Origin of the sequence: Kocuria sabuli, assembly GCF_040981185.1 — a bacterium.
Taxonomy (GTDB): domain Bacteria; phylum Actinomycetota; class Actinomycetes; order Actinomycetales; family Micrococcaceae; genus Kocuria; species Kocuria sabuli.
In genome coordinates, this window is the sequence record NZ_JAVHZE010000002.1 from 1 (window position 1) to 56,422 (window position 56,422).

Here is a 56,422-nt window from a genome sequence, read left to right on the forward strand (position 1 = left end):
ATCCCATCAACCAAACAAAACATTTGGTATCAACAAACATGGCACACTATTGAGTTCTCAAACAACAGACCAAGAACCAGAACCACCCAAGGCCCCGAAACTCGTGAAATTCTTTCCCACCCTCGTCCTCGGAACTTCGTTCCCGGCCTCAGGCAGCTCGACCATCCTACGCAGTCCGTTCCCGGCGTGTCAACTGGACATCGCCCCGGTCCGGACCGACCGGAACGGTCGATCCCGCATGAACTTGGCCCGGCACGGGGCCGAGCTGCTCTTTGCGGTGGTTTCGTCCGCCGGCCTCTCGGCCCCGCGCGACGACTCGATGAACATTACACCTCCGTCCGGGGGCCCGCAAACGCGGCCCGGGACGGGGCGCGGGCCCCCGGCGGGTCGGGGCTCAGGCCTCGACGGTGACTGCTGCCAGGTTCTTCTTGCCCCGGCGCAGCAGCGCCCACCGCCCGTGCAGGAGCTGGTCCGGAGCCAGCTCGGCGTCCTCGCCGAGGACCTTCTGGTTGTTGACGTAGGCCCCGCCCTCCTTGAGGGTGCGCCGCGCGGCGGACTTCGACTCGGACAGCCCGGTGGCCACGAGCAGGTCCGCCACCTGCAGCCGGCCGGCCCCGACACTGGCACCGGGCAGCTCCCGCGCCACGGACTCCAGCGTCCCGGCGTCCAGGTCCGCCAGCTCGCCGCGGCCGAAGACGGCGGCCGAGGCCGCGATCGCCTTCTCGGTGGCCTCGACGCCGTGGACCATGGAGTTGACCTCCCACGCGAGCACCTTCTGGGCCTCGCGCCTGTAGGGCTCCTCCTCGGTGCGCCGGGCGAGCTCCTCGATCTCCTCGCGGGACTTGAAGGTGAACACCTTCAGCCGGTCCACCACGTCGGCGTCGGCGGTGTTGAGCCAGAACTGGTAGAAGGCGTACGGGGAGGTGAGCTCCGGGTCCAGCCACACGGCGTTGCCCTCGGACTTGCCGAACTTCGTGCCGTCCGAGTTGGTGATCAGCGGAGTGCCGATGGCGTGCACGGCCGTGCCCTCGACCTTGCGGATCAGCTCCGTGCCCGAGGTGAGGTTGCCCCACTGGTCGGAGCCGCCGGTCTGCAGGGTGCAGCCGTGGTCACGGTAGAGGTTCAGGTAGTCCAGGCCCTGCAGGATCTGGTAGCTGAACTCCGTGTAGGAGATGCCCTCGTCCGAGTGCAGGCGCTTGGCGACGATCTCCTTCTTGATCATCGTGCCCACCCGGAAGTGCTTGCCGATGTCGCGCAGGAAGTCGATCGCCGACAGCTGGGAGGTCCAGTCCAGGTTGTTGACCATCACGGCCCGGTTCTCGCCCTCGAAGGACAGGAACCGCTCGACCTGCCCGCGCAGCAGCTCCACCCACTGCGCCACGGTCTCCTTGGAGTTCAGGATCCGCTCGGAGCTCTGCCGGGGGTCGCCGATCAGGCCGGTGGACCCTCCCACCAGGCCGATCGGGTGGTGCCCGGCCAGCTGGAGCCGGCGCATGAGCAGCAGCTGCACCAGGTGGCCCAGGTGCAGGGACGCGGCGGTGGGGTCGAACCCGCAGTAGTAGGTGAGCTCCCCCTCCGACAACGACGCCTCGAGCGCCGCCTCGTCGGTCGACACGTGCACCAGCCCTCGCCACCGCAGCTCCTGCCAGATGTTGGCGAAGGCCGGGTCGTTGTGCTGGGAGTTCAGATCAATAGCGTTCGACACGGATTCCAAGGTACCAGGGCGCGGACGGGCGTCCCGTCCGCGCCCCGGCCCGGGGCCGGGATCAGAAGCGGTCGAGGCCGGCCGGCAGCTCGCCGGAGGCCACGACGCGCAGACGCTGGGTGGGGCGGGTCATGGCCACGTAGAGGTTGCCCACCCCGCCGCCGACCTCCTTCAGCAGCGCCTGCGGCTCCAGCACCACGACCGAGTCGAACTCCAGGCCCTTGGCGTCCCAGGCGGAGAGCACCACGACCTGCCGGTCGAGGCGGCGCACCCCGGCGCCGACCAGTCCGGGCAGCTCCCGGGCCAGCGCGGTGCCGAGCTCCCGCACCCGGTCCTCGGGCACGATCACGGCCACCAGCCCGCCGTTGACGAGCTCGAGCTCGGTCCGGACCTGGTCGAGGACGGCACCGGCCGCGTCCGCCGCGCCGACCCGGGTGACGATCGGGGGCTCGCCGTCCCGGACGGCCCGCGGCGCGGAGATCTCCAGGCCGGCGGCGCGGGCGACGTCGACGGCGGCCTCCGCGATCGCCGCGGGGGTGCGGTAGTTGACGGTGAGCTCGTCCAGGACGAAGCGCTCCCCCACGAACGGCTCGAGGGCGTCGCGCCAGCTGTGCGCGGCCGTGGCCGAGCCCGCCTGGGCGATGTCCCCGACCACGGTGAAGGACTTCATGGGGCACCGGCGCATCAGCACCCGCCACTGCATGGGCGAGAGCTCCTGGGCCTCGTCCACCACCACGTGCCCGTAGGCCCACGTGCGGTCGGCGGTGGCCGCCTCGGCCGCGGTCATGCGGTGCTGGGTCACCGCGTTGAAGTCCGTGAGCTGGGCCGCGGTCACGATGCCGTCCGCCCCGACGTCCTCGAGGCTCTGGTGCATGTTCTGCAGCGCGTGCTCGGCGTTGTCCGTGGCCTTGCGCTGCTCGCGCTCCGACTCGGCCCGCCGGCGCACCCCGGCCGCGTGGAAGTCGCCCAGCAGCTCGGCGGCCTCGTCGAGCAGCGGCACGTCCGCGACCGTGAACGGGGCACCGGCCGGGCGCAGGAGCGCGTCGACCTGCGCGGGGTCCAGGTGCGGGGCGGCGGACTCGAGGTAGTGCCGCTTGCTGAAGAGCTGGTCGACCAGCGTCTGGGGGGACAGCGGCATCCACGCGAGGTTCAGGGCGATCCGCACGTCCCGGGCCTGCCGGATGTCCTCGGCGAGGTAGGAGCGGTCCATGACGTTGCCGCTCGTGGTGTTCAGGTGCTCGCCGAGCTGCTCGGTGAGCTCGCGCAGCACGATCTTCACGAAGGTGTTGCGCGCCTCGTTGTGCGGCTTGCCGGTGGCGCGGGCCTTGTCCCGGGCGCGTTTGACCATCCGCGGGGTCAGCGTCACGCGGTGGGTGTCCACGCGCAGGACCTGCGCCTGCACCGGGACCTTCTGCCGGTCGCGCACGGCACGGGCGACGACCTCGACCATGTCGAGACCCGACTTCAGCCGCGCGGTCAGCGGATCCCGCTCCGGCGCGGCGGAGACGCCGGGGAAGAGCTCCGAGAGGGAGGACATGACCACGCCGGTCTCCCCCAGCGCGGGCAGCACCCGCTCGATGTACCAGAGGAACGACGACGACGGGCCCACGATCAGCACACCGGCCTTGCGCAGCCGCTCCCGGTGCTCGTAGAGCAGGAACGCGGCCCGGTGCAGCGCCACGGCCGTCTTGCCGGTGCCGGGTCCGCCCTGCACCACCCGCACACCCGGCAGCGGGGCGCGGATGATCTTGTCCTGCTCGGCCTGGATCGTCGCGACGATGTCGGACATCCGCCCGGTGCGCTTCTGGTTCAGCGCCGCGAGCAGGGCGCCCTCCCCGTGGAGCACGCCCTCGTCGTCGAGCATCTCCGGATCGAGGACGTCGTCCTCGAGGGCGGCGACCTCACGGCCCTCCAGGATCAGGTGCCGGCGCCGGCGGACGCCCATGTGGTTCTGCGCGGTGGCCTGGTAGAACGCGGCGGCCTCCCGGGCGCGCCAGTCCACCATCAGCCGCTGGTGGTCCTCGGTGGCCAGGCCGATGCGGCCGACGTAGCGCCGGTCGCCCTCGTGCGTGTCCAGCCGGCCGAAGACCAGACGGTGGTCCACGGCCTCCAGCTGGGCGAGGCGGTCCTCGTAGTGGGACGCGAACGCGTCGCGCTCCGCGCGGTTCTGGTGGTTGCCGGCCGACTCGCTGCGGTGCACGGCTGCGAGCTCCGCGGTCTTCTCGGCCCGCAGCTCGTCGAGCCGGTCGTAGAGCTTCGCGACGTACGCGCGCTCGACAGCAAGTTGCTCGGCCGCCATCGTGGCGACGGTCTCTGCCATGGGTGGACACCTCGTTCCGGATCGAACAGACCAACGAGTCTACCGGTACGCACGACGATCCTCCGGTCGCGCGACCGAGCGCCGCGTAACAGGAGCAACGCGGGCGACGACGGGGCCGGTCAGACGCGGTACAGGGCGCGGACGCGGTGGCCGCCGAGCCGGGCCCGGCCCCGCAGGTCGGTGAGCTCCATGATCAGCCCGAAGCCGGCCACGTGCAGTCCGGCGCGGTGCAGCAGCTGGGCGGTGGCCCCGAGCGTGCCGCCGGTCGCCAGGATGTCGTCGAGCACGAGCACCCGTGCGCCGCGGGGGACGTCGTCGGTGTGGATCTCCAGCACCGCCGAGCCGTACTCCAGGACGTACTCCTCGCGGAAGGTCTCGCGCGGCAGCTTCCCCGCCTTGCGCACCGGGATCAGGCCCACGCCCGCGGCGTAGGCCACGGCGCCGGCCATGAGGAAGCCGCGCGCCTCGATGCCGGCCACGTAGTCGAACTGGCCGCGGAAGGCGTCGACCAGGGCGTCGGTGGTCCGCCGGAGGCCGGCTCCGTCCGCGAACAGGGGCGTCAGGTCCCGGAAGAGGACGCCGGGCTCCGGGTAGTCGGGGATCTTCACGCACAGGCGCTCGATCATCTGCTCGACGGATTCGCTCACGCACCTCATGCTATCCGTCCCGTGCCGCGGTGGGCGTCAGCGGCGGCGGCGGACCGCGGGGCGGTACGGGGAGACGGAGGAGTCGCCGGCGATCCACCACCGCCACGGGAACTCGGCCGTCCCTCCCGGTCCGGACACCCCGGTGCGCGGGCCGGAGGCGGCGGGCGCCGGTTCCGGTGCCGGGACGAGGAAGAAGCCCGGGGCGGCCGAGCTGTCCCCGGCCGCGAGCACGGCGCCGTCGTGGCGCAGGTCGATGCCCAGCGCCTTGGCGAGGTTGCCGGGGCCGCGGGCCAGTGCGGCGTCGGGCACGGGGCCGGTCCGGCCCCGTGCCCGGCGCGCCCGGGCCAGCTCGACGCCCTCGACGACCTCACCGGCACGGACGAGGCACCCGCCCGCCGTGCCCTCCGGCCGGCAGACGACGTTGACCGCGTGGTGCATCCCGTAGGTGAAGTACACGTAGACGTGACCGGGCGGGCCGAACATCGAGGCGTTGCGCGCGGTCCGCCCGCCCCAGGTGTGCGCGCCGGGGTCCGGGAGGTCGGAGCCCGCCGGCCCGCCGTAGGCCTCGACCTCCGTGATCCGCAGGACCACGCCGCCCTCCTCGCTGCGGTGCCCGAACAACCCACCGAGCAGGCGCGGCGCCACCTCGGGCGCCGGCCGCGACAGCAGCGCGAGCAGCTCCGCCTCGTCCACGGGCACGCCGGGGCTCACCCCTCGACGATCGGGGAGCGCCGCGAGAACCCGGCGACCTCGGCCACCTGCCGCTCGAGCTCCTCGATCTGGGCCGCCACGGCGGACGGGGCCGTGCCGCCCTGGGCGCTGCGGGAGGCCAGCGAGCCCTCGACCGTGAGCACCTCGCGGACGTCCGGGTCCAGGTGCGCGGAGATCTGTGCGAACTCGGCGTCGGTGAGGTCCCACAGCTCGATCCCGCGCTGCTCGCAGACCCGCACGGCGTCCCCCGCGATCTCGTGGGCGTCCCGGAAGGGCACCCCCTGGCGCACGAGCCACTCGGCGACGTCCGTGGCCAGGGCGAAGCCCTGCGGGGCCAGCTCGGCCATGCGCTGCGTGTTGAAGTCGAGCGTGCCGATCATCCCGGCGACGGCCGGGAGCAGCACCTCGAGCTGGTCGATCGCGTCGAAGACCGGCTCCTTGTCCTCCTGCAGGTCCCGGTTGTAGGCCAGCGGCAGGCCCTTGAGCGTGGCGAGCAGTCCGGTGAGGTCGCCGATGAGCCGCCCGGCCTTGCCGCGGGCGAGCTCGGCGATGTCCGGGTTCTTCTTCTGCGGCATGATCGACGACCCCGTGGAGAAGGCGTCGTCGAGCGTGACGAAGGAGAACTCCTTGGTGGCCCACGTGGTGATCTCCTCGGAGATCCGGGACATGTCCACCGCGATCATCGCGGTGACCCAGGAGAACTCGGCGTAGACGTCGCGCGAGGCCGTGCCGTCGATGGAGTTGTGCACGGCGGAGTCGAAGCCCAGCTCCGCGGCGACGGCGGAGGGGTCCAGGCCCAGGGACGACCCGGCGAGCGCCCCGGAGCCGTAGGGGGACACCGCGGCGCGGGCGTCCCAGTCGACGAGGCGCTGGACGTCGCGCAGCATCGCCCAGGCGTGGGCCAGCAGGTGGTGGGACAGCAGGACCGGCTGGGCGTGCTGGAGGTGGGTGCGCCCCGGCATGGGGGCCTCGGGGTGTGCCCGGGCCTGGTCGAGCAGGGCCTGCACGACGTCGAGCACGTTGCGGGCGATGATGGCTGCGTGGTCGCGCAGGTACATCCGCCCGAGGGTCGCGATCTGGTCGTTGCGGGAGCGCCCCGCGCGCAGCTTGCCGCCGAGTTCGGGCCCGGCCCGCTCGATCAGGCCCTTCTCCAGGGAGCCGTGCACGTCCTCGTCCGAGGGGGCGGGGGCGTAGGCCCCGGAGCGCACGTCGGCCTCGAGCCGGTCGAGGGCCGAGATCATGCCCTCGAGCTCGTCGCCGCTGAGCAGGCCCGCCGTGTGCAGCACCCGGGCGTGGGCGCGGGAGCCGGCGATGTCGTAGGGCGCCAGGCGCCAGTCGAAGTCGGTCGACCGGCTGAGGGCCGCGAGGGCGTCCGCCGGGCCGCCGGCGAAGCGCCCGCCCCAGAGCGCCCCCTCGTTGGTCCCGTGCTTGTCGTGCTGCGCCATGTCTCTCCTCGATCGGTTGCCGGCCGTGCGGTGGCCGGCCCTGCGGTTGCCGGCGTGCGCGGAGGGCCCCACCGCCGGGATGGGGCCCTCCGTCGTCGTGCCCGTTCCTGCTGGGACGAGCCTACGTGCTGCGGGTGTGCTCGCCCTCGGCCTACCGGCTCTCGGCCGCGAGGCGCTGGTCGCGGGACGCCGCGACCTTCGAGGACATGCCGAACAGCTCGATGAACCCGCGGGCCTGGGACTGGTCGAACGCGTCGCCCTCGTCGTAGGTGGCCAGGTTGAAGTCGTACAGCGCGGTGTTGGAGCGGCGTCCGGTGACCGTGGCCTGGCCGCCGTGCAGGGTCATCCGGATGTCGCCGTCGACGTGCTTCTGGGTGTCCTGGATGAAGGCGTCCAGGGAGTTCTTCAGCGGGGAGAACCACTGGCCGTCGTAGACCAGCTCGGTCCAGCGCTGGGTGGCCGTGCGCTTGAAGCGGGCCTGCTCGCGCTCGATCGTGACGTTCTCGAGCTCCCGGTGCGCCGCGATGAGGGCCATGGCGCCGGGGGCCTCGTAGACCTCGCGGGACTTGATGCCCACGAGCCGGTCCTCGACGATGTCGATCCGGCCCACGCCCTGGGCGCCGGCGCGGCGGTTCATCTCCTGGATGGCCTGCAGCGGGGTGACGGGCCGGCCGTCGATGGCCACGGGGATCCCACCCTTGAAGCTGATCACGACCTCGTCCGCGGGGGGCGGGAAGGTGGGGTCGTCCGTGTAGTCGTAGACGTCCTTGGTGGGGGCGTTCCAGATGTCCTCGAGGAACCCGGTCTCGACGGCGCGGCCCCACACGTTCTGGTCGATCGAGAAGGGGTTCTTCTTCGTGGTCGCGATCGGCAGGTTGTGCTTCTCGGCGTAGCCGATCGCCTTGTCCCGGGTCAGGGCGAGGTCGCGCACCGGGGCGATGCACTTGAGCTCCGGACCCAGCGTCTGGATGCCGACCTCGAAGCGGACCTGGTCGTTGCCCTTGCCGGTGCAGCCGTGGGCGACGGTCGAGGCGCCGAAGCGCTGGGCCGCGGCCACGAGGTGCTTGACGATCACGGGCCGGGACAGCGCCGAGACCACGGGGTAGGCGTCCATGTACAGGGCGTTGGCCTGCAGCGCGGGCATGCAGTACTCCGCGGCGAACTCGTCGCGGGCGTCGGCCACGTAGGCCTCGACGGCCCCGCAGTCCAGGGCGCGCCGGCGGATGGTCTCGAGGTCCTCGCCGCCCTGTCCGACGTCGACGGCCACGGCGATGACCTCGGCCCCCGTCGCCTCGCCGATCCAGCCGATGGCCACGGAGGTGTCGAGGCCTCCGGAGTAGGCCAGCACAACGCGCTCGGTCACGGTTCTCTCCTTCGTCGGTGGTCCGGGCGCCACGGCGTGGCCCCGCCTTCTGTGCATGACTATACACGTCAACTTGTATTTATGCATAACCGGCGGATCGACTCCACTGCCCCCGCCGCACTTCCCGAGCGCGGCCGACCGGGAGCCCTGAAGCGCCTGGACACGCCCCCACCTGCACCGACACGGCGCACCACTCCGCAATTATGAATCACTAGCAATAGCCCCGCGCATCCGACATACTGGTCGACAGGTGTCGTCCTCACCGATGAGCACACCCTGGCAGGCAGGGGCGCGCGCGCCCCGGTCCGCCCGAACATCCGGTCCCTACCCCGAGAGGAACCCCATGACGAACGTTCCCGACCAGACCCTGACCACGCGCCAGGGCCACCCGGTCTACGACAACCAGAACACCCGCACCATCGGCTCCCGCGGCCCCGCGACCCTCGAGAACTACGCGTTCCTCGAGAAGATGAGCCACTTCGACCGCGAGCGCATCCCCGAGCGCGTGGTCCACGCCCGCGGCACCACCGCGTTCGGCTACTTCGAGGCCTACGGCCAGTACGGCGACGAGCCCATCGCCAAGTACACCCGCGCCAAGCTCTTCCAGGAGCCCGGCAAGCGCACCGACGTCGCCCTGCGCTTCTCCACCGTGGCCGGCGGCCGCGACTCCTCCGAGGTCGCCCGCGACCCGCGCGGCTTCGCCGTGAAGTTCTACACCGAGGACGGCAACTGGGACCTCGTCGGCAACAACCTCGGCATCTTCTTCATCCGTGACGCGATCAAGTTCCCGGACTTCATCCACTCCCAGAAGCCGGACCCCGTGAACTTCGAGGCCGGGGTCGCCAACCGCGCCTTCGACTTCTGGAGCCAGTCGCCCGAGGCGATGCACATGATCACGATCCTGTTCTCCCCGCGCGGGATCCCGGCGGACTACCGCCACCAGCAGGGCTTCGGCGTGAACACCTACAAGTGGGTCAACACGGCCGGTGAGTCCGTGCTCGTGAAGTACCACTGGATCCCGAAGCAGGGTGTGAAGTCGCTGACCTCCGAGGACGCGGCGAACATCCAGGCCCAGACGCTGGGCTCGCACACCAAGGACCTCTACGACGCGATCGAGGCCGGCGACTACCCCGAGTGGGAGCTGCAGGTGCAGGTCATGGAGGACCACGACCACCCCGAGCTGGACTTCGACCCGCTGGACGACACCAAGGTGTGGCCGGAGGAGCTGTTCCCGCCGAAGCCGGTCGGGCGCATGGTGCTCAACCGCAACCCGGAGAACTTCTTCGCGGAGAACGAGCAGATCGCCTTCGGCACCGGCGTGCTGGTGGACGGCCTCGACTTCTCCGACGACAAGATGCTCGTGGGCCGCACCTTCTCGTACTCGGACACCCAGCGCTACCGCGTGGGCCCGAACTACCTGCAGCTGCCGGTCAACGCGCCGAAGGCCAAGGTCGCCACCAACCAGCGCGACGGTCAGATGGCCTACCACGTGGACCACGCCCCGGGCCAGAACCCGCACGTGAACTACGAGCCGTCCATCACCGGCGGCGTGCAGGAGACCCCGAAGGACGAGGGCTTCCACTCGTCGGTCGGCCCCGAGATCAACGGCCGCCTCACCCAGGCGCGGATCGAGCGGACCAACGACTACAAGCAGGCCGGCGAGCGCTTCCAGCTCCAGGAGGACTGGGAGAAGGAGGAGCTGATCGCCAACCTGGTCGGCGCCCTCTCGCAGTGCGACCGCCCGATCCAGGAGCGGATGGTCTGGCACTTCTACATGGTCGAGGACGAGCTGGGCCAGCGTGTGGGTGACGGCGTCGGCGTCTCCCTCGAGGACGTCAAGGACCTGGCCCCGCTGCCCACGCAGCGCCTGTCCGAGGAGGAGCTGCAGCGCGTGGCCAACCTCGGCAACAACGGCCCGCGCGACGTCGAGGGCCTGACCATGACCCACTGCGTGCCCAACGAGCACGTGGTCGTGGAGCGGGAGCCCCAGCAGGCGAGCCCCGCGATGATGTCCAACTGATCCCCGCCCCCGGGGCCCCGCGCGGGGCCCCGGGGACCGGGCCGGCGGCGTGCCGGCAGGGACGACGGAAGGGGCCGGCCGCGGATCGCGGCCGGCCCCTTCCGCGTGCCCGGGTCAGGCGCGGCGCCCGGCGCCCTCGAGGTCCAGCGTCCGCTTGAGGATCTTGCCGGTGGGCCCCTTGGGCAGCTCGTCGACCACCTTGTAGTAGCGCGGGTGCTTGTACTTGGCCACGCGCTCGCGCACGAAGGCGTCGAGCTCGTCGAGCTTCGCGTCCGTCTCGGCCTCCGGGACGTCGTGGAAGGCGACGACCGCCGCGACCTCCTCGCCCATCGCCTCGTCGGGCACTCCCACCACGGCGGCCTCCGCGATGCCGGGGAACTGGTAGATGACCTCCTCGACCTCCCGGGGGTACACGTTGTAGCCGCCGCGCAGCACCATGTCCTTCTTCCGGTCCACGATGTAGTAGAAGCCGTCCTCGTCCACCCGGGCGAGGTCGCCGGTGTGGAACCAGCCGTCGCGGACCGCCGCCTCGGTGGCCTCGGGATTGCGCCAGTAGCCGGCCATCACGTACTCCCCCGCCACCACGAGCTCGCCGATCTCCCCCACGGGGACGTCCTCGTCCTGGTCGTCGACGACCCGCAGCTGCGCCCCGCGCACCACGGTGCCGATGGAGCCCGGCCTCCGGCCGTCCTCCTCCTGGTTGAAGCACACGACCGGGGACGTCTCCGAGAGGCCGTAGCCCTCGTAGATCGGGGCCCCGAAGACCTTCTCGAAGCGCTCGAGGATCTCCACCGGCAGGGGCGAGCCGCCGGACACGCCGGCCCGCAGGTGCGGCACCTCGACGGGTCCCTCGCCGGCGGCGTGCAGGAGCGCGATGTGCATGCTCGGCACCCCGGCGAAGATCGTCACCTCGTCGCGGACGAGGATCTCCAGGGCCTTCGCCGGGTCGAAGCGCGGCAGCAGCGTGACGGTGGCCCCGGCCCCGATGACGCTGTTGAGCGCCACGGTCTGGCCGAAGACGTGGAAGAAGGGCAGCCCGCCGAACATGACGTCCCCGGGCTTCGTGTCGAAGAGTCTCGCGGACAGCTCCGCGTTGGCCCGCAGGTTGTGGTGGGTCAGCACCGCGCCCTTCGGCCGCCCCGTGGTCCCGGAGGTGTAGAGCAGCACGGCGGCCTCGTCGTCGGCCCGGTCGACGAGCTCCGGCAGCGGCGGCACCTGGCCGAGGCTCTGCAGCGTCCCGGCGGCGGTGACCTCGACCACGGGGACCTCCCGGTCCAGGTCCGCGATCGCGGTCCGGGTGGCCTCGGCCATGGCCTCCCACACGAGCACGAGCGAGACCTCGGCGTCCTGGAAGTGGTAGGCCAGCTCCCGGGGGCTGAGCAGGGGGTTGAGCGGCACGACGACGCCGCCCGTGCGCAGGATCCCGTAGTAGGCGATCGGCATGTGCGGCACGTTGGGCAGGATCATCGCCACGCGGTCCCCGGGCCGGATGCCGCTGGAGGAGAGCATCGAGGCGACGCGGGCGGAGAGGTCGTCGAGGGCCCCGTAGGTCAGGACCTTGTCGTCGAGCAGGACGGCCCGTGCGCCGGGGGCCGCCGCGGCCGAGTCGGTGAGGAGGGTGGCGAGGTTGGTCATGGGGACTCCGGATCCCCGGTGCACGGGCACCGGCACGAGGAACGAGCACGGCGTGAGCCGTGTCACACGAGCGTGCCAGTCGGTTACTGCAACGTCAAGACTCGGGTATCGGGGATTCCTGCCCGCGCCGCGGACCTCGATAAACTGCCTGGCAGGACCCACCCGCCGAGCACGAAGGACAGACCGTGACCGAGAACCCGCAGCAGCCCCAGGACCAGCCCGCACCGCAGCTGACCGAGGAGGAGATGGCCTACGTGGTCTCCCTGTTCGACATGGCCCGGGAGGGCCGCACCGAGGAGCTGCTGCCGGCCGTGCAGGCCGGTGTCCCCGTCAACCTCACCAACGGGAAGGGCGACACCCTGCTGATCCTCGCCGCGTACCACCAGCAGGAGGACACCGTCGCCGCCCTGCTCGGGGCCGGTGCCGATCCGGACCGGGTCAACGACAACGGCCAGACGGCGCTGATGAGCGCCGTCTTCCGGGGCAACGAGGCCGTCGTACGCGCCCTGCTCGAGGCCGGCGCCTCGCAGACGGCCGGTGCCCACTCCGCGGCCGACTTCGCCCGCGTCTTCGAGCGCACCGACCTCCTCGCGGTGCTCGAGGAGTACCCGGCCCGGTAGCGCGGCAGCGGACCGCAGGCAGGGGCCGCGCACGCGCACCGAGGATCAGTCGGCGAGCTCCAGGAAGCGGTGGGCCACGGCCTCGCCGCCGTCCGGCTCCCGGCAGACGACCATGATCGTGTCGTCGCCGGCGATGGTGCCGAGCACCGCCGGGAGCACGGAGGTGTCGATGGCGGAGGCGAAGTACTGTGCGGCGCCGGGCGGGGTGCGCAGCACCACGAGGTTGGCGCTGGCCTCCGCCGTGACGAGCAGCTCCCGGCACAGGGCGGCCAGGCGCGCGTCGAGCACCTCCTGGGTGACCCCGGAGGCGGGCGAGCGGTCGGCCCCGGCCTGCGGGACCGCGTAGACGAGGGCGCCGGACCCGTCCCGGACGCGGACGGCCCCGAGCTCGACCAGGTCCCGGGAGAGCGTGGCCTGCGTGACCTGCACCCCGTCCCGGGCCAGCAGGGCCGCCAGCTCGGCCTGCGAGTGGACCGCCCCGCCCGTCACCAGCGCGACGATCCGGGCCTGCCGGGCGGTCTTGGTCGCGGGGATGCTCATGCCGGCACGCCGGAGGTGCCGGCGGCCAGGTCGTAGTGCCCGGACCGGGCCATCAGCCACACCAGCAGCGCCTTTTGCGCGTGCAGCCGGTTCTCGGCCTCGTCCCACACGACCGACTGCGGGCCGTCGATGACCTCGGCCGCGACCTCGGAGCCGCGGAACGCGGGCAGGCAGTGCAGGAAGATCGCCCCGGGATCGGCACGGGCCATGGCCGCGGCGTCCACGCAGTACGGCGTGAAGATCCGGGCCCGGGCCTCGGTCTCCGCCTCCTGGCCCATGGACACCCAGGTGTCGGTGCACACCACGTCCGCGCCGGCGAGCGCCTCGGCGGGGTCGGTGGTCACCCGCACGGACCCGCCGGTCTGCGCCGCCCGCTCCTCGGCGGCCCGCACGACCTCCGGGTCCGGCAGGTAGCCCTCCGGTCCGGCCACGCGCACGTGCATGCCCGCGGTGGCCCCGCCGAGCAGGTAGGAGTGGGCCATGTTGTTGGCAGCGTCCCCGAGGTAGGCGAAGGTCAGGCCGGCGGGGTCGCCCCGGTGCTCCCGGACCGTGAGCAGGTCCGCGAGGATCTGGCAGGGGTGGTAGTCGTCGGAGAGCCCGTTGACCACGGGCACGTCCGAGACCGCGGCCATCTCCTCGAGACCGGCCTGGGCGTAGGTGCGCCACACGATCGTGGAGACCATGCGGGAGAACACCCGCGCCGTGTCGGCCACGCTCTCCTTGCCGAGCTGCGACTCCCCCGGATTGATCACCAGGGGGTTGCCGCCGAGGTCGGCGATGCCCGCGGAGAAGGAGGCCCGGGTGCGGGTCGAGGTCTTGTCGAAGATGACGGCGACGGTCTGCGGACCGGCGTACGGGCGGTGGGCCCAGCGGTCGGCCTTGAGGGCGAGGGCGAGCTCGAGCACCTCGGCCTGCTCCTGCTGGGTGAGGTCCGTGTCGACGAGGAAGTGGCGGGGGGTCATGGAGGGCTTCATGCTTCTTTCGGTGGGACGGCGGCCGGAGCGGGGTCGGCCGGTGCCCCGGCGGGGGCCGTGACGGCGGCGCCGGCGGTGGACAGGATCTCGGGCAGGGCCTCGAGGAAGGTGCGGGCCTGCTCCTCGGTGAGGACCAGGGGCGGGGCCAGGCGCAGGGTCGCCGGGCCCGTGGCGTTGACGATGAACCCGGCCTCCCGGGCGGCGGCGACCACGGCGGGCCCGAACGGGGCGCCGGCCCCGTCCGGGACGACCAGGTCGGCGCCGATGAGCAGCCCGCACTGGCGCACCTCGGCGATCCCGGGCACCGCCCGCAGCCCGTCGCCGAGCACGGCGCCGACCGTGCGGGCGCGCTCCAGCAGCCCGTCCTCCTCGATGACCGTGACCGTGGCGAGGCCCGCCGCGGTGGCCGGCGGGTTGCCGCCGAACGTGGTGCCGTGCTGGCCGGCGCCCAGCAGGGCGGAGACCTCGGCCCCCACCGTGAGCATCGCACCGATCGGGAAGCCGCCGCCGAGGCCCTTGGCCAGGGTGATCGCGTCCGGCAGGTCGTTCCCGGAGAGCTCCGCGGCGGAGGCGAACCACCGGCCGGTGCGGCCCACGCCGGTCTGCACCTCGTCGACGACGAGCAGCGCGCCGTGCTCCCGGGTGAGCTCCCGGGCCCGCCGCAGAAACCCCTCGGGCAGCTCCCGCACCCCGGCCTCCCCCTGGACGGGCTCCACGACGAGCGCGGCGACCGTCCCGTCCAGGTGCTCCTCGAGCGCCTCGACCGTCGCGGGGATGTGCCGGACCCCCCCGGGCAGGGGCTCGAAGGGCGCCCGGTAGGCCTCCTTGGCGGTCAGGGCGAGCGCGCCCATGGTCCGCCCGTGGAAGGCCGACTCGAGGGCGAGGACCGTGGTGCGGGGCCTGCCGTCCGGGCCGGGGTGCTCGTGGCCGTGCCGGCGGGCGAGCTTGAACGCGGCCTCGTTGGCCTCGGCCCCGGAGTTCGCGAAGAAGACGTGGGACCCGGTGGGCGCCCCGGCCAGGGACAGCAGCTTCCCGGCGAGGGCGATCTGCTGGGGCGAGGTGAAGAAGTTGGAGACGTGCCCGAGCGTGGCCAGCTGGCGGGAGACGATCTCGACCCAGCGGGGGTGGGCGTGGCCGAGGGCGTTGACGGCGATGCCCGCCAGCAGGTCCAGGTAGTCCCGGCCGTCGGCGTCGGTGACCACGGCGCCCCGGCCGTGGGTGAGCACCAGCGACGGGCTGCCGAAGACGCCGAGCAGGGAGTCGGAGTACTCGCCGAGCAGGGCGGTCTGCGCGGAGTAGCGGGAGGTGGCGTGCTGGGTGGCGGTCATGACGATGCTCCGTGGTCGGGGACGAGCTGGGTTCCGATGCCGGTGTCGGTGAAGATCTCGAGCAGGCACGTGTGCGGGCTGCGCCCGTCCACGATGGACGCCCGGCGCGCCCCGCCCTCCACGGCCCGCAGGGCCGCCTCCATCTTGGGGATCATCCCGGCCTGCAGGCCGGGGAGCATGGCGCGCAGCTCCGAGACGGTGAGCGAGGCGATGAGCGAGTCCTTGTCGGGCCAGTTCGCGTAGAGGCCCTCGACGTCGGTGAGCGCCACGAACTGCTCAGCGCGCAGGGCCACGGCGACGGCGGCCGCGGCGGTGTCGGCGTTGACGTTGAGGATCTCCCCGGTGGGCCGGCCGCGCTCGTCGACCTCGGGGGCCACGGAGGAGATCACCGGGATGCGCCCGGCGTCGAGCAGCTGGGTGATGGGCTCGGCGTTGACGCCGACGACCTCGCCCACGTGGCCGAGGTCCACCTCGACGCCGTCCACGACCGTGCCCCGGCGCACCGCCCGGAACAGCTCGGCGTCCTCCCCGGACAGGCCCACCGCGTACGGGCCCGTGTCGTTGAGCAGCGAGACGAGCTCGCGCTGGACCTGCCCGGTCAGCACCATCCGGATCGCGTCCACGGCCTCCCGGGACGTCACGCGCAGACCGCCGCGGAACTCCGACTCGATGCCCAGCCGCTCCAGCATGCGGTTGATCTGGGGGCCGCCGCCGTGCACGACCACCGGCCGGATGCCGGCGTGGCGCAGGAAGACCATGTCCTGCGCGAAGGCCTCCCGCAGGGACTCGGACACCATGGCGTTGCCGCCGTACTTGAAGACCATCACGGACCCGGTGTAGCGCTGGATCCAGGGCAGGGCCTCCATCAGGGTGCCCGCCTTCTGCTGGGCGGTCTCGTAGCGGGTCGGGTCACTGGGGTGGGGCATGGTTCTCCTGCGCCGTCGGTCGGTGGGGCGGTGGTCGGTGGGCCGGTCAGCTGGAGTAAGCGCTGTTCTCCTCGACGTAGTCGTGGGTGAGGTCGTTGGTCCACACCGTGGCGTCCGCGTCACCGGCCTTGAGGTCGATCAGCACGTTCACCTGCCGGTCGGCCGCGAGGTCCACGCCCTCGCGCGGGTCGCCGATCGCCCCGTTGCGGCACACGGTCACCCCGTTGATGGTGACGTCGAGCTTGTCCGGGTCGAACGCGGCGTCGGTGGTGCCCACGGCGGACAGGACGCGGCCCCAGTTGGGGTCGTTGCCGAAGATCGCCGCCTTGAACAGGTTGGAGCGGGCCACGGCGCGGCTCACGTCCTCCGCCTGCTTCTCGGTCACCGCGTTGACCGTGGTGATCGCGATGTCGTGGGAGGCGCCCTCGGCGTCCGTGATCAGCTGCTGGGCCAGCGAGTGGCACACCGCCGTCACGGCCTGGCTGAACTCGAACTCGTCCGGGGTGACCCCGGAGGCGCCCGAGCCCAGGAGGACCACGGTGTCGTTGGTGGACATGCAGCCGTCGGAGTCGGTGCGGTTGAACGTGACCTTGACGGCGTCCTCGAGGGCCCACTGCAGGGCGTCCGAGGAGAGCTCGGCGTCGGTCGTGAGCACCACGAGCATCGTGGCCAGGCCGGGGGCGAGCATGCCCGCGCCCTTGGCCATGCCGCCGACCGTCCAGCCGTCGCGGACGTAGGCGGCCTGCTTGGAGACGGAGTCGGTGGTCATGATGGCCCGGGCGGCGGCGGCCCCGGCCTCGTCGTCGTGGCCCAGGGCCCCGACGACCGCGGGCAGGCCGCGCTCCATGACGTCCATGGGCAGCTGGAGGCCGATGAGCCCGGTGGAGCACACCACGACGTCGCCGGCTCCGACGCCCAGCGCCTCGCCCACGAGCTCCGCGGTCCGGTGGGAGGCCTGGAAGCCCTGCGGCCCGGTGCAGGCGTTGGCCCCGCCGGAGTTGAGGACCACGGCGGCGGCCCGGCCGTCGGCGGTGGCGGCCTTGGACCACTGCACCGGCGCGGCCGAGATCCGGTTGGTCGTGTAGACAGCCCCGACGTGGTGCTGCGGTCCGTCGTTGACGACGAGGGCGAGGTCCGGCCCGCCGGACTCCTTGAAGCCCGCCGTGGTGCCGGAGGCGCGGAAGCCCTGGGCGGCGGCCACCCCGCGGCCGGTGTCCACCTGGAGGGTGCCGGCGGGCTGCTGGGACGGATACGTTCTCACGGTGCGACTCCTTGGAGGTTCAGGCCGGTGTCCTCCGGCAGACCGAGGGCGAGGTTCATGGACTGGACGGCACCGCCGGCGGTGCCCTTGACGAGGTTGTCGATGACGCACGTGACGACCACCCGCCCCGCGCGGGGGTCGAGGGCGAGCTGGAGCTGGGCGTGGTTGGACCCCGCCACCGACTTCGTCGCCGGCCACTGCCCCTCGGGCAGGACCGTGACGAACTGCTCCGTCACGTAGGCGCTTTCCCAGGCCTCCCGCAGCTCGGCCGCGCTCACGCCCTGGGCGATCCGCGCGGTGGCGGTCGTGAGGATGCCCCGGGGCATGGGCGCCAGCGTGGGGGTGAAGGAGATCCGCACGCGCTCGCCCGCGGCCTTGGACAGGCCCTGCTCGATCTCCGGGGTGTGCCGGTGGGCCCCGCCGACCCCGTAGGGGGACATCGAGCCCATGACCTCCGCGCCGAGCAGGTGCGGCTTGACGGCCCGGCCCGCGCCCGACGTGCCCGAGGCCGCGACGACCACGACGTCCTCGGGCTCCAGGAGCCCGGCCGCGAAGCCGGGGCCCAGCGCGAGCAGGACACTGGTCGGGTAGCAGCCCGGCACCGCGATGCGCGTGGCGCCCCGGAGCTGCTCGCGCTGACGGCCGCCCTCGGTGTCGACGATCAGCTCGGGCAGCCCGTAGGGCCAGGTCCCGGCGTGCGCGGATCCGTAGAACTGGTCCCACTCCTCGGCGGAGTCCAGCCGGTGGTCGGCGCCGGCGTCGATCACCACGGTCTCCGGCGGCAGCTGCGCGGCGATCGCGGCCGAGGCGCCGTGCGGGAGGGCCAGGAAGACGACGTCGTGGTCGGCCAGGTTCTCGACCGTGGTGTCGACGAGCACCCGGTCGGCGAGGGAGTGCAGGTGCGGCTGCAGCTCCCCCAGCCGCTGGCCGGCGTTGGAGTGGGCCCCCACGGCCCCGATCTCGATCTGCGGGTGGCCGGCGAGGATCCTCAGGACCTCGCCCCCGGCGTACCCGGATGCCCCTGACACTGCTGCGCTGAACGTCATACGGCCCACTCTAGCTCAAAGTTATGCATAGTGTTCAATAATTATGCACCGCAACGGGGTGGAACCGCGGCCCGACGGGAGATGTCCTGGTGCCGGGGAGCGCGGCGCGGCACCCCGGGACTCGTTCCCGTTCGGCCGTCCGCTGCTTCCCCCCGGAACGGCCCTGTCCCCCGAATCTACGCTTCCCGGACGCAAACCTCGATGGTGACGGGAGCATTGCCTGCCCCCTCTTGTGCACACGCTACTCCCGCAGGGCCGCCGCGGGCAGAGCGGGACCGCGGTCCGTGCCTACGATGAGGGCAGTTCACGTCCGCGATGCCCAGGAGGTACCCGTCATGGTCCGTTCCGTCATGGTCGAGCAGGCCGGAGGCCCCGAGGTGCTGTCCCTCGGCGAGCGCCCGGACCTCGAGCCCGGCCCGCACCAGCTGCTCGTCGAGACCCGCGCCGCGGGGGTGAACTTCATCGAGGTCTACCAGCGCGAGGGCGTCTACCCGGTGGAGCACCCCTTCACGCCGGGCTCCGAGGGGATGGGCGTGGTCACGGCGGTCGGCTCCGAGGTGGAGCACTTCGCCCTGGGCGACCGGATCACCACGTCCCAGGCGATCCGTACCTACGCGGACGCCTTCCTCGTCGACGCCGACAAGGCGCTGCGCGTGCCCACCGGTGTCGCCGACGAGGTCGCGGCGGCCCTGCCCCTGCAGGGCCTCACGGCCCACTACCTGGTCCGCTCCGCCTACCCGGTGCAGGAGGGCGACGTCGCCGTGATCACCGCCGGCGCGGGCGGGGTCGGCGGTCTCGTGGTGCAGCTGCTGAAGTCGCTCGGGGCCACGGTCGTCGCCCTGGTGGGCTCGGAGGACAAGGCGGAGACGGCGCGCGCGCTGGGCGCCGACCTCGCGCTCGTGGGCTACGAGGGCTTCGCCGAGCGCGTCCGGGAGCTCACCGGCGGCCGCGGCGCGGACGTGGTCTACGACTCCGTGGGCAAGGACACCTTCGAGGAGTCGCTCCGGGCGCTGCGCCGGCGCGGGGTGCTCGTGCTCTTCGGCGGCTCCTCCGGCCAGGTGCCCCCGTTCGACCTGCAGCAGCTCAACCGGCACGGCTCCCTCTACGTCACCCGGCCCAAGCTCGACGACTACCTGCTCGACGAGAAGGAGCGCAACTGGCGCGCGGGCGAGCTCTTCGACGCGGTGCTCGACGGGTCGCTGACCGTGCGGGTCGCGCAGACCCTCCCGCTCGCGCAGGCGCGGCAGGCGCACGAGGTGCTCCAGTCCCGGGCCGCCCAGGGCAAGTTGCTGCTCGTCCCGTGAGCGCGGCACCGATGCACCGCTACCTCGGGGCCGACGGCGCCCCCGACCCCTACACCCCGTTCGTCGGGTGCTGCGCGGCCACCGTGGAGCACTACGACCTGGACCTCGACTACGACGTCGAGGACAACGGCCTCGAGGCGCGGGCCACCCTGACCTGCCGCGCCCTGCGGGACACGGACCGGATCGAGCTGGACCTCACGGAGCTCGCCGTGACCGACGCCCGGTTCGGCGGCGGCGGCCTCGGCGGCCTGCTCGGCCCCCGCAAGGTCGGGGTGCACCACCGCGGCAGCCGCCTCGTGCTCACCCTGCCGCGCACCGTGGCCGCCGGGGAGTCCTTCGTGCTGACCGTGGCCTACGAGGGCTACCCCGAGTCGCTGGACGGGCCCTGGGGCGAGATCGGCTGGGGCGAGCTCGACGACGGCGTGCTCGTCGCCGGGCAGCCCACCGGCTCCTCCACGTGGTTCCCCTGCGTGGACCACCCCTCCCACCGCGCGACCTACCGGGTGAGCGTGCACGCCGACGCCGACTACGAGGTGGTGGTCCACGGCGAGCTGGACTCGGTGGTGGAGCGCGACGGCGAGCGCCACTGGGTCTACACGTCCCGGGTGCCGCTGCCGCCGTACCTGGCGACCGTGCAGATCGGGCCGTACGGGCGCAGCGAGCTCACGGGCTCCCGCGTCCCGCAGCACCTGGTGTGCTCCAAGAAGCGGCGCAAGAAGGCGGAGAAGACCTTCGCCGACCAGGGCCGGATGCTCGAGGTGTTCTCGGAGTGGTTCGGCCCCTACCCCTTCCCGAGCTACACGGTGGTGGTCGTGGACGAGTCGCTCGACGACCCGTTCGAGTGCTTCGCCTGCTCGGTGTTCGGCAAGAACCAGCTCGGCACGGAGTGGGAGGAGCAGCGGCTCGTGGCGCACGAGCTGGCCCACCAGTGGTTCGGCAACAGCCTCGTGCTCGCCTCCTGGCAGGACATCTGGCTCAACGAGGGGTTCGCGTCCTACTCCGAGTGGATCTGGTCCGAGGCCTCCGGCGGCAGACCGGCCCGCTGGCACGCGGAGAAGGCCCACCGGACGCTGTCCAGGATGCGCCAGGACCTCGTCATCGGCGACCCCGGGCAGGTGCGCCTCTTCGACGACGTCGTCTACGTCCGCGGGGCCCTCACCGTGCAGGCCCTGCGGGAGGCCCTGGGCGACGACGCCTTCCGGGCCATGCTCCGCGGCTGGGTCTCGGCCCACCGGAACGGGTGGGTGAGCACCGCGGCCTTCCGCGAGCACCTGCGCTCGTGGGCGCCCCAGCACCGCTGGGCGGAGCTCGACGGGCTCCTGGACGCGTGGCTGCTCCGCCCGGAGCTGCCCGCCCTGCCCTGAGCGGCGTCCGCAACGACAGGGGCCCCCGCCGGACGATGCGTCCGGCGGGGGCCCCTGTCGCCCCGGGCGGCGGCTCAGCGCCCGTCGCGGTAGAGCCGGCGGGCGTACCAGACCCCGCCCGCGGCGACGCCGAGGCCCGCGAGCAGCAGCAGGGCGGCCCCGACCCGCTTGCCCGTGATCGTGCCGGCGGTGATGCCGTCGCCGAACTCGCCGGCCCGGTCGGTCTCGACCACCTGGAGGGTGCCGTCCTCGACGGCGAGCAGGGCGTCGGCCTCCTGGTGGAAGTCGCCCTCACGGGCCCCGGTCTGCGTCCCGCGGAAGACGATCTCCTCCCCCGCCTCCGGGACGCGCGGGTCCGCGAGGCCCGAGTCGAAGGGCTGCGCGGCGACGGCCTCGTCGGCGGGGAGCGCACCGCGGTAGATGGGGTTGTACGTCTTGGTCTGCAGGTCGTTGGTCATGTCCTGGTACTCGCCGCTGATCACCCAGGAACGGTCCGCGTAGCCGGCCAGCTTCCGGGAGTCGTCCCAGGTGAGGGCGGCGCTCACGGCCAGGACCAGGCCGAGGACGAGGCCGAGCAGGCCCACCGCGGTCGGCCTCCAGGCGATCGACCGGCGGGCGCGCCCGGTGTCCTGCTCGTCGTCGCCCTCGTCGTCGAAGGCGAAGAACGCCTCCTGGCGGTCGGTGGTCTCCTCGGTCATGCTGAACTCCTGGAACGGGGGTCGGGGAAGGGGGGCGACCGCGTCGCCGGGCGGCGGTCGGGAACCCGGGGCCACAGTACCGAAGTTCCGGACCCGCCCCCGATGCCGTTCGCTTTTGTTACCGCGCGCTCCCCGCACGGAGCACAGCCCGCCCCCGGTGCGGGAGCGGGCCGTGCGGGGCGGGGCCGGTCAGCCGCGGAGCACGGCGCCGTGGCGCTCGGCGGCCACCGCGACGGCCGCCTCGCGGGCGGCGGAGGCCTCGTCCGCGGTCAGCGTGCGGTCCGGGGCGCGGAAGCGCAGCGCGAAGGCGACCGACTTCCGGCCCTCCTCGATGCCGGTGCCCCGGTAGACGTCGAAGACGCGGACGTCCTCGAGCAGCTCCCCCGCGCCCTCCTCCAGGGCGGCTCGCAGCTCGGCGGCCGGGACGGACTCCTCGACGACGAGCGCCACGTCCTGCGTGGCGGCCGGGTAGCCGGAGATGGGACGCGCCTGCACGACGTCGACCTCGGCGCCGATGAGCGAGCTGAGGTTCAGCTCCATCGCCACGGTCCGCGCGGGCAGGTCCTGGGCGGCCACCAGCTTCGGGTGCAGCTCGCCCGCGTAGCCCAGCGGGGTCCCGTCCGGGGCGCTGAGCACGGCCGTGCGGCCCGGGTGGAAGGCCTGGTGCGTGCCCTGCCGCACGGTCAGCTCCACGCCCAGGACCTCGGCGGCCAGCCGGGCGGCGTCCAGGGCGTCCTGCCAGTCGACGGGCCGCGGGGAGACCCAGGGGCTCCCGGCCACGTCCTGGCCGGCGAACACCGCCGCGAGGTGGCGCGGCTGGACCGGGATACCGGCCTCCAGCTCGTCGAGCACCTCCTGGCCCGGGTGCGCGCCGAGCGGCGGCAGGGTCCGGGTGACCAGCTGCTGCACGGGCCGGAACACGCGCCCCACCTCGTACAGCGCCAGGTCGCGGAAGCCGCGGGAGGTGTTGCGCCGCAGCACGTCGAGCAGGCCCGGGAGCAGGGAGACCCGCAGCATCCCCTGCGCCTCGCTGATCGGGTTGGCCAGCTTGACGGAGAGCACCGGGGCACCGGGCTCCGGGGTGCCCCACAGCTCGTTGTCGGCCTGCGAGACGAAGGGGTAGGCGAGCACCTCGGTCAGCCCCGCGGCCGCGAGCGCGTCCGCGACGCGCCGGCGGGCCAGCTGCTCCGCGGTCAGTCCGCGCCCGGGCGGGGCCACGGGCAGCCGTGACGGGATGGTGTCGTAGCCGACGAGGCGGGCGATCTCCTCGACCAGGTCCTCCTTGGCGACGAGGTCGGGGCGCCACGTGGGCGGCACGACGCGCCAGCCGTCGTCGGTGGTGGTGATCTGCGCGCCGACCTCGGTGAGGACCGAGACGACCTGCTCGGCGGTGTAGTCCACGCCCACCCGCCGGCTCGCGTGGTCCCAGGGCAGCTCGATGGGCTCCGGGGCGGTGGTCGTGTCCACGTCCGTCCCCCCGGGCCCGGCGGTGCCGCCGGCCAGCTCCACGAGCAGCTCGACGGCGCGCTGGGCGGCCACCGGGGCGATCTGCGGGTCGACGCCGCGCTCGAAGCGCTTGGACGCCTCCGAGGGCAGCCGGTGCCGGCGGGTGGTGCGGGCGGTGGAGACCTCGTCGAAGCGGGCCGCCTCCACGAGGACGTCGACGGTGCCGTCCGAGACCTCGGTGGCGGCCCCGCCCATGACCCCGGCCATGCCGATCGGCCCGGAGCCGTCCGTGATGAGCAGGTCCTCGGCGTCCAGGGCGCGCTGCCTGCCGTCCAGGGTGGTGAGCGTCTCCCCCGGTGCGGCCCGGCGCACGACGATGCCCCCGGTGAGCTTGCCGAGGTCGTAGAAGTGCAGCGGCTGGCCGAGCTCGAGCATCACGTAGTTGGAGACGTCCACCGGCAGGGAGATCGAGCGGATCCCGGCCAGGCGCAGCCGGGCCGACATCCACGGGGGCGTCGGGGCGGTCGCGTCGATGCCGGTCACCGTGCGGGCCACGAAGCGGGTGCACCCGGGGTTGCCGTGGATGGGGGCGTCGTCGTCGACCGTGACGGGGAACCCGTCCGCGGTGGGGGCGGGCACCCGGGCGGCCACGGCGTCGGCCGGGTCCGTGTAGGGCTCGTGCATCGCGTGGCAGTACTCCCGGGCCACGCCGCGGACGGAGAACGCGTAGCCGCGGTCCGGGGTCACGTTGATCTCGGCGGCCTCGTCGTGGAGCCCGAGCAGCGCGAGGGCGTCCGCGCCGAGCTCCGGGTCCAGGCCGAGGGTCGAGAGCACGAGGATGCCGTCGTGGTCCTCGCCGATGCCGAGCTCGCGCACCGAGGCGATCATGCCCGCGGAGGTGTGGCCGTAGGTCTTGCGGGCCGAGATCCGGAAGTCCCCGGGCAGCACGGCGCCGGGCAGGGTCACCACGACCTTGTCCCCGACCTCGAAGTTGTGCGCCCCGCAGATCACGCCCTGCACCCCGGAGGGGTCGATGCCCTTGCCGGTCAGGGTCTGCTCCTGGCCCTCGGGGACCACGCGCACGGTGCACCAGTTGACGGTCTTGCCGTTGGAGTGGGTCTCCGGCTCCTTGCTGAGCACCTGGCCCACGACGACGGGGCCCTTGAGCTCGTCCGTGGGCCGGTGGACGCCCTCCTCCTCGAGGCCGACCGTGACCAGGGTGGCCAGGACGTCCTCGGCGGTCGCGTCCGCGGGGACGGGGGCGTGCTCGCGCAGCCATGACAAAGGAACTCGCATGTCTTAGATCTCCATCCCGAAGTGCTCGCTGAAGCGGATGTCGCCCTCAACCATGTCGCGCATGTCCGGGACGTTGTTGCGGAACATCAGGGTCCGCTCGATGCCCATGCCGAACGCGAAGCCCGAGTGGACCTCGGGGTCGATGCCGGCGGCGCGCAGCACGTTGGGGTGGACCATGCCGCACCCGCCCCACTCGATCCACTGCGGCCCGCCCTTGGCGTTCGGGTGCCACACGTCCAGCTCGGCCGAGGGCTCGGTGAACGGGAAGTAGTTGGGCCGCAGCCGGATCCTCGCCTCCGGGCCGAACATCTGCCGGGCGAAGTGCTCGAGCGTGCCCTTGAGGTCGGCCATCGACAGGCCCTTGTCCACGGCCAGACCCTCGACCTGGTGGAAGACGGGGGTGTGCGTGGCGTCGAGCTCGTCGGTGCGGTAGGTGCGCCCGGGGACGACGACGTAGACGGGCAGCTCGCGGCTCAGCAGCGTGCGCATCTGCACCGGGGAGGTGTGCGTGCGCAGCACCAGGTGCGCCTCGGGCGGGTCCACGAAGAACGTGTCCTGCAGCTCCCGGGCGGGGTGGTCCGGCTTGAAGTTCAGGGAGTCGAAGTTGTACCACTCGGACTCGACCTCGGGCCCGTCGGCGACCTCCCAGCCCATGGCCACGAACGTCTCGCCGATGCGCTCCATGAGGTGGGTCAGCGGGTGCCGGCCGCCCAGCCGGCGGCGGCGGCCCGCGGCGGTGACGTCCACGGACTCCTCCACCAGGATCCGGGCGTCGCGCTCCTCCTCGAGCACCGTGGTGCGGGCGGCGATCGCCCGGTTCACGCGGCCGCGGGCCTGGCCCATCAGCTTGCCGGCGGCGGCCTTCTGCGTCTTGTCGAGCGAGCCGATCTGCCGGTTGGCCAACGCCAGCGGGGACCGCTCCCCCGCGTGGGCGAGCCGGACCTCCTTGAGCTCGTCGAGGTCCTGGGCGTTCTCGACGGCGGCGAGGGCCGCCTCGACGGCGGCGGTGACCGCGGCCTCGTCGGTGGGGTCGACCGCGCCGCTCGGCGCGGTCTCGGGTGGCAGTTCAGACATCAGCACTGGCTTCTTCGGCTCGGGGACGGTGTCGTCCGGGCACACTGCCTCACGTCCTGTGAGTCATGTGGCACGGGAAAGCCCGGATCGGGGCGGATCGCGGGCGGATCCCAGTCTATGGCACACGGTCCGCGGACCAGGAGGCAGCGCTTCGGACGATCGGGCCGCCCGCCAGGAGCCGGTCCGCGCCCACCGGCTCGCCCGGCCGTCCCGTCCGGCACCGCGCGGAAGGGCCTAGTCTGGGCGCATGGGCGCTCGGAGCAGTCGTGCGGTCCGTCTGCGGGCGGCCTGGAACATGGCGAACCTGTCGACCCCGCTGGGCCTGCTCGTCGCCGCGCTCACCGGCACGCGCGTGGTCCGCGGGCCCGAGGGGCTCCTCCTGGGCTTCGGCTACCGGCCGCGGCTGCCGAGGGCCGGGGCGTTCACCGTGGGCAACGTGGTCCTCTTCCGCGCCGGGCCCGACGACGTCGCCGCCCGTCCCCGGCTGCTGGCCCACGAATCGCGCCACGCCAGCCAGTACGCCCTGTGCCTCGGACTGCCGTTCCTGCCGGCGTATCTCGCCGCCGCCGGTTGGTCGGTGCTGCGCTGCGGGCACCCGGCGCTGCACAACCCCTTCGAGGTCCGGGCCGGCCTGGCCGACGGGGGCTACCGCGCCCGTGTCCCGCGGCACGGGAACCCGCCGGCCCGTGACTGACCACGGGTTGCCCGGCTGACCCCAGGATCCCGAGGTCAGCCGGGGAAACCGGGGTCAGCCGGTCAGATCGGGAGCGACCCCGGCAACCGGGGTCAGTCGCGCAGCTGCTCGAGCAGCGCCCGCACGATCGGGAGGTCGGCGGGGATCCACGGCAGGGCGAGCACGGCGTCGTCGTCGTCGAGCCGGACCCACTGCACGGCGAGGTGGTCCTCCCCGGCGGCGGGCGCGGGGGATCCCGCGGCCAGCACGCCGGTCCAGACCCGCATCGCCGCCGTGTCCTTCAGCGGCCAGCCCTGCGCGTGCGGTCCGGGCACCTCAGCCAGCAGCTCCACGCCGGCGCCGAGCTCCTCGGCGCACTCGCGTACAAGGGCCTCCTCGCAGCTCTCGCCGGGCTCCTGCTTGCCGCCCGGGAACTCCCACAGCCCGCGCAGGGCCGGCGGATAGGCGCGCTGGGCGGCGAGGAAGGCGGTGGGGCGGCGCGCGTCGTCGAGCAGAGCCGCACCGACGACCTGGGTGCGGAAGGAGACCGGCAGCGGAGCGGTCACCGGGTCAGCGCCCGGTCCGCCGCTGTGCGCGCGCCGACGCGTAGAGGCACACGGTGGCCGCGGTGCCCACGTTGAGCGACTCGGCCCGCCCGTGGACCGGCACGGCGACGCGGTGGTCGGCCAGCGCCTTCTCGTCCTCCGACAGGCCCTGGGCTTCGTTGCCGAAGAGCCACACGGTGGGCCGGGCCAGGTCGTAGCCGTCTTCTGCGGCGCCGAGGCCGGCGGCGCGCGCCGCGGAGAGGTCCTGGAGCCGGTCGAGGTCGACGTCGCCGCGGCCGTCCGCCGCGAGCACGCCGCAGCCCGCGGCGCGGGCGGCGCGGACCAGCTCGGGCAGGTCGGCGCCCACGGCGACGGGCAGGTGGAAGAGGGAGCCGGCGGTCGACCGCACGGCCTTGGGGTTGTAGACGTCGACGCTGCCGGCGGTGAGCACGAGCGCGTCGGCGCCCGCCGCGTCGGCGGCACGCAGGAGGGTGCCCGCGTTGCCGGGGTCCTGCACCCGGGCCAGGACGGCCACGAGCCGGGGGGCGGCCTCGAGGATCCCCGCCACGGGCACGTCCAGGGTCCGGCCGACCACGACGACGCCCTGCGGGCTCACGGCGTCGCTCATGGCGGAGAGCACCTCCCGGGTCACGAGCCGGACGAACACGGCCCGGTCGGCGGCGACGCGCTCGAGCAGGGCGGTGATGTCCGGGTGCTGGGACAGGGCGTCCTCGGTCACGTAGACGGCGTCCACGCACGGGGACTCGAGGTGCCGGGCGAGAGCCTCCCGGGCGTTCTGCGGGCCCTCGGCGAGGAACAGGCCGCGCTTGGAACGCGCGGAGCGCCCGGCCAGTCCCGCGACGTCCCGCACCCGATCGGCTCGGGGGTTGGACATCGGCTGGGCGGCCAGGCGCTCCGTGAGGTTCACTGCTCCGACTGGGCTCAGGCGGCGGCTTCGCGCGGCGCGGAGGTGTCCTCCGGCAGGGCGTTCTTCGCGATCTCGACCAGGCCGGCGAACGCCTGCTGGTCGTTGACGGCCAGCTCGGCGAGCATGCGGCGGTCGACCTCCACCTCGGCGGCCTTGAGGCCCTGGATGAAGCGGTTGTAGGTCAGGCCGTTGGCGCGGGCCGCAGCGTTGATGCGCTGGATCCACAGCCGGCGGAAGTCGCCCTTGCGCTTGCGGCGGTCGTTGTAGCTGTAGACGAACGAGTGGGTGACCTGCTCCTTCGCCTTGCGGTAGAGGCGCGAGCGCTGACCGCGGTAGCCGGAGGCCTGCTCGAGGATGACCCGGCGCTTCTTGTGGGCGTTGACCGCCCGCTTCACACGTGCCACGTGTGTACTCCTTCACTTCGGTCCCGGCCGCGCGGCCGGGAGGTCAAATCTGTGCGGGGCGGGGAGACGGGCTCCCCGGGGGATGCGGTGGGGGGCTACTTGCCCAGCATCTTCTTGATGACCTTCGCGTCGCCGGGGGCCACGATCTGGTCGGAGGCCAGGCGACGGGTCAGCCGGGAGGACTTGTGCTCCAGGTAGTGGCGGCGATTGGCCTGCTGGCGCTTCACCTTGCCGGTACCGGTGAGCTTGAAGCGCTTCTTCGCCCCGCTGTGGGTCTTCATCTTCGGCATGTGGGCCGCTCTCCTTACGATTCTTCCGGTGGTGACCACCGGAGGGCACGACGACGTCCGTCGCACCTCAACGGTGCCCTGCAGGCACAGCCGGGACCGGCTGCGCCCGCAGGGCGTTGTCAGTTCTGCTCCGCTCGCGCGGAAGGTCTTCTGCCGTTCAGGCCCGGGGACCGGGCCGGGCGCCCGGCTTGGGCCCGGGCCGAGGGGCCTTGGGCGCCGGCCGCGGCGCGGCCGGGGCCTCGGGGACCGGTGCCTGCTCCGGGACCTCGGCCTCGGGGGCCGGTGCCGTTGCCGGGACCTCGGGCGCCTGCTCCGAGGCCTGGGGCTCCGTCTCCGGGGCCTGGGCCTCGGGCTCCGGGGCCTGCACCTCGGGCTCCGGGGCCTGGGCCTCGGGGACCGCCTCCGGAGCCTGGGGCTCCGGCGCCGTCTGCTGCGCCGGCTCCTCGGTCCGTGCGGCCTGCTCGCGCAGCTCGGCCGGGAACGCGTCCCCGATCGACTGGGTCACGGGCTCGGCGGAGGAGGTGTCGAGCTTGGCCTTGCGGTCGTTCTCGGCGCGGGCGTCCTCGCGCTGCTTCTGGCGGCGCGCCTCGGCCTTGGCCTCGGCCTTGTTCTTCAGCGGCCCGACGACCATGACCATGTTGCGCCCGTCGACCCGGGGGCTCGACTCGACGACGCCGACCTCGGCGACGTCGTTGGCGAAGCGCTCGAGCAGGCGCACGCCCATCTCGGGGCGCTGCTGCTCACGGCCGCGGAACTGGATCATGGCCTTGACCTTGTCGCCGGAGCCGAGGAAGCGCTTGGCGTGGCCGACCTTGGTCTCGTAGTCGTGGGTGTCGATCTTGAGCCGGAACCGGACCTCCTTGAGGACCGTGTTCGTCTGGTTCTTGCGCGACTCCCGGGCCTTGACCGCGGCCTCGTACTTGTACTTGCCGAAGTCCATGAGCTTGGCCACCGGCGGCTTGGCGTTGGGCGCCACCTCGACCAGATCGAGATCCGATTCGCGGGCCAGCCTCAGTGCGTCCTCGACGCGGACGATGCCGACCTGCTCGCCTGCGGGTCCGACGAGACGGACTTCGGGGACTCGGATTCTGTCATTGATACGTGGATCGCTAATGCCGTGCTCCTGATGTTCTGCGTGATCGCCCGGAGGTTTCCGGGGACCTCATGGTTCTGTCCGGTCCGCAACGACAAAGAGCCCCCGCTGCGGTCGGCAAGCGGAGGCTCATCGGTGCACCGCCTCCAGGGCGTTGCACTGCGTGACGGATCCGGCGCGGAGAACCCCGCCGGGCCGTCGTGCGGACGATGTCGTCGCGAACCCGGCGACCGTGGTCGGCGCGGGTGGGAGTCTCCTCCACTTGCACACTGCCCACCACTCTAGCCCATGGAGCGGGCGTTGGGGAACCGGGGCGCCCGTCACTCGTCCTCGGTCGTGTGCAGGCCGCGGCGGGCCGAGAGGAGCTCGATCTCCGGGCGGGCCGCGACGAAGCGCTCGAGCTGGTCGAGGACCTCGACGAGGTGGGCGGCGTCCCCGGCGACCGCGCCGGCCCCCACCAGGGCCCGGCGGTGCAGGTCGAGGTGCCCGACCTCCGCGGCGCTCACCGGGAACCGGCGGCGCAGCTCGGCCACGAGCGGCCGCACCACGGAGCGCTTGCCCTTGAGGGAGTGCACGTCCCCCAGCAGCACGTCGAACTCGATCCACCCGATCCACACAGCGGCCTCGCTCCCCTCTCCGTCCGGTGCCGTACCCCCTGCAGGATAGGCCGGACGGCGCACGGCGGTGTGGCAGAGTTGCACCATGACTTCCGAGAACACCTTCCGCTTCGACGACGACGACGACGCCGCCCGGCCCGGCCAGGAGATCCCGCAGGAGACGGTCCAGGCCGTCGACGAGCAGATGCGCGACATCGCCGAGGTCCCGGCCATCGAGGTCATCACCACCGCGGCCGTCCACCTCATGAGCGCGGCCGCCGTGAAGTGCGGTCTGGCCGCCGGCGAGGACGCGGACGAGCTCAAGGACCTGGACGAGGCCCGCAAGCTCATCACCGCGCTGGCCGGGTTCGTCACGGCCGCCGCCCCGGAGATCGGCTCCCAGCACGCCGCCCCGCTGCGCGACGGCCTGCGCACGCTCCAGTTGGCCTTCCGCGAGGCGTCGCTCTACCCGGACGCCCCCGGGCAGGGCCCCGGCGAGAAGTTCACCGGCCCGGTGAGCTGAGCCCGGCCTGAACCAGCACGACACTGCGGGCTGATCCGGGCAACCGGGTCAGCCCGCCGTCGTGAGGCGCAGCTGCATCGAGTCGACGTCCTCGGCCAGGGCGGGCTCGATGCTCAGCCGGGCCTGGAAGCGGGCGAGCACGTCGTCCAGGCCCGCCCGGTCGAGGCCCGCGCGCAGCGCCAGGACGACCGCGAGCTCGGGTCCGGCTCCCCCGCCGTCGACCACCGTGCCGTCCGCGGCGCGGGCCGCGACGCCGTCGCCCGGAGCCACCCCCGCCGACACCACCCCGGGCAGCCCCGCGGCGCAGCGGCGCACGGCCTCCTCGACCGCCGCGCTGCGGTAGGACGGGGTCCACACGCGGCCCTGGGCGAGCGCCCAGAGCCCCGGCCGGCGCACCACGAAGGGCAGCGCCGTGCCCGGGTCCAGCACGAGCAGCTGGGTGCCGTCCTTGACCGCGGCCACCGCCGCCCGCCGGACGTCCGTGGCCACGGGACGGGCCTGGGGGTGCCAGGCCGTGAGCGCGGCCGTGGACGTGAAGACCGGCAGCACCTGGCGGCCGTCGGCCGCGCGCAGCGACACGAGGGCCATGTCGGCCTCCTTGTCGGCCACGTGCCCGGACGCGGTGACGGTCGAGGCGGAGACCTCGGCCACGACCGGCACGAAGACCCGCGTGCCGGCCAGGGCCGCGACCACCTGCGCCTCGTCCCCGGTTCCGGCCCGCAGGGCCGCGAGCGCCTCGAGCACCACGGCGGCGGCGGCGCCGTCGTCGTCCGGGAACCGGTGGCTGTGGCTGGTGCCCTCCCCCAGGTTGCGCCCGGCCCAGGCCTGGCCGCCGGTGTCCTCCGTGCCGCCGGCGCTCGCGAGCTGGGCCGCGATGTGGCCGGGGAGCCGGCGCTCGGTCACCGCGCCGCCGGACGGCCCGCCACGTCGAGGGCCTCCTCGAGCGTGAACCGGCCCGCGTAGAGGGCCTTGCCCACGATGGCGCCCTCGACGCCCGAGGGCACCAGGGTCCGCAGGGCCGCGAGGTCGTCGAGGGAGGAGATGCCGCCGGAGGCGACCACGGGCTTGTCGGTGCGGGTGGCGACCTCCCGGAGCAGCTCGAGGTTCGGGCCCTTCAGCGTGCCGTCCTTGGTCACGTCGGTGACCACGTAGCGGGCGCAGCCGTGCTCCTCGAGCCGGTCCAGGACCTCCCAGAGGTCCCCGCCCTCCTCGGTCCACCCGCGGGCGGCGAGGGTGGTGCCGCGCACGTCGAGGCCCACCGCGATGACCTCGCCGTGCTCGGCGATGACCTTCCGGGTCCACTCCGGGTTCTCGAGGGCCGCGGTGCCCAGGTTGATCCGGGCCGGGTCCAGGGACAGCGCCCGCTCCAGGGAGGCGTCGTCCCGGATGCCGCCGGACATCTCGACCTTCAGCTCGAGCTCGGCGGCGACGCGGCGCAGCACGTCGATGTTGTCGCCGCGGCCGAAGGCGGCGTCGAGGTCCACCAGGTGGATCCACTCGGCCCCCGCCTCCTGCCACGCGAGCGCGGCCTCCAGCGGGTCGCCGTAACCGGTCTCGGAACCGGCCTCGCCCTGCACCAGGCGCACGGCCTGGCCGTCCGCGACGTCGACGGCGGGCAGCAGCTGCAGGCGGAGGGTCTCGCTCAGGGGCATGGGATCTCTCTCTTCTCGGGCTTCGGGGAGTGCTCGGGCTGGTGGGACTGCTCGGGGTCGGGCGGGCGGGAACGGGCGGGCTCAGCGGCCCTGGAACCAGGCGTACCAGCCGAAGCCGATGAGCCCGGCGGCGAGCAGCGCCATCAGCGCCACCGCCCAGGTCGGCTTCCTCTGCTGGTGGAAGGAGATGGCCCCGCCCGCGAGGAACGCGCCGAGGGCCATGACGAGGACCGCCGTGCTCACGCGGCGCCGTCCTCCTGCTGGAGGGTCGGCCGCCCGGCCAGGGTGTCCCCGCCGAGGGGGTCGCCGGCCTTGAGGTGGTCCAGCCGGCCGGTCCGCGGGAGGGTGCCCAACCAGTTGCGCAGCAGCTGGATGCCGGCCTCGGAGGACTTCTCGGGGTGGAACTGCGTGGCGCACAGGGCCCCGTTCTCCACGGCGGCGATGAACCGCCCGCCGTGGTCCGACCAGGTGACCTGCGGCGGCTTCATCCGCTGGATGCTCTGGGGGAAGTCCCACTCCTGCACCCCGTAGGAGTGCACGAAGTAGAACCGCTCGTCCTCGATGCCGCGGAACAGCACCGTGTCCTCGGGCGGCTCGACCGTGTTCCAGCCCATGTGCGGCACCACGTCGGCCCGGAGGCGCTCGACGACGCCGGGCCACTCGCCCATGCCCTCGGTCTCCTGTCCGTGCTCGACCCCGGACTCGAAGAGGACCTGCAGGCCCACGCAGATGCCCAGCACGGGACGCCCCCCGGCGAGGCGGCGACCGATCAGCCGCAGGCCGTCGACGGAGCGCAGCCCGTCCATGACCGCGGCGAACGCGCCGACGCCGGGGACCACGAGCCCGTCGGCGTCCAGGACGGCCCCGGGGTCGGCGCTGAGCACCACGTCGGCGCCGGCGGCCTCGAGGGCGCGCACCGCCGAGCGGACGTTGCCCGCCCCGTAGTCCAGGACCGCCACGGTGGGCCGGGCGGCCTCCTCCGGCCGGGGGCTGTCGTCTGCCATCAGGTGTCCTTCCGTGCTCACAGGGCGCCCTTCGTCGACGGGATGCCGCTGACCCGGGGGTCGGGCTCCACGGCCTGGCGCAGGGCGCGCGCCAGCGCCTTGAACTGCGCCTCGGCGATGTGGTGGGGGTCCCGGCCCGCCAGCAGCGTGACGTGCAGGCAGATCCCCGCGTGGTAGGCCAGGGACTCGAGGACGTGCTGGACCATCGAGCCGGTGAAGTGTCCGCCGATCAGGTGGTACTGCTGCCCCTCGGGCTCCCCCGTGTGCACCGCGTAGGGGCGGCCCGAGATGTCCACCACGGCGTTGGCCAGGGCCTCGTCCAGGGGGACGGTGGCCTCGCCGAAACGGCGGATGCCGGCCTTGTCGCCCAGGGCCTGGCGCAGGGCGTCGCCGAGGACGATCGCCGTGTCCTCCACCGTGTGGTGGACGTCGATGTGGGTGTCGCCCGTGGCCCGGATCCGCATGTCGATGAGGGAGTGCTTGGACAGGGCGGTCAGCATGTGGTCGTAGAACGGCACCGAGGTGTCGATGTCGTGGACGCCCGTGCCGTCGAGGTCGATCTCGACGGACACCGAGGACTCGCTGGTGCGCCGCTCGAGGAAGGCGCGGCGGGGGGCACGGGTGCCGGTGGGGTTCTGGTCGGACATGCGGGTGGAACTCCTCGCGGGCGCGGCGCGGCCGTCGGCGGGCCGCGGGTGGCCCGGGCCGCCCCGGGCGGGCGGCGCTTCGGGCCCGGTGGTTGTCTGCCTCCATGCTATCCGGGACGGGAGGTCCCGCCGTCCCGGGACGGGAGGCCCCCGTCCCCGGGGCTCAGCCGGCGGAGACGATCCGCTCCAGGCTGGCCAGGAAGGCGGTGGTCTCCTCCTCCGTGCCGGCGGTGACGCGCAGGTGGCCGGGGATCCCGACGTCGCGCACGAGCACGCCGTCCTCCAGGAGGGCCTGCCACATCGCCCGGGAGTCGGGCATGCCGCCGAAGAAGACGAAGTTGGAGTCCGACGCCGCCGGGTCGAGCCCGAGCCGGCGGAGCTCGTCGACGATCCGGTCCCGTTGCCGCTTGATGTCCTCGACGTTGGCCAGCAGCGCGTCCGAGTGCCGCAGGGCGGCCAGGGCGGTGGCCTGGGTCACGGCCGAGAGGTGGTAGGGCAGGCGCACGAGGCGGACCGCGTCGGCCACCTCCGGGGCCGCGGCGAAGTAGCCCAGCCGGGCACCGGCGAGCGCGAAGGCCTTGCTCATGGTGCGGGTGACGACCAGGCGGGGCCTGCTCTCCAGCAGGGCGAGCGCGGTGTCCGTCCCCCGGTGGGAGAACTCGGCGTAGGCCTCGTCCACCACCACGACCGTGCGGAAGGGCTCCCCGGCCTCGTACACGGCGGTCACGACGTCCTCGCCCAGCGCCGTGCCGGTCGGGTTGTTCGGCGAGCACAGGAAGACGACGTCGGGGCGGTGCCGGCGCACCTGCTCGGCCGCGGACGCGGCGGAGAGCCCGAAGTCCGCGGAGCGCTCCCCCGCGACGAAGCCGGTGTGCGTGCCGGCGGCCAGCAGCGGGTACATGGAGTAGGTCGGGACGAAGGTGAGCAGGGAGCGCCCGGGGCCGCCGAAGGCCTGCAGGATCTGCTGCAGGATCTCGTTGGAGCCGTTGGCCGCCCAGAGGTTCTCCGCCGTCAGGCCGTGGCCGAGATAGCCCGCGAGCTCCTCCCGCAGGGCCGTGAACTCCCGATCCGGGTACCGGTTGAGGGTCCAGGCCGCCTCGGTGACCTCCCGCACGATCGCCGCGTGCACGTCCTCCGGGACCGGGTGCGTGTTCTCGTTCGTGTTGAGCGCCACGGCGACGTCGAGCTGCGGGGCACCGTAGGGTGCCTTGCCGCGCAGGTCGTCGCGGAGCGGGAGGGCGTTGAGTCGGTCGAGGTTCTGCGTCACCCGAACAGTTTAGACCGGCCGCTCCGGCCCGACCGGATGCCGCAGGTCTCGCCCTGTCCCGTGGCTCCGGGCACGGCTCAGGCGGCGGGGACCTCGAGGAGCTGGCCGGCCACGAGGACGGAGCTGTCGAGGTCGTTGAGCTCCACGATCTCGGCCACGACGTCCCGCGGGTCGCGCTCCGGGTCGGCGGCCACGGCGAGGTCCCACAGGCTCTGCCCGGGGTGCACCGTGGTCTGCTCCGTGCCGGCGCCCGTCACGGGCTCGCTCGTGGCCGTGGCCGTGGAGGGCACGAGGAAGACCACGGCGAGCACCACCAGCGCCGCCGAGCCGGCCAGCACGGGCAGGCCCAGGAAGACCAGGCGTCCGCGCCGGGTGAGCGTCAGCGGAGAGCGGGAGGCCCGTGCGGACGGGCGTGCCCGCCGGGCGGCGCGGGCGAGGCCGCTGACGGCTCCGGCGGCGCCGGGACGGCGCGCGACGACGGCGCTGAGGGTGGCACTGGCACTCATGACATGAACTCCTTGACGTTCCCGCGCGGGGCGGGCGATCTCGAACACCGGTCCGACCAGCAGCCCGTCCGGGCCTGCATTCGATCGAACATACTTTCGAATACCGATGACCCATGTCTAGCACGCGTCTCCGAAGACTGTCGACACCCTGTCGTACATATGTTTGAAGACACTCGGCGTGTCGCCTAGGCTGAGGGCACGTTCGGGCCTCGGGCCGGCGCGCACTTCGATCCCCCGGCGACTGCCGACCGGGAACCATGGAACCACCCGGGTCCGACATCGGAACCGGGCCGGTGCGCACCGGAGGCACCACCAGCCGGACGCGAAAGGACGACGCTCCCATGGCTCAGCCCCCCACCCCCGAGGACTCCCGCACGCGGTCCGGCGGCCGCGCGCGCAGCCGCGGCCTCAGCGTGCGCCAGCGCACCATCCTCGAGGCCATCCAGCGCTCCATCGCCGAGCACGGCTATCCGCCGTCGATGCGCGAGATCGGCGACCTGGTGGGCCTCGCCTCGCTCTCCAGCGTCACCCACCAGCTCTCCCAGCTCGAGAAGCTGGGCTACCTGCGCCGCGACCCCAAGCGCCCGCGGGCGATGGAGGTCCTCACGCCCCTGCAGCTGCGCGACGCCGCCGGCCCGGCACCGGAGCACGGAGCCGCGGACGCGCCCCGCGGTCCGCGCCCCGCCCTCCCCGACTCCGTCGGGGAGCTGTCGGGCTCGGCGGACGTCACCATGGTCCCGCTCGTGGGCCACATCGCCGCCGGCGGGCCGATCACGGCCGAGCAGGTCGTGGAGGACGTGCTCGCCCTGCCCCGCCAGCTCGTCGGCCACGGCGAGCTGTTCATGCTGCTGGTCAAGGGCGACTCCATGGTCGACGCCGCCATCTGCGACGGCGACTGGGTCGTGGTCCGCCGGCAGAGCGCCGCCGACAACGGGGACATCGTGGCCGCCCTGCTCGACGACGAGGCCACCGTCAAGACCTTCCGCCAGCGCGACGGGCACACGTGGCTGCTCCCCCAGAACACCCGCTACGAGCCGATCCTCGGGGACCACGCCACGGTGATGGGCAAGGTCGTCTCGGTGCTGCGCAGCCTCTGACGATCCGGGACGCGAGGAGGGCCCGGCCGACCGGCCGGGCCCTCCTCGCGTCCCGGGCGGGTCAGGTCGTCGCCAGCCGCTCCAGCGCTCCCAGCACCACCGCCCGGTCCGTGGTCGTCCACAGCGGCGGCAGCGAGCCCCGCAGGAACCCGCCGTAGCGCGCCGTCGCGATCCGGGAGTCCAGGATCGCCACCACGCCGCGGTCCCCGCCGGCACGGATGAGCCGGCCGGCGCCCTGCGCGAGCCGGACCGCGGCGTGCGTCGCCGAGACCGACATGAACCCGTTGCCCCCGGCCCGCTCCGCGGCACGGCTGCGGGCGGTCGCCAGCGGGTCGTCCGGGCGCGGGAAGGGGATCCGGTCGATCATCACGAGACGGCACGAGGACCCCGGCACGTCGACGCCCTGCCACAGGCTCATCGTGCCGAACAGGCTCGTGGCGGGGTCGTCGGTGAACTCCTGGACGAGCCCGGCCAGTGAGGACTCCCCCTGGCACAGGATCGGCAGGTCGGTGCGCCGGCGCAGGGCCTCCGCGGCCTCCTCCGCCGCCCGGCGGGACGAGAACAGTCCCAGCGTCCCGCCGCGGGAGGCCTCGAGCAGGGCCAGCATCTCCTCGAGCTGGGCCTCCGTGAGACGCCGTCCCGGCTTCTCCAGGTGCTTGGCGAGGTAGAGGATGCCCTGCCTGGGGTAGTCGAAGGGGCTGCCCACGTCCACGCCCTCCCAGCGGGGCGCGCCGTCGCCCCGCAGTCCGAGGGCCCCCGCCGCGGAGTCGAACGAGGAGCCGACCGACAGGGTCGCCGAGGTCAGGACCACGGTGCGGCCGTCGAAGAGGCCCTCCCGCAGGGTCCCGGCCACGGACAGCGGCGCCACGTGCAGGGTGGCCGGGTCGGTGTCCCCGGCGGAGACGTAGCCGCGGCCGGGCTCCCAGCCGCCCGGCCGCGAGATCCACAGCACCTCGTGGGAGTCGGTGGCCGCGAGGATGCGCTCGGCCAGCTCGAGCACGTCGCTCACCCGTGAGCGGGCCATCTGCCGGCCGGCGTCGCCGTCCTTCTCGCCCCCGGAGCCGCCCTTGGACTCGCTCATCGCCGTGCGGGCGGCGTCCCGGATCTGGGCCACGGCGGCCGCCTGGGCGTCGTCGAGACCGCGGTGCAGCAGCTCGGCCGGCGCGCCCATCAGCGCGGCCTCGAGATTGGCGGCCCCGGCGGTCAGGGAGTCGGGGTTCGCGGAGGTGTGCTTGCGCAAGGACGCCGCCGCCGCCCGGACCAGGGCGGCCGAGAGCTGGCCGGTGACCGCGCCGGTGACCCGGTCCTGCAGCTCGTGGGCCTCGTCGATCACCACGACGTCGTGCTCGGGCAGCACCGTGATGCCCTCGAACGCGTTGATCGCGAGCAGGGCGTGGTTGGTGATCACGATGTCCGCCTCCCCCGCCCGCTGCTTGGCGAGCTCGGCGAAGCACTCCTCGAACATCGGACAGTTGCGACCCAGGCACTCCTTGGCCGTCACGGAGACCTGGCGCCAGGCCTTGTCGCTGACCCCCGGGAGGATCTCGTCGCGGTCACCGGTCTCGGTCCCGCAGGCCCACTCCCGCAGTCGCTGGACCTCCTGGCCCAGCCGGCCGGGCTGCTCTGTGGCCTCCGGCTGCGCCGCTCCGGGGTGCGGGGCGGCGTCGGGCAGGGCGAAGAGCGCGCCGGGGTCGTCGTCGGACGGGTAGCCGCCCTCAAGCTTGTGCAGGCACGCGTAGTTGCTGCGGCCCTTGAGCAGCGCGACGTCGACCTCCCGCTCGAGCTCGCCCTCCAGGGCGGCCAGCAGGCGGGGCACGTCCCGGCCCACGATCTGCGACTGCAGGGCGAGGGTCGCGGTGGCGACGACCACCGGCTTGTCCGCGTGCTGGGCGTGCTCCACGAGCGGGGCCAGGTAGGCCAGTGACTTCCCCGTCCCCGTCCCCGCCTGGACGAGCAGGTGCCGGCCCCGGTCGAGGGCCTCGGCGACCTTGGCGGTCATCAGCCGCTGGCCGTCCCGAACCTGCCCGCCCATCGCGGTGACCGCGGTGTCGAGCAGGTCCAGGGCGTCCTGGGCTCCGGGCAGCGTCTCCGGGCGCACGCCGGAGACGTCCTGCCCGGACTCGTCCACGAAGGCTGCGGTCACCGGCTCAGGCGCTCTCGGCGCCGAAGCCGGGTGCCTGCTCCGGGGCGAACTCCGCGAGCTCGGCCGCGAGGTCCTCGCGGACCTTCACGAGCAGGTGCGTGCCCTCGGGCAGGTGCTCGGTGCGCAGGATCTCCGCGTCCCAGTCGTGCAGCCGGCTGACGACGTCGCCGCGCTGGTACGGGACCAGCAGGTCCAGCACCGTCTCCGGGCGCGGGATCGACTCGCTGATCCGCTCCCGCAGCGCCTCGAGGCCCTCGCCCGTGCGGGCCGAGACCACCACGACGCTGCGCTCGCGCTGCCGGATCCGCTCGACGACGAAGGGGTCCGCGGCGTCGACCTTGTTGAGCACGATGATCTCGGGGATGTTCTGCGCGTCGATGTCCGTGAACACCTGGCGCACCGCCCGGATCTGGCCCTCGGGGTCCGGGTGGGAGGCGTCCACCACGTGCAGGATGAGGTCGGCGTCGGCGACCTCCTCCAGGGTGGAGCGGAAGGCCTCCACGAGCTGCGTGGGCAGCGAGCGGACGAAGCCGACCGTGTCCGAGAGGGTGTACCCGATGCCGTCCGGCGTCTGCGTCCGGCGGACCGTGGGGTCCAGGGTCGCGAACAGGGCGTTCTCCACGAGCACGCCGGCGTCCGTGAGCCGGTTGAGCAGCGAGGACTTGCCCGCGTTGGTGTAGCCGGCGATCGCCACGGAGGGCACGGAGTTGCGGCGGCGGTTGAGCCGCTTGGTCTCGCGGGCCGGCTTCATCGCGGCGATCTCGCGGCGCAGCTTGGCCATCCGCGTGCGGATCCGGCGGCGGTCCAGCTCGATCTTGGTCTCGCCGGGGCCGCGGGAGCCGATGCCCTCACCGGCGGCGGCGCGGCCACCGGCCTGGCGGGACAGGGACTCGCCCCAGCCGCGCAGGCGCGGGAGCAGGTACTCGAGCTGCGCGAACTCCACCTGTGCCTTGCCCTCCTTGGACTTGGCGTGCTGGGCGAAGATGTCGAGGATCAGAGCGGTGCGGTCGATGACCTTGACCTTGACGACGTCCTCCAGCCCGCGCCGCTGGGACGGGGCCAGCTCGGAGTCCACGACGACGGTGTCGGCGCCGGTCGAGGCGACGATGTCGCGCAGCTCCTTGGCCTTGCCGGAGCCGAGGAAGGTGGCGGGGTCCGGCTTGAGCCGGCGCTGCACGATGCCGTCCAGCACCTCGGAGCCGGCGGTCTCGGCGAGCGCCGCGAGCTCCCGCAGGGAGTTCTCGGCCTCCTGGAGGGTGCCCCCGGTCCAGAGGCCGGCCAGCACGACCCGCTCGAGGCGCAGCTGGCGGTACTCGAGCTCCGTGACGTCCTCGAGCTCGGTGGACAGCCCGCCGACGCGGCGCAGGGCGCGGCGCTCGTCGAGGTCCTGCTGCTCGCCGTCGTGGTCCGAGTGCTCCTGGCCGGTGTCGGCCAGCTCCCGGGCGCGGCCGGTCACCCGCCCGGCCGCGGAGGTCCCCGGATCGTCGTGCTCGCGGCCGGCGTGCTCGCCGCTCTCCGCCTCCCGCGCGCGGGCACGGGACAGGACGCGCTCGACGACGTCCTCGAGGTCCTGCCGGCTCAGGCCGTTCTCGGCCTCCACCGCGGGAGCCGCGGTGCTGTGGTCGGCAGGGATGTTGTGAGACTGGGTCATGGTTCCTTTCGGAAGGATGTGGTTCCTGGATTCTAGTCGCCGCCCCCGACGGCGGAGGCCGTGGGAGGACGCCCGCGCCGTGCGGGCGGCGCCGGTGCGGTCGGTAGCATGAGGATCCATGACACGTCGTCCCGACACCCCCGATCCCGCCGCCAGCCCGGCGACCCCGAACCCGGGGACCGAGCACTACTTCTCGGAGGACCCCTCGGTGCCGGAGGTGCGCCGCCCCGTGACCGTGGCCCTGCGCGGGCGGGAGGTCGTCCTGCAGACCTCCAACGGGGTCTTCAGCCCGCGGGGTCTCGACAAGGGAACGTCCGTGCTGCTCCGAAATGTTCCCGACCCGGCCGGCGAGGAGCTCCTGGACGTCGGGTGCGGCTGGGGCCCGATCGCCCTGAGCCTGGCGGAGGCCGCTCCCGGGGCCCGGGTCACGGCGGTGGACGTCAACGAGCGCTCCCTCGCGCTGACCCGCGACAACTCCGCGGCCCTGGGCCTGGGCAACGTCGAGGTGCTGCTGCCCGAGCAGGTGCCGGCGGAGCGGCGCTTCGACACCATCTGGTCCAATCCGCCGATCCGGATCGGCAAGCCGCAGCTGCACGAGCTGCTGCTGCGCTGGCTCCCCCGGCTGGGCCCGGGCGGGAGCGCGTGGCTGGTGGTGCAGAAGAACCTGGGCGCCGACTCCCTGCAGAAGTGGCTCGCGACCGAGCTGGGCGAGGCCTTCCGCGTGTCCCGGCACGCGACCGACAAGGGGTTCCGGGTGCTGCGGGTCGAGCGGCGGGCCTGAGACCCGGCGGCCCGGGGATCAGACGAAGGTGCCGTCGGCCACGAGCACGGCCGGGCCCGCGAGGACCACGTGCTCCGCACCGTCCGGCGCGGGGACGAACGTGACCGAGACGACCCCGCCGGGCACCTGCACGAGCCACTGGTCCGGAGCCGTCGCCCCGCCCCAGAATCGGGTGGCGGCCGCCGCTGCGCAGGCGCCGGTGCCGCAGGACTGCGTCTCGCCCACCCCGCGCTCGTGCACCCGCATGCGGACCCGGCCCACCCCGTCGTCGTCGCCGTCGGCGGGGACCACGAACTCGACGTTCGTGCCGTCCTCGGGCTCCGGGCGCACGACCGGCGCGGTGAACAGCTCGAGCTGGTCGAGCTTCTCCCCCTCCGCGAGCGCCACGACGGTGTGCGGATTGCCCATCCCGATCGACAGGGCCGGGCGGGGCACCTTCAGCCCCTTCGCGGTCACGACGGCGTCCGAGCCCCGGGAGCGGGCGGTCTGGCCGTCCTGGAAGCTCCACGGGCCCATGTCCACGGCGTAGCCGGAGTCGGTGCGCGCCACGGTCTTCACCCCGGCGCGGGTGCCGATCCGCAGCACGTCCCCCTCGGGGACCTGCACGAGGCCCCGCTCGACGAGGTAGTGGACGAACACGCGCACGCCGTTGCCGCACATCTCCGCGATCGAGCCGTCGTTGTTGCGGTAGTCCATGAACCACTCGGCGTCGGGGGCGTCCGCCAGGACGGTCCGGCCCTCGGGCAGCGCCTCGGAGCGCACGGCGCGGATCAGCCCGTCGCCGCCGATGCCGCGGTGGCGGTCGCACACCAGGGACACCAGGGCGGCGTCGAGCGCGAGCTCGGCGTGCGGGTCCGTCAGCAGTACGAAGTCGTTGCCCGTGCCGTGGCCCTTGGCGAAGGCACGGCCGCGCAGCTCCCCCCAGGGAGCGGCGGCGTCCGGGGCGGGAGCGGTCGGGAGGGTGTCGGGCTGCACGGAGGTCACCCGGTCATGATACGCGGCCCGGCACCGCCCCGGCGGCCGGAGGGAGCCGGAGCGCTCCGGCGCACGCTACCGGCCGGTGGAGCCGCCCGGGACCTGCTCGACGATCCGCACGGCGCGGTCCACGAGCCCGGGCCGGGACGGGTCCAGCCAGTGCACCCGTGGGTCCGCCCGGAACCAGGTGAGCTGGCGGCGGGCGAACTGCCGGGTGGCCACCACGGTGGCCTCGGCCGCGTCCGCGGCCGAGGCCCGGCCGTCCACGACGTCGAGGAACTGCCCGTAGCCCAGGGCGCGGGAGGAGGTGCGCCCGGCGCGCAGCCCGCGCCCGGCGAGCTCGCGCACCTCGGCCTCCAGGCCCGCCTCGACCATGGCGCCGACCCGCCGGGCGAGGCGGGAGTGCAGCTCGGCGCGGTCGAGCTCCAAAGCCAGCTGCACCGTGGGCTGCACGTACTCCCGCCGTGGCATGAAGGAGGTGAAGGGCCGGCCGGTCAGCTCCCACACCTCGAGGGCGCGCACGAGCCGGCGGTCGTCGCGCACCCGGGCCGCGGACTCGGGGTCGACGCGGAGCAGCCGCTCGCGCAGCGCGCCCGGGCCCTGGTCGGCGAGATCCCGTTCGAGCCGGGACCGCACGGCCGGGTCCGTGCCGGGCAGCTCCAGCACGTCCAGGGCGGCGCGGACGTAGAGCCCCGAGCCGCCGACCAGGACGGGAACGCGGCCGCGGGCGCGGATCTGCGCGAAGCACGCCCGGGCGGCACGCTGGAAGTCCGCCACGGAGGCCTCCTCCGTGACGTCCAGGACGTCGAGGAGGTGGTGGGGCACGCCGCGCCGCTCCGCGGCCGTGGCCTTGGCTGTGCCGATGTCCATGCCGCGGTAGAACTGCATCGAGTCGGCGTTGACCACCTCCCCGCCCAGCCGCAGCGCCAGCTCGACGCCGAGGGCGGTCTTGCCCGTCCCCGTGGCACCGACGACGGCGACGACCGGCAGGGCCCCGGCGCTCACCGGACGGGCAGGCTCGGCATGCCCAGGCTCACGGGCCGGGCGCCGGCGCCGTCCGGGGCGGTGGGCGCGCCGCAGGACTCCGCCTGCCGACGGTCCCACGCGTCGCCGGCGCGCGAGCGCCGCAGCTCGTAGTCCCGGGCCTCCCGGGGATCGGCGATGAGGTGGTAGGAGGCGGCGTCGGTGACGGTCACGGTCACGAAGTCACCGGGCCTCGGGAGCTCCGCCCCCTCCGGGACGGAGAAGTGCACGAGCCGCTGGTCCCGTGCGCGCCCGGAGAGACGGTGGGTCTGCCCGGACTTCTTGCCGGCCTCCGCGGTGACGAGCAGCTCGACCCGGCGCCCGACGACCCGGCGGTTCTCCTCCGCCGCGATCCGGTCCTGCAGGGCGACGAGTCGCTCGAAGCGCTCCTGCACCACGGCCTTGGGGATCTGGTCCGCCATCTCCCCCGCGGGGGTGCCGGGCCGGATCGAGTACTGGAACGTGTAGGCGGAGGAGAAGCGGGAGGCGGCCACGACGTCGAGGGTGTCCTGGAAGTCCTCCTCGGTCTCCCCGGGGAAGCCGACGATGATGTCGGTGGTGATCGCCGCCTCGGGGATGCGCTCACGGACGGTGTCCAGGATGCCCAGGAACCGCTTCGAGCGGTACGAGCGCCGCATGTCCTTCAGGATCCGGTCGGACCCGGACTGCAGGGGCATGTGCAGCTGGGGCATCACGTTCGGGGTCTCCGCCATGGCGTCGATGACGTCGTCGGTGAAGGCCGCCGGGTGCGGGCTCGTGAAGCGCACCCGCTCCAGGCCCTCGATCTGCCCGCACGCGCGCAGCAGCTTGGCGAACGCGCCGCGGTCCCCGAACTCGACGCCGTAGGAGTTCACGTTCTGCCCCAGGAGCGTGACCTCGACCGCGCCGTCGTCGACGAGGGCCTGCACCTCGGCGAGGACGTCCCCCGGCCGGCGGTCCCGCTCCTTGCCGCGCAGGGAGGGCACGATGCAGAACGTGCACGTGTTGTTGCAGCCCACGGAGATCGACACCCAGCCGGAGTAGGCGCTGTCCCGCTTGGTCGGCAGCGTGGAGGGGAAGACCTCGAGGGCGTCGAGGATCTCGAGCTGGGCCTCGGCGTTGTGCCGGGAGCGCTCCAGCAGCGCCGGCAGGGACCCGATGTTGTGGGTGCCGAAGACGACGTCGACCCACGGGGCCTTCTCGAGGATCGTGTCCTGGTCCTTCTGCGCCAGGCAGCCGCCCACTGCGATCTGCAGGTCCTTGTTGCGCTTCTTCGCCGGCACGAGCTGGCCGAGGTTGCCGTAGAGCTTGTTGTCGGCGTTCTCGCGCACGGCACAGGTGTTGAACACCACGAGGTCCGGCTCACCGTCCGCGGCGCGGACGTAGCCAGCGGCCTCGAGCAGACCGGTGATCCGCTCGGAGTCGTGGACGTTCATCTGGCACCCGAAGGTGCGCACCTCGTAGGAGCGCGGGACGGGGGCGGTGGCGGACGCGGTCGGGTCCGGGGACGGGGCGGCAGGGGTCGAGATCACCGGTCAATTGTACGGGCCGCGGGCAGCGCCCGTCCCGTCCCCGGCCGCACCGGGACATCCGGCCGGCTCCGCGCCGTTCCAGGGTGTCCCGGCGCGGGGTGCGGTCCGGTTCAGGGGGCGTCCGGGTACGCCTCGCCGGGCCCGTCGTCCTCCGCCGCGGCGCCGGAGCGGGCCGCGAGCTCCTCCTGGACGACGGCGAAGGCCAGGCCGGGGGCGTAGCCCTTCCGCCCGAGCATGCCGACCAGCCGGCGCACCGCGCGGTCCCGCTCGGCGCGGTCGCTCAGGTCGAGCCCGGCGGGCAGCTTGCGGCGCACGAGGTCGGCGGCGTCCGCCCGCTCGTCCTCGTCCGTGCGCTGCTCGAGCGCCGACTCCGCGAGCTCCCCGGAGATCCCGCGGGTGGCCAGTTCGCGGCGGATGGCGGCGCGGGCCAGTTTGCGCGAGCCGGCGCGGGAGCGGACGTAGAGCTCGGCGTACTGGGCGTCGTCGACGAGGTCGACCTCCTCGAAGCGGTCCAGCACCTCCCGGGCGACGTCCTCGGGGACGTTGCGGTCGGCGAGCTTGTCCTCGAGCTGCTTGCGGCTCTTGGCGGAGGCGGTCAGCTGGCGCAGGACGATCGCCCGGGCCACCTCCCGGGGGTCCGGCTCGGGGTCCTGCGCCGGGGGCGACGACGCCGCCGGGCCCTCCGGCCCGCGGTGGCGGGCAGAGGACCGGCGGCGCCGGCGGGCGTACGGGCTCTCGGTCACGGACCCGCTCAGAAGGCCGGGCCGGCGACCTCGGTGGGCAGCCCGACCACGGGCGGCTCCTCCGCGGACTCCTCGGCCGCCTCCGGCTCCTCGACGACCCCGAGCTTCACCAGGATCCGGCGCTCGATCTCCTCGGCCAGTTCCGGGTTGTCCTTGAGGAACCGGCGGGAGTTCTCCTTGCCCTGTCCGAGCTGGTCGCCCTCGTAGGTGAACCACGCCCCGGACTTCTTCACGATGCCGTGCTCCACGCCCATGTCGATGAGCCCGCCCTCGGTCGAGATGCCCTCCCCGTAGAGGATGTCGAACTCGGCCTGCTTGAAGGGCGGGGCCATCTTGTTCTTGACGATCTTGGCCCGGGTCCGGTTGCCCACCGGGTTGGCCCCGTCCTTGAGGGTCTCGATGCGGCGCACGTCCACGCGGACCGAGGCGTAGAACTTCAGCGCCTTGCCGCCGGTGGTGGTCTCGGGGCTGCCGAAGAACACCCCGATCTTCTCGCGCAGCTGGTTGATGAAGATCGCGGTGGTGTTCGAGTGGGAGAGCCGGCCGGTGATCTTGCGCAGCGCCTGGCTCATCAGGCGAGCCTGCAGGCCCACGTGGCTGTCGCCCATCTCGCCCTCGATCTCGGCCTTGGGCACCAGGGCCGCCACCGAGTCGATGACGATGATGTCGATGGACCCCGAGCCCACGAGCATGTCCATGATCTCCAGGGCCTGCTCGCCGGTGTCCGGCTGCGAGACCAGCAGGCTGTCGGTGTCCACGCCGAGCTTCTCGGCGTAGGAGGGGTCGAGAGCGTGCTCGGCGTCGATGAAGGCGGCGATGCCGCCGGCCTTCTGGACGTTGGCCACCGCGTGCAGGGCGACGGTCGTCTTGCCGGAGGACTCCGGACCGTAGATCTCCACGACGCGGCCGCGGGGGAACCCGCCGATGCCCAGCGCGACGTCCATCGCGATGGAGCCGGTGGGGATGGTCTCGATCTTGGTCGCCGGGCGGTCGCCCAGGCGCATCACCGATCCCTTGCCGTAGTTCTTGTCGATCTGGGCGAGGACGGTCTCGAGAGCCTTCTCGCGGTCGCTGCCGAACTGCTGGTCGGCGCTCTGTTTGTTGCTGCCCTTGGCTGCCATGGTCCACCTCGTGTTCGGGGGGTTCCGCCGGTGCGGCAGGAACCGTTGTTGCTGGTCTTCTCGTGTTCCACGGTATCGCCGGGGTCGGACACCGTAAGGCTCCGCGCGGGGTCTGGGGAGGAGCGGGGATCACCGCGCCGGGGCGGGCCGGGCTGTGCAGTCCGCCACGCGCCTTCGAATATACCTTCGAAGCGTTCCCGGGTCCACGGGCACGCCGGGAACCCCGCGCGCGTCAGTCCCGGGGCGGGCGGTCCGCACCCCACCAGCGGGACTCCGGGACGTCCTGCGCCCGGCACAGGGCGAACCAGACGGCCCGCGGGTCCACGCCGTCCTCGATGGCCTCGGAGGCCGTGCGGTGGCCGAGCTCCCCGAGCACCAGGTCCCGGGCGAGGACCTTGCTGTAGCCCGCCCCGAACTCGTCGGCCATCAGCTCCCAGAAGCTGCTCAGCCTCATGCGCGCTCTCCTTCGTCGTGGTGCGGTGCGTGCTCGTGCCGGTCGATTCTGCCATCCGCGCTCCCGGACGGGCACATGCCGGAGGGCCCGGCGGTCCTGGGACCGACGAGCCCTCCGGGACGTCGTGGCGGGCGGGGTGCCGCCCGGGGATCAGCGGGCGCCGGCCGCGGCGGCCTCGCCGCCGTTCACGCGGCCGAACTCGCGGGAGTACTGCTCGGTCAGGTCGCTGGGCACCGTGTCCGGGACCAGAAGGCCCTCGGCGTAGGCGAGCCGGTCGGCGACCTCGCGCAGCATCTGCGACATCGGGATGTCGAGAGCCGCGCAGATCGAGGCGAGCAGCTCGGAGGACGCCTCCTTCTGGCCGCGCTCCACCTCGCTCAGGTAGCCGAGGGAGACGCGGGCGCTGTGGGAGACCTCTCGGAGAGTCCGCCCCTGGCGCTGGCGGACGTTGCGCAGAACCTCACCGATCTCCTGGCGGAGTACACCCATCTTCATGTCCTTCGTCTCGGTAGCGCTGTCCTCGTCCAGGCCCACGTCCTTCCAACGGACGACGCCATTGACGGACACGGGTTGCTTCGTCATGTGAATCGCTTGTCTCCTCATGTGTGCGGCAGTGTCACCGCCTGATGCGGCCGGCGCCCCCGGCATCGGCCGGTCGACACCTTGACTCCGAGCGGCTCAACGAGAGCCTGCGATTATTGCTAACCACGCTGATGGTTCCATTCTTCCCCGGCGACCGCACTTTTTCACTGGGAGTTGCCTGGGAGCGAGATCGCCGCGGTGAGCCGTTCGAGGGCGGCGTCCACGGTGGCCGCGCGGATCGCCGGGCGGTCCCCGGCGGCGTGCAGCTCGACGGCCGTCGAGCCCTGCGGGCCCGCCAGGCCGAGCCAGACCGTGCCCACGGGCTTGCCGTCGTGCGGCTCCGGACCGGCGGCACCGGTGGTGGCGACGGCCCAGTCGGTGCCCAGCCGCCGGCGGGCGCCCTCGGCCATGGCGACCGCGACGTCGGGGTCGACGGAGCCGCGCTCCGCCAGCAGCGGGGCCGGGACGCCGAGCACGTCGGTCTTGACCCGGTTCGAGTAGGACACCACCGCGCCCTCGAAGCAGGCGGAGGCGCCGGGCACGTCGACGACGGCGGCGGCCAGGGCGCCGCCGGTCAGCGACTCGGCGGTCGCGATCGTCAGCCCCCGCCGGACGGCCGCCTCGACGAGCGCGCTCGCGGCGGGCCGGGGTCCGGTCACGCCGTGTCCTGCCCGGCGAGCGCCCGGCGCCGCAGCTGCACGGCCTTGACGACGTAGTCCACGCCCGTCACGACCGTGACCACGAGGGCGGCGCCCATGGCGATCCAGCCCAGCCACGGCCACCAGGCGCCCACGAGCGGGACCAGGGGCAGGAGCAGCAGCAGCAGCGCGACCGTCTGCAGGACCGTCTTGAGCTTGCCGCCCTTGGAGGCCGCCATGACCCCGTAGCGGATGACGACGAAGCGCAGGAGCGTGATGCCCCACTCGCGCACCAGGATCACCACGGTGACCCACCACCACAGCTCCCCGAGCATCGAGAGCACCACGAACGCGGCGCCGGTGAGCAGCTTGTCCGCGATGGGGTCGGCGATCTTGCCGAAGCTGGTGATCAGGCCGCGGGCCCGGGCGATGTCGCCGTCGAGCTTGTCCGTGTACATCGCGACGGCGAACACCGCGAGGGCCGTCCACCGCATGGCCAGCGAGTCCTCGCCCTGGGTGCCGCCGGCCCACAGGAACCACACGAAGAAGGGCACCAGCACGATGCGCAGGGCGGTGAGCGCGTTGGGCAGATTGAGGTTGGAGGCCGGGTCCGCGGGGCTCATCGGGTGCTCTCTTCCTGGTGGGTGGTGGGGTGGCCGGGCTCAGCGGCCGGTGAGCTGCCAGGCGTCCTCGGAGCCCTCGGGGTCCTCGGCGTCGTCGTGGTGGTCGACGGCGGTCGTGGCCAGCGAGGCCTCGACGGGGTCCTCGCCGTAGTCGACCGAGCCGCCGGTCCCGCCGGACGGGGCCGGGGGCTCCTCGCCGCGGAGCACGGCGAGGGTCGCGGCGAGGTCGTCGGGCTTGACGAGCACGTCGCGGGCCTTGGACCCCTCCGAGGGTCCGACGACGCCGCGGGACTCCAGCAGGTCCATGAGCCGGCCGGCCTTGGCGAAGCCCACGCGCAGCTTGCGCTGGAGCATGGACGTGGAGCCGAACTGCGTGGTGACCACGAGCTCGGTGGCCTGCAGGAGGACCTCGAGGTCGTCGCCGATGTCCTCGTCGATGGTCTTCTTGGGGGCCTCCTGGACCACGTCCTGCCGGTAGTGGGCCTTCATCTGGCCCTTGACGTGGTCGACGACCTCGTGGATCTCCGACTCGGAGACCCACGCGCCCTGCACGCGCATGGGCTTGGAGGCGCCCATGGGCAGGAAGAGGGCGTCCCCCTGGCCGATGAGCTTCTCGGCCCCGGGCTGGTCGAGGACCACACGGGAGTCGGTGACCGACGACGTCGCGAAGGCCATCCGGGAGGGCACGTTGGCCTTGATCAGCCCGGTGACCACGTCGACGGAGGGCCGCTGGGTCGCGAGCACCAGGTGGATCCCGGCGGCGCGGGCGAGCTGGGTGATCCGCACGATCGCGTCCTCGACGTCGCGCGGGGCGACCATCATGAGGTCCGCGAGCTCGTCCACGATCACGAGCAGGTACGGGTAGGGCCGGATCACGCGCTTGGAGCCCGGCTCCGGCTGGACCTTGCCGTTGCGCACGGCCTTGTTGAAGTCGTCGACGTGCTTGTAGCCGTAGTGGGAGAGGTCGTCGTAGCGGGCGTCCATCTCCCGCACGACCCACTGCAGCGCCTCGGCGGCCTTCTTGGGGTTGGTGATGATCGGGGTGATCAGGTGGGGCACGCCCTCGTAGGCGGTCAGCTCGACGCGCTTGGGGTCGACCATGACCATCCGCACCTCGTCGGGGGTGGCCCGCATCAGCAGCGAGACGATCATCGAGTTCACGAAGCTCGACTTGCCGGCCCCGGTCGCGCCGGCCACGAGCAGGTGCGGCATCTTCGCGAGGTTGGCCACCACGTAGCCGCCCTCCACGTCCTTGCCCACGCCCATCACCATGGGGTGGTCGGTCTTGCGGGCGTTGTGCGAGCGCAGGACGTCCCCCAGGGACACCGTCTCGCGGTCGGTGTTGGGGATTTCGATCCCGATCGCGGAGCGGCCCGGGATGGGCGAGAGGATGCGCACGTCGGCGGAGGCCACCGCATAGGCGATGTTCTTGGACAGCGCCGTGACCCGCTCGACCTTGGTGCCGGAGCCCAGCTCGATCTCGTACCGGGTGACGGTGGGCCCGCGGGAGAAGCCGGTGACCACGGCGTCCACGTTGAACTGCTCCAGGACGCTGGTCAGGGCGGCGACCACGGCGTCGTTGGCCTCCGAGCGCTCCTTGGGCGGCGGGCCGTGCACGAGGGCCCCGGGCGTCGGCAGGGAGTAGGCGATGTCCCCCTCGAGCGTGAGCTGCTCGGCGCGTGCCGGGATCGGCGCCTCGGGGGTGTGGGTGCGGGCGACGACGGAGGTCGAGCCCGCCGACCCCGCCGCGAGGTCCTCGAGCGCGGGCGAGCCGGAGCCGGCGGCGGTGTCCGCGGCCGGTTCGAGGCCCTGCTCCCGGCGCAGCCGGGTGGCGGCGAGCTGCTCCTGGGTGGGGCGCTTCTGGCCCGGGCGGGGCCCGGTGCTCTCCTGCTGCCCGGGATCGTCCTGCGGCCCGGTGCTCTCCTGCGGCTCGTCCGCGGGTGCCGGCCTCCCCGGGGCCGGCGCGGCGTGCGCCCCGGCAGCGCCCTTCCGGCGGGCGGCGCGGGCGGAGTCGACGTCGAAGACGCGGGTGGGCGCCTGGTCGTCGGACTGCTCCTGGTCGACGACGGCCCGCTCGAACGCCTCGTCCCCGCGGTAGCCGTCGAGGGCGCGCCGCTCGGCCTCGGCCTCCTTGCGGTCGCGGCGCTTCTGGCGGCGGGTCCGGCCAGCCTCCGGGCGCGCGTGGTGCTCCTCGAGGTAGGAGCGGTCGTGGCGCTCCCCGGACAGGTCGGTGGCGGGGCCGGAGTCCTCCTGGCCCATCAGCCGCCAGTAGCCCTGCCGGAGGCGGGAGCCGATGAGGTGCACGGGCGTGGCGGTGACCACGAGCACGGACAGGAGCAGGACGGCGACGAAGACGGCCCCGGCCCCGACCGGGGTGACGAGGGCGCTCAGGGGGTCCGCGGCGAGGAAGCCGACGGTCCCGCCGGCCGTGCCGAGGGCCTCGCGGCCGTCGCTCATGGAGGGGTGCCCCAGGAGCAGGTGGGCCAGGCCCGAGCCCGCCACCACGGCGGCTCCCAGGCCGATCGCGATGCGGTTGTTGGCGGAGGTGTCCCCCGGGTGGCGGAAGCGGCGCAGCGCGAAGCCGACGAGCGGCAGGGGCAGGACCAGGGCCATCCAGCCGAAGGTGCCGGCGAGCACCTGGTGCACCACGGCGGCGGGCACGGCGATCCAGCCCACCGTGGCACCGGGCAGGTTCCACCACTCGACGGCGGCGCACAGCAGCCCGAGCAGCAGGAGGAACAGCGCGCCTCCGTCCCGCAGCTGCTCGGCGGGCACGTCGGTGCGCAGGGTGCCCATGCGGCGCACCGCGCCGCCCACCACGTGGGCGACGGCGGTCCAGGCACCGCCGATCAGGCGCGCGCACCAGGCCAGGACGGGCGTCGCCCGCGGGGTGCGCTCGGCGGGGCGTGCGGAGCCCCGCCCCGCCGAGGAGGAGGATTTCCGGCTGGTGCCCGACGACCGCGCAGAAGACGTGCTGTTCTTGCCACGCGACGTCGAGGCGCCCTTGCGGGCAGGGGAAGTACGAGTCGCCATGCTCCCAGGGTAGACCACGGCCCTCCTCCGCCCGCGGTGCCGCACGGACGGAGGAGGGCCGTGCGCTCAGGCCTCGATGACGACCGGGACGATCATCGGCTTGCGGCGCAGCCGGCGGTTCACCCACGACCCGATCGTGCGGCGCACCACCTGCTGGAGCTGCTGGGTGGTGTGGTTCTTGCCCGAGTGGTTGATCGCCTCCTCGAGGGCGGCGGTGATCCTCGGCTTGATGTCGTCGAAGACCTTGTCGTCCTCCGCGACGCCGCGCGCGTGCACGTCCGGGCCGGAGACGACCTTCCCGGTGTCGCGGTTGACCACGGTGATCACCGAGATGAAGCCCTCCTCGGCCAGCACCAGGCGGTCCTTGAGGTCGGCGTCGGTGATGGTGCCCACGGAGGAGCCGTCCACGTAGACGTCGCCGCACTCCACCTGGCCGGTGATCCGGACCTGCCCGGCGGCCATGTCGACCACGGTGCCGTTCTCCGCGAGCAGCACGTGGTCGGTCGGCACGCCGGTCTCCTCGGCGAGCCTGCCGTTGGCGATGAGGTGGCGGACCTCGCCGTGCACGGGCATGACGTACTCGGGCTCGACGATGTTGTAGCAGTAGAGCAGCTCGCCCGCGGCGGCGTGCCCGGAGACGTGCACCTTGGCGTTGCTCTTGTGCACGACGTTCGCGCCCAGGCGCATGAGCCCGTTGATGATCCGGAACACGGAGTTCTCGTTGCCCGGGATGAGCGAGGACGCGAGGATCACGGTGTCGCCCTCGTTGAGCTGGACCCTGTGGTCCCCGTTGGCCATCCGGGACAGGGCGGCCATCGGCTCGCCCTGCGAGCCCGTGCACATGATGACCAGCTGGGAGTCCGCGTGGTCGTCGATCCTCTTCTGGTCGATCAGGGTGTTCGGCGGGACCTCGAGGTAGCCCAGCTTCTCGGCGATGGTCATGTTGCGCACCATCGACCGGCCCATGAAGGCCACCTTGCGCCCGTGCTCGGCGGCGGCGTCGAGCACCTGCTGCACGCGGTGGACGTGCGACGAGAAGGAGGCCACGACCACGCGCTTGGGGGCGCGCCCGATCACGTCGGCGAGCACCGGGCCGATGTGCTTCTCCGTGGGGGTGAAGCCGGGGACCTCGGCGTTGGTGGAGTCCGTGAGGAACAGGTCCACGCCCTCCTCGCCCAGGCGGGCGAAGTGGCGCAGGTCGGTGATCCGGCCGTCGAGGGGCAGCTGGTCCATCTTGAAGTCGCCGGTGTGCAGCACGGTGCCGGCCTTCGTGCGCAGGAACACGGCCAGCGCATCCGGGATGGAGTGGTTGACGGCCACGAACTCGACCTCGAACTCGCCGAGCTTCTCGACCTGCCCCTCGCGCACCGCCATGGTGTACGGCTTGATGCGGTGCTCCTGCAGCTTCGCCTCGATCAGCGCGAGCGTCAGCCGGGAGCCGATCACGGGGATGTCCGGGCGGCGCTTGAGCAGGTACGGGACCGCGCCGATGTGGTCCTCGTGGCCGTGGGTCAGCACCACGGCCACGACGTCGTCCAGCCGGTCGATGATGTGGTTGATGTCCGGCAGGATCAGGTCCACGCCGGGCTGGTTCTCCTCGGGGAACAGGACCCCGCAGTCGATCACGAGCAGCTGCCCGTTGATCTCGAACACCGTCATGTTTCTTCCGACCTCGCCCAGCCCGCCCAGCGGGACGACGCGCAGGACGTCCTCGCCGAGTGCGGGGGGAGCGGACAGGTCGGTGTGCCATTGGGTCATGTGACCCCTTCCGTCATTCGATGGTGCCGGAGACGATCGAGCCCTCCAGATCCGCGCGGATCAGGGCGGCCTCGGCCTCCGTGGGTGGGACGTGCGGGAGCCGCACGGTGTTGTGCGGCAGCTTGCCCTGCCACATGAGGATCGTCTTGGCCGCCACGGCGCCCGGGGCGCGGGTCATGGTGGCGCGGACCACGGGCTCGAGGTCCAGGTGGAGCTGCTGGGCCGTGGTGAGGTCCTGGGCGCGCACGGCGTCGATGAGCCGGCGGTACTCGGCGGTGGCCACGTGGGTGGTGACGCCCACCAGCCCCGCGGCGCCGATGGACATCCACGGGAGGGTCAGCCCGTCGTCGCCGGAGTAGTAGAGCAGGTCGGTCTCGGCCAGGACGCGGGTCGCGGCCATCAGGTCCGCCTTGGCGTCCTTGACGGCCACGATGTTGGGGTGCTGCGCCAGCGAGATCAGGGTCCCGGCGTCGATGGGGATGCCGGCCCGGCCGGGGATGTCGTAGAGCATGATCGGCAGGTCCACGGAGTCGGCGAGGCTGCGGAAGTGCGCCTCGACGCCGGCCTGGGTGGGCTTGTTGTAGTACGGGGTGACGATGAGCAGCCCGTCCATGCCGATCTTCTCGGCCTCGCGGGAGAGGAAGCGCGAGTGCTCGGTGTCGTTCGAGCCGGTGCCGGCCAGCAGCGGCACCCGGGAGCCCACGGCGTCCTTGACCGCGCGGAACACGGAGAGGTTCTCCTGGTCGGTCATGGTGGAGTACTCGCCCGTGGTGCCGCAGACCACGAGGCCGTCGCAGCCGTCGTCGACGAGGCGTTCGGCCACGGCGGCGGTGCCGTCCAGGTCCACGGAGCCGTCCTGCGCGAAGACGGTGATCATCGCGGTGAGCAGCGTCCCGAAGAGGGGCTGGTCGGGGGTCGCGGGGCGGTCGGCGGCGGAGGGCGTGGCGAAGTCAGTCATGGGTGCCAGGTTACCGTCTCCCCGCCGGGAGCACCGCCGGGAGCACCCCGGGGCCGGCGCGGCGGTGGGCGATCCGGGCGCCGTCGCCGGGATCGGTCGCGGTGCCCACGGCTCAGCCCGGCCCGTCGCCGGCGGGACCGGAGGCCTCCACGTCGCGGGCGGGGCGCCCGCGGGACAGGGCCACGGCCTCGCGCATGGCGAAGCGGGCGCGGCGGCGGTCCCCGGCGTCGGCGTAGGCGAGGGAGAGCCGGTACCAGTTGCGCCAGTCCCCGGGCTGCTCCTCGGTCTGCGCCCGGTGGACGTGGAACCGCTCGTCGGCGGCCTCCCGCACGATCCGTCCGCCCGGGGTGCGGGGCAGGTCGTCCGCGGGCAGCCCGCCCTCCGCCTCGAGGGCGCGGCCGAGCTGCTCGGTCCGGACGCCGAAGAGGACCTCGCGCACCAGCGCCCACACGCCCACGGCCGGCAGCACCAGCAGGGCGAGGCCGAAGCCCTTGGCGATCCAGCCGTCGGTGCCCAGCAGCAGGGCGGCGCGGTGCAGGCTCAGGCCGAGGTAGACGACGAGCAGGGCGACCATGGCCGCCGCGAGGAGCTTGGCCCGGCTCGGGGACTCCAGGAGCGTGAAGACGCCCGCGAAGACCAGCACCGCGAGGATCCACAGCTTCGAGCCGTCCGGGATCGGCAGCAGCCACAGGGTGAGCGCGCCCGCCGCGAGCAGCGCCCAGCCCCAGGCGCGCATCGAGCTCATCGGTTCACAGGCCCAGGTCGAGGTAGCCCTCGAGGCCGTGCGTGAGGCCCGGGTGCGTGCCGACCTCGCGGACGCCGAGGACCACGCCGGTCATGAAGGAGATCCGGTCGAAGGAGTCGTGCCGGATGGTGAGCTGCTCGCCGAGGCCGCCGAGCAGCGTCTCCTGGTGGGCCACGAGCCCGCGCAGGCGCACGGAGTGCACCCGGACGTCGTCGACGACGGCCCCGCGCGCGCCGTGCGGGTCCTGCTCGGTGGCGTCGGGCGACGGCGCCACCCCGGCGGCACGGCGGGCCTCGCCCACGAGGGCCGCCGTGCGGGCGGCGGTGCCGGAGGGGGCGTCGACCTTGTCCGGGTGGTGCAGCTCGATGATCTCCACCGACTCGAAGAAGCGGGCGGCCTCGGCGGAGAAGCGCATGGCCAGCACCGCGCCGACCGAGAAGTTGGGGGCGATGAGCACGCCCACGCCGGGGTGCTCCGCCAGGAGCGCCTCCAGCCGGGCGAGCCGCTCGGCGTCCCAGCCGGTCGCGCCCACGACGCAGTGGATGCCGTGCTCCACGGCGAAGCGCACGTTGTCCTCCGTGGCGGAGGGCACCGTGAGGTCGACCACGACCTGGGCGCCGGCGGCGACGAGGTCCTGGAGCGGGTCGTCCCGGCCGAGCTCGGCGACGAGCTGGAGGCCGTCCGCGCGGCGCACCGCCTGCACGGCCTCGCTGCCCATCCGGCCGCGGGCGCCGA

Annotated in this window: 53 protein-coding genes (1 of these 53 cut by a window edge); 8 read left to right on the top strand and 45 right to left on the bottom strand. The window is 73.3% G+C overall.

Annotation, left to right across the window (positions count from 1 at the left end; genetic code table 11):
* Positions 1-394: 394 nt before the first annotated feature.
* From tyrS to RE027_RS02280, 6 genes are all read right to left on the bottom strand, one after another.
* Positions 395-1,705 (bottom strand): tyrosine--tRNA ligase, encoded by a 1,311-nt coding sequence (gene tyrS / locus RE027_RS02255; protein ID WP_368806617.1) that lies wholly within the window; start codon positions 1,703-1,705, stop codon positions 395-397.
* Between the two features lie 61 nt (positions 1,706-1,766).
* Positions 1,767-4,025 carry a HelD family protein gene (locus tag RE027_RS02260; protein WP_368806618.1) on the bottom strand — a complete coding sequence of 753 codons (2,259 nt, stop codon included), beginning with the start codon at positions 4,023-4,025 and terminating at the stop codon, positions 1,767-1,769.
* A gap of 119 nt (positions 4,026-4,144) precedes the next feature.
* Positions 4,145-4,651, bottom strand: coding sequence for an adenine phosphoribosyltransferase (locus RE027_RS02265; protein WP_387919686.1), 507 nt, complete (start codon positions 4,649-4,651; stop codon positions 4,145-4,147).
* A 57-nt stretch (positions 4,652-4,708) separates the two neighbouring features.
* The gene (locus RE027_RS02270) at positions 4,709-5,383 is read right to left on the bottom strand and encodes a DNA-3-methyladenine glycosylase (protein WP_368806620.1); all 675 of its coding nucleotides are present in this window, start codon (positions 5,381-5,383) and stop codon (positions 4,709-4,711) included.
* Positions 5,380-6,828, bottom strand: a complete 1,449-nt coding sequence (gene argH / locus RE027_RS02275; protein ID WP_368806621.1) for an argininosuccinate lyase — start codon at positions 6,826-6,828, stop codon at positions 5,380-5,382. Before argH ends, RE027_RS02270 begins: the two co-directional genes overlap by 4 nt.
* Positions 6,829-6,979: 151 nt before the next feature.
* Positions 6,980-8,191 carry an argininosuccinate synthase gene (locus RE027_RS02280; protein ID WP_368806622.1) on the bottom strand — a complete coding sequence of 404 codons (1,212 nt, stop codon included), beginning with the start codon at positions 8,189-8,191 and terminating at the stop codon, positions 6,980-6,982.
* 343 nt (positions 8,192-8,534) lie between these two features.
* Here RE027_RS02280 and RE027_RS02285 point away from each other — a divergent pair, with 343 nt between their 5' ends.
* Positions 8,535-10,211, top strand: a complete 1,677-nt coding sequence (locus RE027_RS02285) for a catalase (protein ID WP_368806623.1) — start codon at positions 8,535-8,537, stop codon at positions 10,209-10,211.
* Positions 10,212-10,325: 114 nt separating this feature from the next.
* Here RE027_RS02285 and RE027_RS02290 read toward each other — a convergent pair whose 3' ends face one another.
* Entirely contained in the window at positions 10,326-11,846 is a 1,521-nt protein-coding gene (locus RE027_RS02290; RefSeq protein WP_368806624.1) for a long-chain-fatty-acid--CoA ligase, read from the bottom strand.
* Between the two features lie 185 nt (positions 11,847-12,031).
* On the opposite strand from RE027_RS02290, the gene RE027_RS02295 reads away from it, so the two are divergent.
* Entirely contained in the window at positions 12,032-12,466 is a 435-nt protein-coding gene (locus RE027_RS02295) for an ankyrin repeat domain-containing protein (protein WP_368806625.1), read from the top strand.
* A 45-nt stretch (positions 12,467-12,511) separates the two neighbouring features.
* On the opposite strand, the gene RE027_RS02300 is transcribed toward RE027_RS02295, so the two are convergent.
* Genes RE027_RS02300 through argC form a run of 6 tightly spaced genes read right to left on the bottom strand, consistent with a single transcriptional unit; the run spans position 12,512 to position 18,541 of the window.
* On the bottom strand, positions 12,512-13,006 hold the full coding sequence (locus RE027_RS02300) for an arginine repressor (protein ID WP_368806626.1): 495 nt from the start codon (positions 13,004-13,006) through the stop codon (positions 12,512-12,514).
* Positions 13,003-13,968, bottom strand: a complete 966-nt coding sequence (gene argF, locus RE027_RS02305) for an ornithine carbamoyltransferase (RefSeq protein WP_438612406.1) — start codon at positions 13,966-13,968, stop codon at positions 13,003-13,005. Before argF ends, RE027_RS02300 begins: the two co-directional genes overlap by 4 nt.
* 8 nt (positions 13,969-13,976) lie before the next feature.
* Positions 13,977-15,308, bottom strand: coding sequence for an acetylornithine transaminase (locus RE027_RS02310; protein WP_368806628.1), 1,332 nt, complete (start codon positions 15,306-15,308; stop codon positions 13,977-13,979).
* On the bottom strand, positions 15,305-16,234 hold the full coding sequence (gene argB / locus RE027_RS02315; protein ID WP_368806629.1) for an acetylglutamate kinase: 930 nt from the start codon (positions 16,232-16,234) through the stop codon (positions 15,305-15,307). Before argB ends, RE027_RS02310 begins: the two co-directional genes overlap by 4 nt.
* Positions 16,235-16,280: 46 nt before the next feature.
* Positions 16,281-17,495 (bottom strand): bifunctional glutamate N-acetyltransferase/amino-acid acetyltransferase ArgJ, encoded by a 1,215-nt coding sequence (argJ, locus tag RE027_RS02320; RefSeq protein ID WP_368806630.1) that lies wholly within the window; start codon positions 17,493-17,495, stop codon positions 16,281-16,283.
* The gene (gene argC, locus RE027_RS02325) at positions 17,492-18,541 is read right to left on the bottom strand and encodes an N-acetyl-gamma-glutamyl-phosphate reductase (protein WP_368806631.1); all 1,050 of its coding nucleotides are present in this window, start codon (positions 18,539-18,541) and stop codon (positions 17,492-17,494) included. Before argC ends, argJ begins: the two co-directional genes overlap by 4 nt.
* A gap of 335 nt (positions 18,542-18,876) precedes the next feature.
* Here argC and RE027_RS02330 point away from each other — a divergent pair, with 335 nt between their 5' ends.
* Together RE027_RS02330 and RE027_RS02335 are read left to right on the top strand one after the other, a co-directional pair.
* Complete coding sequence (locus tag RE027_RS02330) at positions 18,877-19,845, top strand: quinone oxidoreductase family protein (RefSeq protein WP_368806632.1); 969 nt, start codon at positions 18,877-18,879, stop codon at positions 19,843-19,845.
* The gene (locus RE027_RS02335; protein ID WP_368806634.1) at positions 19,842-21,209 is read left to right on the top strand and encodes a M1 family metallopeptidase; all 1,368 of its coding nucleotides are present in this window, start codon (positions 19,842-19,844) and stop codon (positions 21,207-21,209) included. The genes RE027_RS02330 and RE027_RS02335 overlap by 4 nt, the downstream gene beginning before the upstream one ends.
* A 74-nt stretch (positions 21,210-21,283) precedes the next feature.
* On the opposite strand, the gene RE027_RS02340 is transcribed toward RE027_RS02335, so the two are convergent.
* The 3 genes from RE027_RS02340 to pheS form a co-directional block, all read right to left on the bottom strand.
* On the bottom strand, positions 21,284-21,907 hold the full coding sequence (locus tag RE027_RS02340) for a hypothetical protein (protein WP_368806635.1): 624 nt from the start codon (positions 21,905-21,907) through the stop codon (positions 21,284-21,286).
* A 189-nt stretch (positions 21,908-22,096) separates the two neighbouring features.
* Complete coding sequence (gene pheT, locus RE027_RS02345; protein WP_368806636.1) at positions 22,097-24,649, bottom strand: phenylalanine--tRNA ligase subunit beta; 2,553 nt, start codon at positions 24,647-24,649, stop codon at positions 22,097-22,099.
* Between the two features lie 3 nt (positions 24,650-24,652).
* A complete protein-coding gene (pheS, locus tag RE027_RS02350; protein WP_368806637.1) occupies positions 24,653-25,723 on the bottom strand; it encodes a phenylalanine--tRNA ligase subunit alpha in 1,071 nt (356 codons plus the stop codon).
* A gap of 247 nt (positions 25,724-25,970) precedes the next feature.
* Here pheS and RE027_RS02355 point away from each other — a divergent pair, with 247 nt between their 5' ends.
* Entirely contained in the window at positions 25,971-26,417 is a 447-nt protein-coding gene (locus RE027_RS02355; RefSeq protein ID WP_368806638.1) for an eCIS core domain-containing protein, read from the top strand.
* A gap of 92 nt (positions 26,418-26,509) precedes the next feature.
* On the opposite strand, the gene RE027_RS02360 is transcribed toward RE027_RS02355, so the two are convergent.
* From RE027_RS02360 to RE027_RS02385, 6 genes are all read right to left on the bottom strand, one after another.
* Positions 26,510-26,962 (bottom strand): NUDIX domain-containing protein, encoded by a 453-nt coding sequence (locus RE027_RS02360; RefSeq protein ID WP_368806639.1) that lies wholly within the window; start codon positions 26,960-26,962, stop codon positions 26,510-26,512.
* Positions 26,963-26,966: 4 nt separating this feature from the next.
* Entirely contained in the window at positions 26,967-27,869 is a 903-nt protein-coding gene (locus tag RE027_RS02365) for a TrmH family RNA methyltransferase (RefSeq protein ID WP_368806640.1), read from the bottom strand.
* Positions 27,870-27,883: 14 nt separating this feature from the next.
* Positions 27,884-28,273 carry a 50S ribosomal protein L20 gene (rplT, locus tag RE027_RS02370; protein WP_368806641.1) on the bottom strand — a complete coding sequence of 130 codons (390 nt, stop codon included), beginning with the start codon at positions 28,271-28,273 and terminating at the stop codon, positions 27,884-27,886.
* 95 nt (positions 28,274-28,368) lie between these two features.
* A complete protein-coding gene (gene rpmI / locus RE027_RS02375; protein ID WP_017832891.1) occupies positions 28,369-28,563 on the bottom strand; it encodes a 50S ribosomal protein L35 in 195 nt (64 codons plus the stop codon).
* Positions 28,564-28,720: 157 nt separating this feature from the next.
* Positions 28,721-29,677 carry a translation initiation factor IF-3 gene (gene infC, locus RE027_RS02380; RefSeq protein WP_368806938.1) on the bottom strand — a complete coding sequence of 319 codons (957 nt, stop codon included), beginning with the start codon at positions 29,675-29,677 and terminating at the stop codon, positions 28,721-28,723.
* Positions 29,678-29,976: 299 nt separating this feature from the next.
* Complete coding sequence (locus RE027_RS02385; RefSeq protein WP_368806642.1) at positions 29,977-30,273, bottom strand: DUF503 domain-containing protein; 297 nt, start codon at positions 30,271-30,273, stop codon at positions 29,977-29,979.
* 85 nt (positions 30,274-30,358) lie between these two features.
* Between RE027_RS02385 and RE027_RS02390 the strand changes: the two genes are divergently transcribed.
* Complete coding sequence (locus RE027_RS02390; RefSeq protein WP_368806643.1) at positions 30,359-30,775, top strand: DUF1844 domain-containing protein; 417 nt, start codon at positions 30,359-30,361, stop codon at positions 30,773-30,775.
* Between the two features lie 48 nt (positions 30,776-30,823).
* On the opposite strand, the gene RE027_RS02395 is transcribed toward RE027_RS02390, so the two are convergent.
* The 7 genes from RE027_RS02395 to RE027_RS02425 form a co-directional block, all read right to left on the bottom strand.
* On the bottom strand, positions 30,824-31,678 hold the full coding sequence (locus RE027_RS02395; RefSeq protein WP_368806644.1) for an SseB family protein: 855 nt from the start codon (positions 31,676-31,678) through the stop codon (positions 30,824-30,826).
* A complete protein-coding gene (priA, locus tag RE027_RS02400; RefSeq protein WP_368806645.1) occupies positions 31,675-32,427 on the bottom strand; it encodes a bifunctional 1-(5-phosphoribosyl)-5-((5-phosphoribosylamino)methylideneamino)imidazole-4-carboxamide isomerase/phosphoribosylanthranilate isomerase PriA in 753 nt (250 codons plus the stop codon). Before priA ends, RE027_RS02395 begins: the two co-directional genes overlap by 4 nt.
* Positions 32,428-32,508: 81 nt before the next feature.
* Positions 32,509-32,670 (bottom strand): CG2302 family histidine operon protein, encoded by a 162-nt coding sequence (locus tag RE027_RS02405; RefSeq protein ID WP_368806646.1) that lies wholly within the window; start codon positions 32,668-32,670, stop codon positions 32,509-32,511.
* Positions 32,667-33,431 carry an imidazole glycerol phosphate synthase subunit HisH gene (hisH, locus tag RE027_RS02410; protein ID WP_368806647.1) on the bottom strand — a complete coding sequence of 255 codons (765 nt, stop codon included), beginning with the start codon at positions 33,429-33,431 and terminating at the stop codon, positions 32,667-32,669. The genes RE027_RS02405 and hisH overlap by 4 nt, the downstream gene beginning before the upstream one ends.
* A 17-nt stretch (positions 33,432-33,448) precedes the next feature.
* Positions 33,449-34,078, bottom strand: coding sequence for an imidazoleglycerol-phosphate dehydratase HisB (gene hisB / locus RE027_RS02415; RefSeq protein ID WP_368806648.1), 630 nt, complete (start codon positions 34,076-34,078; stop codon positions 33,449-33,451).
* A gap of 163 nt (positions 34,079-34,241) precedes the next feature.
* Positions 34,242-35,345 carry a histidinol-phosphate transaminase gene (locus RE027_RS02420; protein WP_368806649.1) on the bottom strand — a complete coding sequence of 368 codons (1,104 nt, stop codon included), beginning with the start codon at positions 35,343-35,345 and terminating at the stop codon, positions 34,242-34,244.
* 77 nt (positions 35,346-35,422) lie between these two features.
* Positions 35,423-35,851 carry a LysM peptidoglycan-binding domain-containing protein gene (locus tag RE027_RS02425; RefSeq protein ID WP_368806650.1) on the bottom strand — a complete coding sequence of 143 codons (429 nt, stop codon included), beginning with the start codon at positions 35,849-35,851 and terminating at the stop codon, positions 35,423-35,425.
* A gap of 341 nt (positions 35,852-36,192) precedes the next feature.
* On the opposite strand from RE027_RS02425, the gene lexA reads away from it, so the two are divergent.
* Positions 36,193-36,948, top strand: coding sequence for a transcriptional repressor LexA (gene lexA, locus RE027_RS02430; protein WP_368806651.1), 756 nt, complete (start codon positions 36,193-36,195; stop codon positions 36,946-36,948).
* Between the two features lie 61 nt (positions 36,949-37,009).
* On the opposite strand, the gene RE027_RS02435 is transcribed toward lexA, so the two are convergent.
* Positions 37,010-39,091: an ATP-dependent DNA helicase gene (locus RE027_RS02435; protein WP_368806652.1), complete on the bottom strand. Its 2,082-nt coding sequence runs from the start codon at positions 39,089-39,091 to the stop codon at positions 37,010-37,012.
* A 4-nt stretch (positions 39,092-39,095) separates the two neighbouring features.
* Positions 39,096-40,742, bottom strand: coding sequence for a GTPase HflX (hflX, locus tag RE027_RS02440; protein ID WP_368806653.1), 1,647 nt, complete (start codon positions 40,740-40,742; stop codon positions 39,096-39,098).
* 118 nt (positions 40,743-40,860) lie between these two features.
* Between hflX and RE027_RS02445 the strand changes: the two genes are divergently transcribed.
* Positions 40,861-41,523, top strand: coding sequence for a class I SAM-dependent methyltransferase (locus RE027_RS02445; RefSeq protein WP_368806654.1), 663 nt, complete (start codon positions 40,861-40,863; stop codon positions 41,521-41,523).
* An 18-nt stretch (positions 41,524-41,541) separates the two neighbouring features.
* On the opposite strand, the gene dapF is transcribed toward RE027_RS02445, so the two are convergent.
* The 14 genes from dapF to dapB form a co-directional block, all read right to left on the bottom strand.
* On the bottom strand, positions 41,542-42,498 hold the full coding sequence (dapF, locus tag RE027_RS02450; RefSeq protein ID WP_368806939.1) for a diaminopimelate epimerase: 957 nt from the start codon (positions 42,496-42,498) through the stop codon (positions 41,542-41,544).
* Between the two features lie 75 nt (positions 42,499-42,573).
* Positions 42,574-43,503: a tRNA (adenosine(37)-N6)-dimethylallyltransferase MiaA gene (gene miaA / locus RE027_RS02455; RefSeq protein ID WP_368806655.1), complete on the bottom strand. Its 930-nt coding sequence runs from the start codon at positions 43,501-43,503 to the stop codon at positions 42,574-42,576.
* Positions 43,500-45,029 carry a tRNA (N6-isopentenyl adenosine(37)-C2)-methylthiotransferase MiaB gene (gene miaB, locus RE027_RS02460; protein ID WP_368806940.1) on the bottom strand — a complete coding sequence of 510 codons (1,530 nt, stop codon included), beginning with the start codon at positions 45,027-45,029 and terminating at the stop codon, positions 43,500-43,502. The genes miaA and miaB overlap by 4 nt, the downstream gene beginning before the upstream one ends.
* A gap of 113 nt (positions 45,030-45,142) precedes the next feature.
* Positions 45,143-45,775, bottom strand: coding sequence for a regulatory protein RecX (locus RE027_RS02465; protein WP_368806656.1), 633 nt, complete (start codon positions 45,773-45,775; stop codon positions 45,143-45,145).
* An 8-nt stretch (positions 45,776-45,783) separates the two neighbouring features.
* The gene (gene recA, locus RE027_RS02470) at positions 45,784-46,896 is read right to left on the bottom strand and encodes a recombinase RecA (RefSeq protein ID WP_368806657.1); all 1,113 of its coding nucleotides are present in this window, start codon (positions 46,894-46,896) and stop codon (positions 45,784-45,786) included.
* Positions 46,897-47,128: 232 nt separating this feature from the next.
* Complete coding sequence (locus RE027_RS02475) at positions 47,129-47,350, bottom strand: DUF3046 domain-containing protein (RefSeq protein ID WP_368806658.1); 222 nt, start codon at positions 47,348-47,350, stop codon at positions 47,129-47,131.
* Positions 47,351-47,500: 150 nt separating this feature from the next.
* On the bottom strand, positions 47,501-47,932 hold the full coding sequence (locus RE027_RS02480; protein ID WP_368806659.1) for a helix-turn-helix domain-containing protein: 432 nt from the start codon (positions 47,930-47,932) through the stop codon (positions 47,501-47,503).
* Positions 47,933-48,096: 164 nt separating this feature from the next.
* Complete coding sequence (locus RE027_RS02485) at positions 48,097-48,591, bottom strand: CinA family protein (protein WP_368806660.1); 495 nt, start codon at positions 48,589-48,591, stop codon at positions 48,097-48,099.
* Positions 48,588-49,193 carry a CDP-diacylglycerol--glycerol-3-phosphate 3-phosphatidyltransferase gene (gene pgsA / locus RE027_RS02490; RefSeq protein WP_368806661.1) on the bottom strand — a complete coding sequence of 202 codons (606 nt, stop codon included), beginning with the start codon at positions 49,191-49,193 and terminating at the stop codon, positions 48,588-48,590. Before pgsA ends, RE027_RS02485 begins: the two co-directional genes overlap by 4 nt.
* Positions 49,194-49,232: 39 nt before the next feature.
* Positions 49,233-52,226 (bottom strand): FtsK/SpoIIIE family DNA translocase, encoded by a 2,994-nt coding sequence (locus tag RE027_RS02495; RefSeq protein ID WP_368806662.1) that lies wholly within the window; start codon positions 52,224-52,226, stop codon positions 49,233-49,235.
* Positions 52,227-52,292: 66 nt separating this feature from the next.
* Positions 52,293-53,984: a ribonuclease J gene (locus RE027_RS02500; protein WP_368806663.1), complete on the bottom strand. Its 1,692-nt coding sequence runs from the start codon at positions 53,982-53,984 to the stop codon at positions 52,293-52,295.
* Between the two features lie 13 nt (positions 53,985-53,997).
* Positions 53,998-54,942 (bottom strand): 4-hydroxy-tetrahydrodipicolinate synthase, encoded by a 945-nt coding sequence (gene dapA / locus RE027_RS02505; RefSeq protein ID WP_368806664.1) that lies wholly within the window; start codon positions 54,940-54,942, stop codon positions 53,998-54,000.
* Between the two features lie 112 nt (positions 54,943-55,054).
* Entirely contained in the window at positions 55,055-55,687 is a 633-nt protein-coding gene (locus tag RE027_RS02510) for a hypothetical protein (RefSeq protein WP_368806665.1), read from the bottom strand.
* A 4-nt stretch (positions 55,688-55,691) separates the two neighbouring features.
* Positions 55,692-56,422 carry the 3' portion of a 4-hydroxy-tetrahydrodipicolinate reductase gene (gene dapB, locus RE027_RS02515; protein WP_368806666.1) on the bottom strand. Its footprint extends 73 nt past the window's final position, so only the last 731 of its 804 coding nucleotides appear in the window; its start codon lies beyond the right edge, outside the window; the stop codon is at positions 55,692-55,694.

What these genes read in the sequence shown, in the direction of transcription:
- RE027_RS02330 (WP_368806632.1), top strand. Translation starts at nt 18,877, where the DNA reads ATGGTCCGTTCCGTCATGGTCGAGCAGGCCGGAGGCCCCGAGGTGCTG.
- pheS (WP_368806637.1), bottom strand. Translation starts at nt 25,723, where the DNA reads ATGTCTGAACTGCCACCCGAGACCGCGCCGAGCGGCGCGGTCGACCCC.
- priA (WP_368806645.1), bottom strand. Translation starts at nt 32,427, where the DNA reads ATGCCCCTGAGCGAGACCCTCCGCCTGCAGCTGCTGCCCGCCGTCGAC.
- RE027_RS02500 (WP_368806663.1), bottom strand. Translation starts at nt 53,984, where the DNA reads ATGACCCAATGGCACACCGACCTGTCCGCTCCCCCCGCACTCGGCGAG.
- dapA (WP_368806664.1), bottom strand. Translation starts at nt 54,942, where the DNA reads ATGACTGACTTCGCCACGCCCTCCGCCGCCGACCGCCCCGCGACCCCC.
- RE027_RS02480 (WP_368806659.1), bottom strand. Translation starts at nt 47,932, where the DNA reads ATGACGAAGCAACCCGTGTCCGTCAATGGCGTCGTCCGTTGGAAGGAC.
- RE027_RS02260 (WP_368806618.1), bottom strand. Translation starts at nt 4,025, where the DNA reads ATGGCAGAGACCGTCGCCACGATGGCGGCCGAGCAACTTGCTGTCGAG.
- rpmI (WP_017832891.1), bottom strand. Translation starts at nt 28,563, where the DNA reads ATGCCGAAGATGAAGACCCACAGCGGGGCGAAGAAGCGCTTCAAGCTC.
- argF (WP_438612406.1), bottom strand. Translation starts at nt 13,968, where the DNA reads ATGACCCCCCGCCACTTCCTCGTCGACACGGACCTCACCCAGCAGGAG.
- RE027_RS02310 (WP_368806628.1), bottom strand. Translation starts at nt 15,308, where the DNA reads ATGACCGCCACCCAGCACGCCACCTCCCGCTACTCCGCGCAGACCGCC.
- RE027_RS02290 (WP_368806624.1), bottom strand. Translation starts at nt 11,846, where the DNA reads ATGACCAACCTCGCCACCCTCCTCACCGACTCGGCCGCGGCGGCCCCC.
- RE027_RS02355 (WP_368806638.1), top strand. Translation starts at nt 25,971, where the DNA reads ATGGGCGCTCGGAGCAGTCGTGCGGTCCGTCTGCGGGCGGCCTGGAAC.
- RE027_RS02510 (WP_368806665.1), bottom strand. Translation starts at nt 55,687, where the DNA reads ATGAGCTCGATGCGCGCCTGGGGCTGGGCGCTGCTCGCGGCGGGCGCG.
- RE027_RS02300 (WP_368806626.1), bottom strand. Translation starts at nt 13,006, where the DNA reads ATGAGCATCCCCGCGACCAAGACCGCCCGGCAGGCCCGGATCGTCGCG.
- recA (WP_368806657.1), bottom strand. Translation starts at nt 46,896, where the DNA reads ATGGCAGCCAAGGGCAGCAACAAACAGAGCGCCGACCAGCAGTTCGGC.
- RE027_RS02340 (WP_368806635.1), bottom strand. Translation starts at nt 21,907, where the DNA reads ATGACCGAGGAGACCACCGACCGCCAGGAGGCGTTCTTCGCCTTCGAC.
- pgsA (WP_368806661.1), bottom strand. Translation starts at nt 49,193, where the DNA reads ATGAGCCCCGCGGACCCGGCCTCCAACCTCAATCTGCCCAACGCGCTC.
- hflX (WP_368806653.1), bottom strand. Translation starts at nt 40,742, where the DNA reads ATGACCCAGTCTCACAACATCCCTGCCGACCACAGCACCGCGGCTCCC.
- RE027_RS02495 (WP_368806662.1), bottom strand. Translation starts at nt 52,226, where the DNA reads ATGGCGACTCGTACTTCCCCTGCCCGCAAGGGCGCCTCGACGTCGCGT.
- hisB (WP_368806648.1), bottom strand. Translation starts at nt 34,078, where the DNA reads ATGTCCGACCAGAACCCCACCGGCACCCGTGCCCCCCGCCGCGCCTTC.
- RE027_RS02445 (WP_368806654.1), top strand. Translation starts at nt 40,861, where the DNA reads ATGACACGTCGTCCCGACACCCCCGATCCCGCCGCCAGCCCGGCGACC.
- argB (WP_368806629.1), bottom strand. Translation starts at nt 16,234, where the DNA reads ATGCCCCACCCCAGTGACCCGACCCGCTACGAGACCGCCCAGCAGAAG.
- RE027_RS02425 (WP_368806650.1), bottom strand. Translation starts at nt 35,851, where the DNA reads ATGAGTGCCAGTGCCACCCTCAGCGCCGTCGTCGCGCGCCGTCCCGGC.
- argH (WP_368806621.1), bottom strand. Translation starts at nt 6,828, where the DNA reads ATGGCGCAGCACGACAAGCACGGGACCAACGAGGGGGCGCTCTGGGGC.
- RE027_RS02265 (WP_387919686.1), bottom strand. Translation starts at nt 4,651, where the DNA reads ATGATCGAGCGCCTGTGCGTGAAGATCCCCGACTACCCGGAGCCCGGC.
- pheT (WP_368806636.1), bottom strand. Translation starts at nt 24,649, where the DNA reads ATGCGAGTTCCTTTGTCATGGCTGCGCGAGCACGCCCCCGTCCCCGCG.
- hisH (WP_368806647.1), bottom strand. Translation starts at nt 33,431, where the DNA reads ATGGCAGACGACAGCCCCCGGCCGGAGGAGGCCGCCCGGCCCACCGTG.
- argC (WP_368806631.1), bottom strand. Translation starts at nt 18,541, where the DNA reads ATGACGTTCAGCGCAGCAGTGTCAGGGGCATCCGGGTACGCCGGGGGC.
- RE027_RS02475 (WP_368806658.1), bottom strand. Translation starts at nt 47,350, where the DNA reads ATGAGGCTGAGCAGCTTCTGGGAGCTGATGGCCGACGAGTTCGGGGCG.
- lexA (WP_368806651.1), top strand. Translation starts at nt 36,193, where the DNA reads ATGGCTCAGCCCCCCACCCCCGAGGACTCCCGCACGCGGTCCGGCGGC.
- RE027_RS02285 (WP_368806623.1), top strand. Translation starts at nt 8,535, where the DNA reads ATGACGAACGTTCCCGACCAGACCCTGACCACGCGCCAGGGCCACCCG.
- RE027_RS02390 (WP_368806643.1), top strand. Translation starts at nt 30,359, where the DNA reads ATGACTTCCGAGAACACCTTCCGCTTCGACGACGACGACGACGCCGCC.